A 56,073-nucleotide genomic window follows, 5' to 3' on the forward strand; every position below is an offset into this window, starting at 1 on the left:
GCGGGTCGCCCCGTATAATGCCGCCATCGCCATGTAAGGATTAACGGATTGCATATGACTGAACAGCGCCCTATTGCGGTCCTGGGAGGCGGAAGTTTTGGTACCGCCGTGGCTAACCTGCTGGCTGAGAACGGCCACGCGGTGCGCCAGTGGATGCGTGATCCCGAGCAGGCCGAGGCCATCCGCGTGCATCGGGAAAACCCCCGTTACCTTAAAGGCATCAAGATTCATCCGGCGGTGGAGCCGGTCACCGACCTGTTGGCCACGCTGACCGACTGTGACCTGTGCTTTGTCGCGCTGCCTTCGAGCGCCTTGCGCTCGGTGTTGGCGCCCCACGCTAAACGCCTGGCCGGCAAGCTGCTGGTCAGCCTGACCAAAGGCATTGAGGCGCAGACCTTCAAGCTGATGAGCGAAATCCTCGCCGAGATCGCCCCGCAGGCGCGCATCGGCGTGCTGTCCGGGCCGAACCTGGCACGGGAAGTCGCCGAGCACGCGCTGACCGCCACGGTGGTGGCCAGTGAAGACGAAGCACTGTGCGAACGTGTGCAGGCCGTGCTGCATGGCCGTACCTTCCGCGTCTACGCCAGTGGCGACCGCTTTGGCGTCGAGCTGGGCGGGGCGCTGAAAAACGTCTACGCGATCATCGCCGGCATGGCCGTGGCGCTGGGCATGGGCGAGAACACCAAAAGCATGCTGATCACCCGCGCGCTGGCGGAGATGACCCGCTTTGCCGTGAACCAGGGCGCCAACCCGATGACCTTCCTCGGGCTGGCAGGCGTAGGTGACTTGATCGTCACCTGCTCGTCGCCCAAAAGCCGCAACTATCAAGTCGGCTTCGCCCTCGGCCAGGGCCTGAGCCTGGAAGACGCGGTCACGCGCCTGGGCGAAGTCGCCGAAGGCGTCAACACCCTCAAGGTGTTGAAGGCCAAGGCCCAGGAAGTCGGTGTGTACATGCCGCTGGTCGCCGGCCTGCATGCGATCCTGTTTGAAGGGCGCACCTTGGACCAGGTGATCGAGGTGCTGATGCGCGCCGAGCCCAAGACCGACGTCGACTTCATTTCCACCAGCGGTTTCAACTGAGGAACGCGCACATGAACGATCCTAAAGACACCCCAAAATACGAGTCCATCCTGCTGCGCGTCCTGTGGATGCTGGTGTTTGCCCTGGTGTGGCAAGTGGCGCAGTTCCTGCTCGGTGCGCTGGTGGTGGTGCAGCTGATTTATCGCCTGATCTACGGCGCGCCGAATCTGGGCCTGATGAATTTTGGCGACAGCCTCAGCCAGTTCCTGGCGCAGATCGGCCGTTTCGGCAGCTTTCACACCGAGCAGAAACCCTGGCCGTTCGCCGATTGGCCAACCCCACGTGCACCTGAAGGCGAAGCCGCCCACAGCGTGCCGCCAGCGCCGCACCCGGTGCGTGATGAGGAGCCAAAGCTGTGAAGCTATGGATTTTGCGCCATGGTGAAGCCGAAGGGCATGCGCGCACCGACGCCGAGCGCAACCTCACCGAGCATGGCCGTGGTGAAGTGTTGCGCAGTGCTGCGCATCTGATTGGTCAGCCCATCAGTGCAATTATCGCCAGCCCTTATGTGCGGGCGCAGCAGACGGCGCAGTTGGTGCGTGGTGCACTGGGGTTCGAGCCGCAGGTGCGCACGGTGCCGTGGTTGACGCCTGAGGGCAACCCGCTGCAAGTGCTGGAAAAGCTCGACACCGATGACAACGTGCTGTTGGTCAGCCATCAACCCTTGGTGGGCAGCCTGATCAGCTTTTTGCAGCATGGTCACCAGCGCCAGCCAGAGCCGATGCACACCGCGAGCCTGGCGGAGCTGGAAGGCGATTTTCCGCTGGCAGGGCTGATGAGCCTGGTCAGTGTGAAGCATCCGTAGGAAAAGCAATCGCGACTTTGTGTGCTATATAGTCAACCAAGCAAGTGCTTGGTTGGCTATCATCGGATCACATAGGAGCGCGTCCCATGCCTGTCGCTTTTCGTTTGCCGTTGCAGGTCTTCTTCGAACGTGAAGCGCGACATCCGCGCAAACCCTTTCTGGTGCAACCCATCGGCGGCGGCGAGGTGCAGACGCTCACCTGGGGCGATGTCGGCCATCAGGCCCGTTGCGCCGCGCATTGGTTGCGCGCCCGGGAATTGCCCCAAGGCTCGCACATTGCCCTGATCTCGAAAAACTGTGCGCACTGGATCATTGCCGACCTGGCGATCTGGATGGCCGGGCATGTTTCGGTGCCGTTGTACCCCAACCTCACGGCCGAGTCCGTCAACCATGTGCTCACGCATTCCGAGGCGGCGCTGGTGCTGATCGGCAAGCTGGATGACTGGCCTGCGATGGCGCCCGGCATCCCGGCCGGGTTGCCGACCATCAGCTTGCCGTTGTGCCCGGCCGGCGACTTTGATTTCAGCTGGGCAGACCTGCAAGCCAATGCGCCGATCCAGGACAACCCCGCGCCGGATGCCGCAAGCCTGGCAACCATCGTCTACACCTCCGGCACGACCGGCCTGCCCAAAGGCGTGATGCAAACCTTTGGCGCCCTTGGATTTGCGGCCACGCGCGGCACAGAGATATTTGGCTTGGGCGAGGGCGACCGGCTGCTGTCGTACTTGCCGCTGTGCCATGTGGCGGAGCGCATGTTTGTCGAGCTGGCCTCGATCTATACCGGGCAAACTGTGTTTTTCGCCGAAAACCTCGAGACTTTTCTGACCGACCTGCGCCGGGCGCGGCCCACAGCCTTGTTCGGCGTGCCGCGTATCTGGACCAAGTTCCAGATGGGCGTTTACGCCAAAATGCCGGAAAAACGCCTCGATACCCTGTTGCGTCTGCCTTTTATCGGCAAGCGCGTCGGCCACAAAGTGCTGGCCGGGCTGGGCCTGGATGCACTGCGCATCGCGCTGTCCGGCGCAGCCCCGGTGCCCGAGGCCCTGCTGCGCTGGTATCAACGCCTGGGCCTGGATGTGCTGGAGGTGTATGGCATGACCGAAAGCTGCGGCTATTCCCATGTATGCCGCCCTGGCCAACAAACGCTGGGTTGGATCGGCCTGCCGTGCCCTGGCGTCGAAGTGCGCATCGACTTGACGGGTGAAGTGCAGGTGCGCAGTGGTGCGACCATGCTCGGCTACTTCAAGGACCCGCAGAAAACCGCCGAAACCCTCACTGACGATGGCTTCCTGCGCACGGGCGACAAGGGGGAGCAGGACGCCGATGGCCGCCTGCGCCTGACCGGGCGGCTCAAGGAGATCTTCAAGACCAGCAAGGGCAAATACGTGGCCCCGGCGCCGATCGAAAACCGCCTGGCTGAACACGCACGCATCGAACAGGTGTGCGTAGTCGGCGATGGCTTGCTGGCGCCGATGGGCCTATGCGTGTTGTCGGCTGGCAGCCAGGACCGGCAGGCACTGCGCAGCAGCCTGGAACGCTGGCTGGAACAGGTCAACGGCGCACTGGACAAGCATGAACGCTTGCGCCAACTGGTGGTGGTCAAAGACAACTGGGCGGTGGAAAACGGCTTTTTGACGCCGACCTTAAAGATAAAACGCAACGTGATCGAGTCGACTTACGGTGCACAATTTTCGGCCTGGAGCGAACGCAGCGAGCCGATTGTGTGGCAGGATTAGGACCGTAATAAAACCAATAAGGACGACTTCATGAGCTTGTGGCGCACCCAACCGAATATCGAGCAACTCAACGCCATCCAGAAAAACACCATCGGTGAACTGCTGGATATCCGTTTCGAAAGCTTCGACGACGAGTCGCTGACCGCGAGCATGGTGGTCGACCATCGCACCCACCAGCCGTACGGCCTGCTGCACGGTGGCGCGTCGGTGGTGCTGGCCGAAAGCGTCGGCTCCATGGCGGCTTACCTGTGCATTGATGCCAGCAAGTTCTATTGCGTGGGCCTTGAAGTCAACGCCAACCACTTGCGTGGTGTGCGCAGCGGGCGGGTGAGGGCGGTAGCACGGGCGATTCATATCGGCCGTACCACTCAGGTGTGGGACATTCGCTTGACCAGCGACGATGGCAAAGCCAGCTGTGTGTCGCGCCTGACCATGGCCGTGGTGCCGTTGGGCGAGAACCCGCCGGCACGATAGGCGTGGCGTGAGTGTCATCATTCCTGGCGGTTACAGTCATTGCTGTACGGCTTAAGGCTGGTGACAATTCACTTCTGTTCCCGTAGATGGATCCTGTATGTCGCAGCACGTGTTTTTTGCCCATGCCAATGGCTTTCCTTCGGCCACTTACGGCAAGTTGTTTGCCGCCCTGGCCCCGGAGTACGCGGTGGCGCATTTGCCGCAGCACGGTCACGACCCCAGGTTTCCGGTGGATGACAACTGGCAGAACCTGGTGGATGAGCTGATCCATCACCTGGAACAGCAACCGGAACCGGTGTGGGGCGTGGGCCATTCCTTGGGCGGCGTGCTGCATTTGCACGCGGCCATGCGCCGCCCGCAGCTGTACCGGGGTGTGGTGATGCTTGATTCACCGGTATTGACCCGCGCTGACCGCTGGGTAATTCGCGCTGCCAAACGTTTTGGCTTTATAGACCGCCTGACCCCGGCGGGGCGCACCTTGGGCCGGCGTGAAGAATTCAGCGACCTGGCCGCCGCACGCAGCTACTTCGCCGGCAAAACGCTGTTTCGCGGCTTCGACCCGGAATGCTTTGACGCGTACCTGCAACACGGCCTGCAACAGGTGGGCGATCGCCTGCGCTTGCGCTTTGACCCGGCCACCGAAATCAGTATCTACCGAGGCGTGCCCCATACCAGCCCAGGCCAGGTTCGCCAGCTGAAGGTGCCGCTGGCGGTGGTGCGCGGGCGTCAGAGCCGGGTGGTGATGCGTCACCATGCCAGTGGTGTCGATCGTCTGCCCATGGGTGAAATGCTCACCATGCCCGGCGGCCATATGTTCCCTCTCGAACGCCCTCAGGACACCGCGACGTTGATCAAGAACCTGTTTTCCCGCTGGGAAGCCCGTGAGCGCAGCTGCGCATGAGCAACCCCGTCGAAGAAGTGCGCCTGAGCCTGCCGCATATCGAATTGGCCGCGCATCTGTTCGGGCCTGAAGACGGCCTGCCGGTGATCGCCCTGCATGGTTGGCTGGACAACGCCAACAGCTTTGCGCGGCTGGCGCCCAAGCTTGCGGGTTTGCGCATCGTTGCGCTGGACATGGCCGGGCATGGGCACTCGGCGCATCGGCCTGCCGGGGCCGGCTACGCCTTGTGGGATTACGTGTTTGATGTGCTGCAAGTGGCTGAACAACTCGGCTGGAAACGTTTTGCATTACTTGGCCATTCCCTTGGCGCCATCGTTTCCCTGGTGTTGGCCGGAGCGCTGCCGGAACGCGTCACACACCTGGGGTTGATCGACGGCGTGATCCCGCCGACCGCCGCTGGCGAGAACGCCGCCGAGCGCCTAGGCATGGCGTTGCAGGCGCAATTGAGCCTGCAAGACAAGCGCAAACCGGTCTACAGCACCTTGGATCGAGCCGTCGAAGCGCGCATGAAAGGTGTAGTGGCGGTCAGCCGTGAAGCCGCTGAACTGCTGGCCCAGCGCGGTTTGATGCCCGTGCCGGGCGGCTATACCTGGCGCACCGATGCACGCTTGACCCTGGCGTCGCCGATGCGCCTGACCGATGAACAGGCGATGGCTTTCGTGCGACGTGTGGGTTGCCCTACACAATTGGTCGTCGCGGCTGACGGCATGCTGGCGAAACATTCCGAATTGCTTTCTCAGCTACCTTTTACGGTGAACACGCTGCCGGGCGGCCATCATTTACACCTTAATGATGAGCCCGGCGCGATCCTTGTTGCAGACTGTTTCAATCGGTTTTTCTCCATGCCTTGACTTGGCGGGGTCAACTGCCGAGGCTGGGCGGATTGAAAGGGAGTCAACCATGTACGAACTCAACACCGCTGCGCACTTCGATGGCCAGGGCTCAATCATCCGATGAGCCTGCGTAAAGAATGTCTCCGTGTCCTCGGGCTGTGCTGTTTCAGCCCCTTGGTGTTCGCCGCCGATGTGCCAGGCAGCCAGGATCTGCCGACCGTGGCCCGTCAGGTCGACGCGCAAATCGTCGATTATCGCCCCGCCGAAGAAAAAGAACGCATCTACCCCATGGGCGCGATCCGCAAGATCAGCGGCCAGTTGCGCTACGAAGGCCAGGCTACGGCGCGCGGCCAAACCACTGCAATCACCTATGAGCTGCCTGCCGAGCACACCTCCAGCGCCGCATTTACCGCGACGCGCGAAGCGCTGCAGGCCAAGGGCGCGCAGCTGTTGTTCTGGTGCCAGGCGCGTGATTGCGGCGAAAGCAGCCTGTGGGCCAATGAAGTGTTCGGCAATGCCAAGCTGGTCGGCGCCGACGGCCAGCAGGAATACCTGCTGCTGCGCCTGGCCGCCCCGCAAGACAACTCGTTGGTGGCGCTGTATGGCATAACGCGCGGCAACCGCCGGGCTTATCTGCATGTAGAACAACTGGACGCCGGAGCGCCGTTGGGCGACTTGCTGCCCACCTCGGCAACCTTGCTGCGCGAGCTGAAAAGCACCGGCGAGCTGGACTTTCCGGCACTCGGCAGCGCGCCTGACGCCACTTGGCTGACCTTGATTTCCCGTGGCTTGAACCTCGACGCCACCTTGCGCGTGAGCCTCACCGGGCCGACCGCCGAAGCCTGGCGCCAGGGCCTGATCGACAGCGGTGTGCGGGCTGCCCGCCTGGAAACCGGCAGCGGTGACGCTAAGGGTTTGCACCTGCATCTGATACGCTGACCGTTATCAAGGCGAACGGACCCGTGCCGTTCGCCTAAGCTCTCTTCCTACAGCCTTATTCTCGAGATACCCGATGCTCAATAACGATCGCCTACTGGTGCAAATCCTGCTGCTGGTGTTGTTTGGTGCCAGCTTCTGGGTGATGGCGCCGTTCTGGTCGGCGCTGTTCTGGGGCGCGGTGCTGGCGTTTGCCAGCTGGCCGCTGATGCGTTTGCTCACGCGCTGGCTGGGTGGCCGCGAATCCCTCGCGGCGGGCATCCTGACCCTGGGCTGGATGTTGCTGGTGGCGGTGCCGCTGGTGTGGCTGGGGTTCAACCTGGCCGACCATGTGCGCGATGCGGTCGGCCTGATCAAGGATATCCAGGTTGACGGCTTGCCCGCCGCACCTGCCTGGCTGAACTCGATCCCCTTTATTGGCGAGCGGCTGGTGGCGACCTGGGACAGCATCGACCAACAGGGCGCGGCGCTGATGGTCAGCATCAAGCCGTACCTGGGGCAGGTGGGTAACTGGCTGCTGGCGCGCAGTGCGCAAATTGGCGGCGGTATCCTCGAGCTGACCCTGAGCCTGGTGTTCGTGTTCTTCTTTTACCGTGATGGGCCACGGCTGGCGATGTTTGCCCATCGGTTGCTGGAGCGCCTGATCGGCGAGCGCGCCGGTTACTACATCGAGTTGGTGGCCGGCACTGTGCAGCGCGTGGTCAACGGCGTGATTGGTACGGCGGCGGCCCAGGCCCTGCTGGCGCTGATCGGCTTCCTGATTGCGGGGGTGCCGGGCGCGCTGGTGCTGGGCATCGTCACCTTCCTGCTCAGCCTGATCCCTATGGGGCCGCCGCTGGTGTGGATCCCGGCCACGGCCTGGCTGGCATGGAAGGGCGACTACACCTATGCGGTGTTCCTCGGTGTATGGGGCACGTTCATCATCAGTGGCGTGGACAACGTGCTCAAGCCGTACCTGATCAGCCGAGGCGGCAACCTGCCGCTGGTGATCGTGCTGTTAGGCGTGTTTGGCGGCTTGATTGCCTTTGGCTTCATCGGCCTGTTTATCGGCCCGACCTTGTTGGCGGTGGCCTACAGCCTGCTGACGGATTGGAGCGCGACCCAGTCCCAGGAACGTCGCGAAGATAAAGCACTTTAGGCCCTCGGTAACCACATCACGGCCGTGAGGCCACCGCCTGGGGTTTCCTCCAGGCTGAGGTGGCCGCCGAGGCGCTCTACGGCTTCCTTGGAGATCGTCATGCCCAGGCCAACGCCGCCGGAGTTGCGGTTGCGTGAGCCTTCGAGGCGAAAAAACGGTTCGAACACCGCCTCGCGTTTATCCGCCGCAATCCCCGGCCCGTGGTCGATCACGCGGATCACCAGGGCGCCACGGCTGTCCGCCAACTCAATACGCGCCGTGCCGGCATACCGCAGGGCGTTGTCGATCAGGTTGTTGAGGCACGAACGCAGTGCCATCGGTTGCACCTGCAACGGTACGCACGTGCCGGAGAACTGCACGTCCGAGCCTTGGTCCTGGGCGTTTTCGCTGAGGGACTCGACCAGCGCCTGCACATCGAGCCAGTGCCGGGTCTCGCTGGTGCGTTGTTCGTGCAGGTAGCTCAAGGTGGCGTCGAGCATACCGATCATGTCGTCCAGGTCCTGGCGCATCTGGCCTTGCAGCTTGGTGTCTTCGATCTGCTCCAGACGCAGCTTGAGGCGTGACAGCGGCGTGCGCAGGTCATGGGAGACGGCGCCGAGCATGCGCGCGCGCTGGCTGACTTGTTCGCGGATGCGTTTTTGCATCAGGTTGAAGGTCGATGCAGCCTGGCGTGCTTCCCGTGGCCCGGATTCGTCGAGTGGCGGGCTATCGAGGTCAAGGCTCAAGCGTTCGGCCGCTGCGCTCAGGCGCTGGATCGGCCGGCTCAGCAGTTTGGCGCCGTACCAGGCGGCGATGATCAGCGAGATAAACTGGAAGGTCAGCGGTACCACGGGGCCGCCGTACCATGGGCGGTGATGGCGGGCCAATGGCTTCATCGTGCCGTCTGGTTGCTCGACAAAGGTTTCCTGGGGCCGTGGTGGTGGCGGGCCGTAATGACGGAACCAGAAGATCGCCAGCACATGAGCGAGCACAATAGCCACCAGCAATACGCCGAACAGCCTGCCAAACAGCGTATTGAAGGTGGCGCGCATCAACCGATATCCCGGGCGTCGAACAGGTAGCCTTCGCCACGCACGGTTTTGATCAGTTGCGGTGCTTTCGGGTCATCCCCAAGCTTCTGGCGCAGGCGCGATACGAGCAGATCGATGCTGCGGTCAAAGGCTTCGATGGAGCGGCCACGGGCAGCATCGAGCAATTGTTCGCGGCTCAACACACGGCGCGGGCGCTCGATAAACACCCACAGCAAGCGAAATTCCGCGTTGGACAGCGGCACCACCAGGCCATCATCGGCCACCAGTTGGCGCAATACGCTGTTGAGCCGCCAGTTGTCGAAACGGATGTTGGCGCGCTGCTCGGTGCGGTCATCGCGCACCCGACGCAGGATGGTCTGGATACGTGCCACCAGCTCGCGCGGTTCGAACGGCTTGGACATATAGTCATCGGCGCCCAGTTCCAGGCCGATGATGCGGTCGGTGGGTTCGCAGCGTGCGGTGAGCATCAAAATCGGGATGTCCGATTCAGTGCGCAGCCAACGGCACAGCGACAGGCCGTCTTCGCCCGGCAGCATCAGGTCGAGCACCACCACATCAAAGGTTTCGGCTTGCATGGCGGTGCGCATGGCCGTGCCGTCGGTGACGCCGGAGGCAAGAATATTGAAGCGGGCCAGGTAGTCGATCAGCAGTTCGCGGATCGGCAGGTCGTCATCGACGATCAGCGCGCGGGTGTTCCACCGTTTGTCTTCGGCGATCACCGCGCTTTTTTGCTCTTCGTTTACAGAGACGGTAGGGGTATGCATAGTGCGATCATCTGCCTGGGTTGTTGCATTGAGCATAGGCGCCCGGCTCCATGGCTGGAAGTGCCGGGCGAGCGGTCATGTGCGCGAGGCTAGTCGCGGGGCGTGTTGAGGGCATGTCGGGAATGTATCAGTCTTGACACATCTTCTTAAAACACTGGGTTATGCGCGCTTGATCAGCATTTTACCGATCATCGGATCCCGCAACGGCGCCGCTTGCGCTACAATCCGCGCCGATTTCGACTTGCCTGAGAGCCCATTCCAATGTCCGTCTGCCAGACTCCTATCATCGTCGCCCTGGATTACCCCACTCGTGACGCCGCACTGAAGCTGGCTGACCAGTTGGACCCCGCGCTTTGCCGGGTCAAGGTCGGCAAGGAACTGTTCACCAGCTGCGCCGCCGAAATCGTCGGCACCCTGCGTGACAAAGGCTTCGAAGTATTCCTCGACCTGAAATTCCATGACATCCCCAATACCACGGCCATGGCGGTTAAAGCCGCCGCCGAAATGGGCGTGTGGATGGTCAATGTGCACTGCTCCGGCGGCCTGCGCATGATGAACGCCTGCCGTGAAGTGCTCGAGCAGCGCAGCGGCCCGAAACCCTTGCTGATCGGTGTGACCGTGCTCACCAGCATGGAGCGCGAAGACCTGGCCGGCATCGGCCTGGACATCGAGCCGCAGGAGCAGGTACTGCGCCTCGCAGCCTTGGCGCAGAAGGCTGGCCTGGATGGCCTGGTGTGTTCGGCCCTGGAAGCCCAGGCGCTGAAGACCGCGCACCCGTCGCTGCAACTGGTAACCCCGGGGATTCGTCCCGCGGGCAGCGCCCAGGATGACCAGCGTCGTATCCTGACGCCGCGTCAGGCGCTGGATGCCGGCTCGGACTACCTGGTGATCGGTCGCCCGATCAGCCAGGCGGCGGACCCGGCCAAGGCACTGGCCGCAGTCGTCGCCGAAATCGCCTGATGATCGTTCCCACGCTCTGCGTGGGAACGCCTCTTGTGACGCTCTGCGTCACGCTTTGGGACGCAGAGCGTCCCGGGCTGCATTCCCACGCAGAGCGTGGGAACGATCGGGTCAGCTGACTTTAAGCACCAATTTCCCAAAGTTCTCGCCGTTGAACAGCTTCATCAACGTCTCCGGGAACGTCTCCAGCCCCTCGACAATATCTTCCTTGCTCTTGAGCTTGCCCTGGGCCATCCAGCCGGCCATTTCCATGCCGGCGGCGGCAAAGTTCGCCGCATGGTCCATTACCACAAACCCTTCCATGCGCGCACGATTGACCAGCAACGACAAATAGTTGGCCGGGCCTTTCACTGCTTCTTTATTGTTGTACTGGCTGATTGCGCCGCAGATCACCACCCGTGCCTTCAAGGCAAGGCGGCTGAGCACGGCGTCGAGAATGTCGCCGCCGACGTTATCAAAATACACATCCACGCCTTTAGGGCATTCGCGCTTGAGGGCGGCGGGCACGTCTTCGCTTTTGTAGTCGATGGCCGCGTCAAAGCCCAGTTCATCAATGAGGAACTTGCACTTGTCGGTGCCCCCGGCGATGCCCACCACGCGGCAACCCTTGAGCTTGGCAATCTGCCCGGCAATGCTGCCCACTGCGCCAGCGGCGCCGGAGATCACCACCGTATCGCCAGCCTTGGGCGCGCCGGTGTCGAGCAGGGCGAAGTAGGCGGTCATGCCGGTCATGCCCAGCGCTGACAGGTAGCGCGGCAGCGGGGCCAGTTTGGGGTCGACCTTATAAAAGCCGCGCGGCTCGCCCAGGAAATAATCCTGCACACCCAGCGCGCCGTTCACATAATCACCCACGGCAAATTTCGGGTTGTTCGAGGCAATCACCTTGCCCACGCCCAGCGCCCGCATCACTTCACCGATGCCGACCGGTGGAATGTAGGATTTACCCTCGTTCATCCAGCCACGCATGGCCGGGTCCAGGGACAAGTATTCATTGCGCACCAGCACTTGCCCATCACCTGGCGTGCCCACCGGCACTTCCTGGTAGGTAAAGGTCTCCCGCGTGGCGGCGCCGACCGGGCGTTTGGCGAGCAGGAATTGGCGGTTGGTCTGGGCAGTCATGGCAGGGACTCTGTTAGAAGTGAACCCTGAGTGATAGACCTTCAGCGGCCTGGGGGCAAGGTTAAGGGGGGCTGCGAATGCCCGCCGATAGGTTGGACTGATAGTTGGCCTGGGCGTCTTATCACTGCGATTCATGCAACCCCAACCGGCCATATGATAGTGCTGACGCGCCCGCCGTCGGCTTGGCTAGACTCGGCCCACGGCTATTTCTTGCATAGGACATCCCCCATGAGCATGACGTTTTCCGGCCAGGTTGCCCTGGTGACCGGCGCCGCCGCCGGTATTGGCCGCGCCACCGCGCTGGCATTTGCCGCAGAAGGCTTGAGAGTAGTGGTAGCCGACCTGGATGTGGCGGGCGGCGAGGGTACGGTTGCGTTGATTCAACAAGCAGGCGGCGAAGCGCTGTTCGTGCGTTGCAATGTCACGCTGGACGCCGATGTGCAGCAATTGATGGCACAGACCATCGCCGCCTATGGGCGCCTGGACTATGCCTTCAACAACGCCGGCATCGAGATTGAGAAGGGTAAGCTGGCCGACGGCAGCCTGGATGAGTTCGATGCAATCATGGGCGTCAACGTCAAGGGCGTGTGGTTGTGCATGAAGTATCAACTGCCGCTGTTACTGGCCCAGGGCGGCGGTGCGATCGTCAACACCGCCTCGGTAGCCGGGCTGGGCGCTGCGCCGAAGATGAGCATCTATGCGGCGTCCAAGCATGCTGTGATCGGCCTGACCAAATCGGCCGCAATTGAATATGCAAAGAAGAAAATCCGCGTGAATGCGGTGTGCCCTGCGGTGATCGACACCGACATGTTCCGCCGTGCCTATGAAGCAGACCCGCGCAAAGCCGAGTTCGCCGCCGCCATGCACCCGGTTGGGCGCATCGGCAAGGTCGAGGAAATCGCCAGTGCCGTGCTGTACCTGTGCAGTGATGGGGCGGCGTTTACCACCGGGCAAGCCTTGGCGGTGGATGGTGGCGCAACGGCTATCTAGGACTCCATGCCATGCACTCTTAGAAAAGGATGGGGCTGCTGTGGGGCGTTTCCATGGCTGGCACAAGGCCTCGTCAGAATGTGTATCAGCAGGTAAATAAGTCAATAAAATCAATACTTTAATAATTTTTTGCGGCCGGCTTGAGCGAGCTTCTGTGCTTAACTGTTTGGGGTTGAATAACAGACAGTTCAAGTGAGTGGCTCATGGATTTAGGGATCGATCGACAAGCCCTTGTACCGGTGGTGCAGCAAATCGTCAGCGCGGTGGCGCAATGGATACGCAAGAGCGGCGCGAGCCCCGGCACGCGCTTGCCGTCCATCCGGCAACTGGCCCTCGACAACCTGCTCAGCCAGTCCAGCGTGATCGAGGCTTTCGAGCGAATGGTGGCCCAGGGGTTGTTGGCGTCCAGGCAAGGCTCGGGATTTGTGGTCGCCCAGCCGCCTGTTTGCCTTGAAGGCCACTGGTATGAGGGTGCAGAGCTGGGCTGGGGCGCCTATGTCGATGGCCCGTTGGGCGAGTTGAAGCTGGGTTGCGGCTGGCTGCCGGACACATGGCGTGAAAGTGATGACCTGTGCTACGCGATACGGGAAATCAGCCGCACCGACACGGCCGGTCTCTTCAACTACAGCACGCCATTGGGCCTGCCAGCATTGCGCGAGCAACTGCTCAAGCGGCTGACCCAGATAAAGGTGGGCACCTGCCTGGATCGCATCCTGACCACCCATGGTGCCGGCCATGCACAGGACCTGTTGATCCGCTCACTGCTCAAGGCTGGCGATACGGTGGTGGTCGAGACGCCGGGCTACGCCAATCTCTATCGACAATTGGAGCGCCATGGCGTCACGTTGCTGGAAGTTCCGCGCACCGTGGGCGGCCCGGACATGCCAGTGCTTGAGCAACTGCTGCTACGGCATCGCCCCAAGTGCCTGTTCATCAACTGCCTCTACCACAACCCAACCGGCACCAGCCTGTGCCGCGCCGTGGCTGAACGGTTGCTGGAGCTTTCGCGACGCGATGGCTTCCTGATCATTGAAGAAGACGTCTATGGCGACCTGCAGCACGCCAGTTGCACGCGGCTGTCGGCGTTGCCCCATGATGACCGGGTGATCTACGTATCAAGCTTTTCCAAAACCCTGAGCAGTGCCTTGCGCGTGGGCTACGTCAGTGCCGGCACAGACATCGTTGCGAAAATGGCCAGCCTCAAGACCCTGACCGGTATCGGCACTTCACGGTTTGCCGAAGCAGTGGTCGCCACATTGCTGGCCAATGGCACCTACCGCAAGTGGGTGCAACGCCTGCGCAAGCGTTTGAATGCGCAAATGGCAGCCACCCTGCAGGTGCTGGAGGATGAGGAATGGCAGGTGTTTGCCGTGCCTGCTGGCGGTATGTTTGTGTGGGCGCGGCCGGGCCTGGGCGATCATTCACGGTTGCAGGCGTGCGCGCGCAGGCTTGGTGTCCTGCTGTCTTGCGGGGCGCTGTTCACTCCCCGCGGTGAGCACAGTGACTGGCTGCGCATAAATGTGGCCTATGCTGCTGATCAGCGGGCTTTGGAGTTGTTCCGTGCCATGGGGCCTGCCAGATCGACCTCAACCATTCTGAAAACGACGAGCATGTAGCTTTTTGCCATTATTGTGACGCCAACGTCTTGTGCCAATGGCGTCTCGTTGCGAATCTCGCTGCATGGCAACCAGGCTTGCTGGCATCTGCCCGTGCAAGAGGATTCAAGTGCAATGATTTCGGCCGTGCAACGACGTTTCGCCAACCTCGGTATGGCAAAAAAGCTGGGCTTGGGCTTCTTCCTGGTGCTGCTGCTGACGGCGCTGGTGGCGGCCATTGGCGTGTGGTCGCTGCAAACCATTGGCCAGCGTTTCGAAGGCCTCAATGCCATGTCCTCGCTCAACAGCGGCTTGCTCAAGGTGCGCTTGATCGAGCAAGACTACGCGTTGCACGCCGACCCCAAAGCCGTTGATGCCTTGCATGAGAGCGTCGATGCACTGGCCGCCCTGGCGGCCACGCTCAAGGCCCAGTCCGCCGCCAATGTGCCGGTGATGGGCGACGTTGAACAGGCGTTGGCCGCGTATCGCAAGGCGTTCGATGAATTTGTCGAGTTGACCCAGACCAAGGACCTGGCTTTGGAAATGGCCAGTTGGTCCGTTTCCAGCGTGGCCAATAACCTCGATGTGCTGCAAGCCGGCCTGGCCGACGATGGCGCCTATGGCCTCAAGGAAAGCCAGGGCAAGGAGGGCGCCGAGTTTATCGAACAGGCCGGGCAGGTCAGCCAGGTGTCTCGCTTGATGCTGCAAGCCATGAACGAGGCGCGGGTACGCCTGGACCAGAGCCGCAAGGCCGATGCCGACAACGCCGAACAGGGCAAGATCGAACAGGCCGACCAGGCCCTTGCGCAGGTTGAGCAGTTGAAAACCTCGGTCAAGGACGCGGGTTACCAGACCGTGCTCAATGAGGTGTCCGGGCATATTGCGGCCTTCAGCGAAAAGCTCGGTGAGTACACCGGTTTGCTGGCTCAGGAAAAAATCGTCTACAAGCAATTGCATGACCGCGCCGACCAGGTGGTCAGCCGGGTCAACCAGGCGTATGCCGCCGAAGACCAGTCGATGCAGGCGCAATTGAAGAAAAGCACGCTGCTGATCATCGGTTCCTCGGCACTGGCGTTACTGGTGGGGCTGGTTGCAGCCTGGCTGATTACCCGCCTGATCGTGGCGCCGCTGCGCAGTGTAATCGCAGTGGCCCAGCGGATCGCCGCCGGTGACCTGAGCGGGCGGATGGAGGTCAGTCGCCGCGATGAAATTGGCCAGCTGATGCAAGCGATGCAACAGATGGGCAATGGCTTGAGCCAGATGGTCAGCGGCTTGCAGGCCGGCATAGAGCAATTGGCCAGCTCTGCGCAATCCCTCTCCAGCGTCACCGAACAAACCAATCTAGAGGTCAGCAGCCAGAAGGAGGAGACCGAGCAGGTCGCCACGGCGATGAACCAGATGACCGCCACCGTGCATGACGTGGCGCGTAACGCCGAAGAAGCCGCGCAAGCGGCGCAGACCGCCGATGCCAAGGTCGACAGCGGCCAGCAGGTGGTGCGTCAGAGCCTGCAACGCATTGAGTTGCTGGCGTCCTCCAGCACCAGTGCCAGCGCCAGCATCGACAGCCTCAGTGCCGAAATCCAGCACATCGGCACGGTATTGGGGGTAATTAAAAGTGTCGCCGAACAGACCAATCTGTTGGCCCTTAACGCAGCCATTGAAGCCGCCCGCGCCGGCGAGCAAGGCCGGGGGTTTGCGGTGGTGGCCGATGAGGTGAGGGCACTGGCCAAGCGTACTCAGCAATCGACCGAGGAGATCGAGCGGTTGGTGAGTACTTTGCGCAGTGCGGCGCAGTCATCGGTGCAGCAGATTCAGCAAAGCGGCGAGCTGGTGAAACTGGCCGTCAGCGATGCGCTGGAAACCGAGAGCGCGTTGGGCAGCATCGCCGCTGCCGTGTCCCTGATCCAGCAGATGAATCAGCAGATTGCCGCCGCCGCCGAGGAGCAAAGTTCGGTGGCCGAAGAGATCAATCGCAGTGTCACCAGTATCCGCGCGAGTGCCGACCAATCGGCGCTGAGCATGCAAGGCAACGCCGCCTCGAGCATTCAGCTGGCGCAGCTGGGGGCCGAACTCAAGGGCATGGTGGGGCACTTCCGCCTTTGATCAGTGAGCAAAGGCGGAGCCGTACGATCAGGCGTTGTTGGCGAGGAAGGTCAGCAGGGCTTCATTGACGAAGTCCGGGTTTTCGCGGCTGGAGATGTGCCCGGCGTCTGGAATCAGGGTCAGGCTGCAACCGATCAACTCAGCCATTTCCCTGGATTCGGCGGGTGGGCGTGGCTTGTCCTGCTCACCGCACATGATCAGGGTGGTGTCGGTGTCCAGGCGGTGCAGTTGGTCGAGGATATCGGCGCGGCTGAAGATCTGGCGGCCCAATGGCACGATGCTGTCCAGCAAACGCTCCTTGGAGAAGGCTTGCAGCGACTGGCGGAAATCCTGGTACAGCGCCGACTCGCGGTCGATACCTGGCCGGAAGAAGATCGGTGCGATCACATCCAGCAACGGCTCAGGGATGGCACCGGCGTCTTCGATCATCTTGAACAGCGAGAAATAATACTGACGCGTGGCCTCGGGCTCGGCGCCCAGGTAGGTGTCCATCAGCACCAGGCTGTTGATGCGCTCTGGGGCCAGTAATGCCAGGCGTGCGCCCCACATGCCGCCGACCGACAAGCCCACCAGATTGATTTGTGGGATGTCCAACTGATCCAGCAGGGCCAGGGTCTGGCGCGCCAGGTCGTCCAGGGACTGGGTTTGGGCCGGTAGCGCGCCGGATTCACCATGGCCCCAGAGTTCGGGGACGATCACGCGGTACTGTTGCGACAGCGCTTCGATTTGCGGCGCCCACATGTGGCGGTCCCACAGGTAGCTTGAGCCCAGCAGAACGACCGGGCCGGTGCCCTGGTCGACGTAGTGCAGCGGTTGTCCATCAATGACGGCGACAGGCATAGCAGGCCTCTGACTTCATGGAGTTAGGGGCACTTTTTTACGCTAGTCGGGGGCGGGGGGATAGGTGCAAAGTGATGGCACTTTGTTGTGGCGTGTTGCGTTGGGGGGCATATCCGTTATTTAGGTAACGGCGGCTTAGGAGTCCGCCCTGACGGCGGGGCACTTTTGGAAAGACCGGAATGGCGGCCCAGACAAAAGCAACCAAAAAGTCTTCGCCCCAACACTCGGCAACAGCGACAGCAACAGCAAAGCCAAACTCGGTCAACTGTGGGAGCTGGCTTGCCTGCGATGGCATCAACTCTGTGTACCTGATACACCAAGGTGTCTGCATCGCAGGCAAGCCAGCTCCCACAGAAAAGCAGATCTTCAGTGTATGCAAATCCGCTTTTGCTTTTGAACTAACCACTCAGGTCGGCTACTAGGCCGCCGTGCTCTGCTTTTGATCTTGCTTTTGATCTGAGGCGGCCCACGGATTCAAGCCTTCGTTCTGGCACACCGAGCCTAAGCGAGGTGCCGAGTGGTGGGGCGAAGACTTTTTGGTTGCTTTTGGCTGGGCCGGCATTCCGGTCTTTCCAAAAGTGAGCCGCCGTCAGGGCGGAACCCTAAGTAGCCGTTACCGCGGCAACGGATATGTACCCAACCCATCCATCCACCGCGCGCGCCAAACGATCAATCGTAAATAGCCTTCTTTTTCCACTCCGCATCCGCATCCACAACTTTAAGCCCTTCAGTCAACTCATTGACCTCATCTTCAGCCGGCTTGCTGTTAGTCAGTACCGTCGAATTAGCACGGGCCAATTGATTCTCAAGCAATTGCAACTGCGCGCTATAGAGCACCGGCTCTGGCTGTTTACGCAGGTACTGCACACCGCGCTCGAATGCCAGGCGTGCCTGGCCGGGTTGGTTCTGTTGCAGGGCGTGCTGGCCGAGGTTGTTGAAGAACTCGATGTGCAGCAGCACCAGGATATGACGAATTTCCTTGATCCAGTGCTTGGCCTCGTTGGTCGGCAGAAAACCATCCTGGGCCGCGCGGGTCACTTGGCCATGCAGGGCTTCAAGGAGGAAACGCACATCCTTGGCCTTGGCTTCGGTCTGGATCGGCGCCGGCGGGTTGGTCACCGGAATCGATTCGCCCTGGGCGATCAGCGCATTCAACTCAGTGATACGCGCCTTGAGTGCTGCACTGGACTTGTTGAGGTGCAACAGACGCTGGTTGACGTTCAGCTCAAGGCGGGTGAGCAGCAGCTTGAGCGCCGGGGTCATCAATTGGCCAGGAAAGGTCTCGGTGATTTCACCGCACCGACGCAGCCGATCATTGAGCTCGATCTCGGTACGTTTCTTTTCCAGCTTGTTGTTTTCCACCACGTGGTTCATGTAGCCAATGGCGATCAGTATTACGATCCCGGCTATTACCAGCAGGGTGATCATGAGTGGTGTCACCGGTGTGACCTCTTTTATAGGGTTTGCTGTGGAGTGTAGTGACTGGACCATCCGGCGGATAGGACTGTTCGACCAGTTGCCCAGGTAGTTTCTTCTATATAGGTAAGCGTTGCCGGGCGGGCTCTCTGCATAGATGCACATTGCCATCATTTGCTTGGGCGAACTATAGCGCCTTGTCGGGCGCCAGAATATAGGCGTCAAAGCCCGGACGGGCAGAGTGCCCGCCAAGGCCCGGAAAGCAGGGCGAAGTCATTGATTTAAATAAATTTATCCTTGGGGGTTGACGACCTTTCAATCCATCCATAGAATGCGCGCCACTTACAGCGTAAAGCACACAGCGAAACGCGGTAGGGAGTGAATGTTGTACGTGTGTCCCCTTCGTCTAGTGGCCTAGGACACCGCCCTTTCACGGCGGTAACAGGGGTTCGAGTCCCCTAGGGGACGCCATATGCGGGAATAGCTCAGTTGGTAGAGCACGACCTTGCCAAGGTCGGGGTCGCGAGTTCGAGTCTCGTTTCCCGCTCCAATTTACAAGCAATGTGGCCCTCGGGCGGCATTGAGTGAAACCAGGGCATAATCTTCGGATTTAACCTCTGGGCACTGAAACACACACCATGTGTTTCAGTTGTGTGTCCCCTTCGTCTAGTGGCCTAGGACACCGCCCTTTCACGGCGGTAACAGGGGTTCGAGTCCCCTAGGGGACGCCATTTTGCGGGAATAGCTCAGTTGGTAGAGCACGACCTTGCCAAGGTCGGGGTCGCGAGTTCGAGTCTCGTTTCCCGCTCCATATTTAACGAAAACGCCGATCAGCAATGATCGGCGTTTTTGTTTGTGCTGATTTTAATCAGCCGGGTCAGGAATCTGCGCCAGGGCATAGGCGAGAAGGAACAGGCTTATCAGGCCGCCTGCCTCGGCGTTGCTCATGTCGAATTCTTTGCGAATAAATGGCATCGCCACACCGAGGTTGGCGCGGTCGGCCGCCGCAATGGCGTAGATGACGAAAATCCAACCGGCGACCACCCAGCGATAGCGGCTGCACGCGACATGTGTAGGCCTTGTTGTGAAGTGCGTGGGAATAGTCTGTAGTTAATAGCGGGTGGGTGTGTACTGGTTCTGCTGTCTCTACTCTGGCCAGACCCGTGTGCCTGTTCACTTCAGAGAACTGCCCAGATGTTCCAACTCGATTTTTACTCAACCCTGGTCGCCGCCTCTCTGGTGCTGCTGTTGGGGCGTTGGCTGGTCGCCCGTATCGGCTTTTTACGCGCCTACAGTATTCCGGAGCCGGTGGTCGGCGGCTTATTGGTGGCTGCACTGCTGCTGTTGCTGCGCGCATTAACGGATATCGAGGTTCGATTCGACGCCTCATTGCAGGCCCCCTTGATGCTGGCGTTCTTTGCCACCATCGGCCTGAATGCGGACTTTGCCAGCCTGAAGAAAGGCGGGCGCATCCTCGGCATCTTCCTGCTGGTCGTGACGGCCCTGCTGGTGGTGCAAAATGCCATGGGCATTGCACTGGCCAAGGCGCTGGGGCTCGACCCGTTGATGGGGCTGTTGGCAGGCTCCGTCACCTTGTCCGGCGGGCACGGCACCGGTGCGGCCTGGGGCGCGGTGTTCAGCGAAAAATATGGCGTGGCTTCTGCGTCCGAACTGGCGATTGCCTCGGCGACGTTTGGCTTGGTATTGGGTGGGCTGATAGGTGGCCCCGTTGCCCGCTTGCTGATCAAACGTGTGCAGGTGCCCGGCGTTGAGCTGGCGCAACCGCCCCAGCCCAAAGGCTTTGAGCAGCCCAACCAGGAACGCATGATCACCTCGTTTTCATTTATCGAGACCCTGGCGTTATTGGCGATCAGCTTGCAGGTCGGCACCTTCTTGTATGGCTTTATTAAAGGTACGGCTTTCGAATTGCCGACGTTTGTATGCGTGCTGTTTGTGGGCGTGGTGTTGCGCAACGGCTTGTCGGCGCTTGGCTGGCATCAGGTGTTTGAGCGTGAAGTGTCGCTGCTGGGTAATGTCAGCTTGTCGTTGTTCCTGGCGATTGCGCTGATGTCGCTCAAGCTCTGGGATCTGGCGGCGTTGGCCTTGCCGATAGTGATTCTGTTGGCGGCCCAGGCGTTGCTGATGGCCCTGTTTGCGATCTTCGTGACGTTCCGGGTTATGGGCCGCAACTACGATGCGGCCGTGCTGGCGGCGGGGCATTGTGGTTTTGGCTTGGGGGCCACGCCGACCGCCATTGCCAATATGCAGGCGGTCACGCAGCGCTTCGGGCCATCGCCGATTGCGTTTCTGGTGGTGCCGATGGTGGGGGCGTTTTTTATCGACATTACCAATGCGGTGGTGATCAAACTGTACCTGGCGTTGCCGTTTCTGGGGGCGGCGGGTTGAGGGTACCTGCGAATGGTCGCCAAGCGGCGCCGTCCTGACGGATCAGTACGGCGTCGTGGCTCATGTACAGGTCGATGACTTGCTCTATTTGCACGTGGCGAAGCTTGAAGTCATGCGTGGGGGTGATTATCGCGCCATGTTTGTACAGCGTGTAAAAATGCACCTCACCCGAGAGTTGCAAGCCGGCCTCTTGCTGCGCAACTTCGAACGCTTGATCCGGTAATTGCACCTGAAAAAACGCCAGCAGAGGCCAGCGTTTTTGTTGTTCTTTGTCTGATCCGGCGCCTACTGCCTCATAAGCACGACGCATCCCCAGTACCCTCTGGTGGTACTGCGCGGTGCTGGTCTGCCCGGTGATGGCCAGCGACAGTTGGCCCTCCAATGCGGCTTGTGTGTAGTCGCTGTATTCATAAGCACGGTACTGCACCACTGTGCGCCCCTGGGATTCAATCAAGGTGGGGCCGGCGCGACCATCCCAGGCCGGGCTGTCGCCCAGGCCGATTTCGCTGTCTGTCAGCGGAATGACCGTGGCCGAAACATTCCGCGGTTCAAAGCTGCGGGTGGAGTCAGGCGCCACCCCCGGCCAGTACGAGCCGAGTGCCGCACAGATGCGTGCATCCTCGGTAAACGGGCTGGCTAGCTGATAACCGCACAGCATGTTCGTAAACGGAGCGTCGACCAGGCCCCGGCCCACTTCCCAGCCCGGCCCAAAGACCCCGCTGGCGAAATCCGGCAGCCAGGATTGCCGTTGTGTGCGTTGCACAGGTAGCGTCGGGCCTGGTGTTGTAGAGGACTGTGGGTGGGAGACGATGGCGGTGACGCCACGGTCTTCAGGGGCGAAGTAACCACCGGCAAGGGCTTGATTGATGAAAAAGCGCACGTCAGACAGTGGGTTGACCCGTGTATGCCAAACCTCTGGGCAGGGCGGCGCAGGGCAAGGGAAAACCGCCGGGTCGCTGGACCATTGCTTGAGCTCTCGTTGCCCACATAACGGAAAAAAATCCGGCGCACCGATGATGGAGTAGGCGGCGATGCTCGCCAGTTCCAGCGCAGGGCAGTGGGCCCGTACCCAGCCGTCGGCCATGGCATCCTGATAATGCAGGGCTCGGTAGCCGCCCGCCTTGACGATGGCGTCGACATCCTCACGCTGGTTGAGGTCTTCGATCGAACCGTCGTCGCGCAAATGATGGCGCCCATGCACCAACCCACCGGTATTGGGAGGCATCATGAACGACAGCGGACGGTCTTGGTAATAGGCCAGTTCCACCAGCGCTTCTTTGGCGTCGGGCATCAACAGCCCCGGCGCGAACTCATCGGTATTCGCCCAATGGCACAAGCCCTCGGTAATGACGAAAGGCGCGTTGAGAATGTCAGGCTCTTGCCAGCCGGTATCGCGAAATCGCCTATGGATCTGTCCGATTTTTTCATTGATCTGGTGGTTTTCCAACTGCACAGTCAGGTCCATTCCGGCCAGGCACTCGTTGCCATCGAACACTTTGTGCAGGGGCACCCAGAACTCCAGATCCTCATCGATAGGTTGAGCATCCATTGGGCCAAACCGCGCCGGTTGGCCGGTGTGCCGGGCAGCGATGAACGCGCCGTAGCGCGCCGGTATCACCCGCATCTGGTTTGGCTGGCCCTCGACAAAGGGCAAAAAACCTCTTTGCTGCGGGTTATACAGCGCGTCCGCCGTGCCGACCCGGGCCACCCCGGTACGCGAGAAACACAGGTCCGCCTGGCGCCTGTGCACAGTTTCGGCGTAGGGCCGGTATTCATACGCGAACACTGCAATCGCCAGTTGCGCCTCACCGGCCAGTTGCTGCAAAGCCTCCAGGGTCGGGGGAGCGGCGCCGTAGACATAATTGAGGACGTGCTCGATTTCAGCGGCTGTGGGGAAGGCCGTGAGCGTTTTACCCTGGACCGCGGTGACCACATTGGGCGAGGCGAAGGCATGAAACAGCAGGCTGTCGGCCGGGTGCCCAGGCTCTATACCGCGTGTGGCATCAGCGGAAAAATCCTCAAAGCCTGGCTGGGTGCGATCAATCTGCACAGGCCTGGCGAGTTCCTCACGCAGGCTTGTCGAGGTGATGTCCAGGCCGTGGTGCAGCAACAGGTCATGCCATCCTGCTGAGGCCAGGCGTGTGCAAGCGCGTTCTACATCGCTGATCAAGGACATCACGCCCCCTCCGATAGAAACCAGGGGAAAGGGTAAGCAAAGGGGGCATGCGCGGTAACTGACCGAACGGCTAGGTTACCGCCCGGGGGCTTCTTGAGGATGGCGAGTGATCGCGCGCCTAATTCAGCGTGTAAACGTCCTGTTTAGGCATGAAAAAACGCGAAAAGAGTTCGGACTGCGATTTGATGTTGAGCTTGGTGTAGATATTGCGCCGGTGCACCTTGATGGTTTCTGTCGACAGCGCCAGTTTGCCGGCGATTTCTTTATTGGAAAAACCACTGAGCAGCAACTTGAGCACGTCCTTCTGGCGCGTGGTGATCTGCGTGCCCAACTGCACAATGGCTTCGGACCAGGGCGGCGGCTCACTGAGGTTTTTTTCTTCATCGACTTCAAAACACATGCGTTGATGCATCAAGGCCATGACCCACGGCTTGATGATATCCAGTGTGGTGATCTGTTCCGGGGTGTAGCGCGTGTTACTGCCAAATGAAATACACAGGGTTCGATCCGCGTCGAGCTGGACGTTGTACTGCACCTCATCGACGGACACGTACCGGGCGAAATACTGATGGTAGTACTCGGTGGTCAGGAAGTGCTCGGGGGCAATGTCTGACAGATGGAAAAAACCGCTCTGCGGGTTTTCACGGTTGGCAATGTAAAACGGGTCCAGCAGGTAAAGGCCTTTTACATACAGTTGCGTCAGGGCGTCGACTTCGTCGGCATCCGCAACCTCGGTCACGCTGACGACGTTGACTTGCTGGTTGCTGAACACCAGGACCACCCAATTGTCGATCTGCACATACTCATTCAACACGCGAACCAGTGAGCTCCAGAAGGCTGGGCGGTTCAGCTCCATGATGAGTTTGCCGGCTGACCGGTGCCAGGCGAGGTTGTGAAGGTCGAGTGACATGGACTACCCCTTTTGGGTTAGGGATTCATGGGGCTGAGCTAAGTATTTGTAGGTATTTACTATTCGACGACGCCGGGTATATTCACCCACCAGCGTTGATGGCCATGAAGGCCTGTCGTTTTTGACAAGGATAGTTATATGAATAAATCACATTTGCGAGCCATTTTTTTAGCCTCGCTTGTCTTTGTCGGGGCCAGCACGCCCGCAGCGGCGGCAGAACCCCGGGTTAACCTGTACAACTGGTTCGGGTTGATCGCTCCCGAGACACCGAAGGAATACGAGCAGAAAACCGGCACCAAGATGCACATCGATACCTTCGACAGTGCCGAGGTCATGCAAAGCAAGGCCATGGCCGGGCGCACCGGGTATGACGTCGTCGTCGCCACCTCCAACGTATTGCCAAGCCTGATCCAGGCGGGCGTGCTGGCCCCGCTGGACCGCAGCCAACTGAGCAACTATGCGCATATCGACCCGGAAATGCTGGCCTTGCTCGCCACTAACGATCCGGGCAACCAATACGCGATTCCGTACCTGTGGGGCACCACCGGCATTGGTTATGACGTGGATAAGGTCAAGGCGGCACTGGGTGATAACGCCCCGGTGGACAGCTGGGACTTGATCTTCAAAGAAGAAAACATCAGCAAGCTCAAGTCCTGCGGCGTGGCGATGCTCGACTCGCCGAGTGAAATCATCTCCATCGCCTTGCATTACCTCGGCCTGCCGAGCAACAGCCAAAACCCCGAGGATTACCAGAAGGCCCAGGCGCTGCTGCTGAAAATCCGCCCTTATGTCCTCTACTTCGACTCCTCCAGAACCGACGCCGACTTTGCCGATGGCAATATCTGCGTGGTCGTGGGTTGGGCGAGCGGGGCGCTGACGGCCCAGGCCATCAATGAGAAAAACCATACTGGCCGCAAGATTGCCTACAGCTTGCCGCGCGAGGGTGGGCTGGTCTGGTCGGAAAACTTTGTGTTGCTCAAGGATGCGCCCAACGCCAAGGCCGGCTTGGCGTTTATCAATTACATGCTTGAGCCCGAGGTGATTGCCAAGAGCTCCAATCACACGCTGTACCCGAATGCCAACAAGGACGCCACCGCGCTGGTTGAGCAGAAGTTGCGCGATAACCCGTGGATTTATCCGTCCAAAGCCACCATCGCCACGCTGGTGCCGCTTGAGCCGTTGCCCTTGAAGCTGGAGCGTATCCGTACACGTGTGTGGACCAAGGTGAAGAGCGGTACGTGACTGGCTGAGTGAGGCCCGAGTGCTTTCGCATAGATCCCAGAGAGGGAGATAAATCATGGCCCGACGTGATGACCCGTGCGATGTGAAATCGGACGATTATCAGGCGTACAAGGAGATTGAGGAGCAGATCGGTCACTGTACGCCGGAGCAGGCCTGGGCCATGTATTACGTCTCGACCGGGATGGTGCGTGAACACGTTACGCGGGCGGTCATGGAGCATATCGGCAGGGGTAATCGGGCGCTGCTGCTGGAGTTTCCTGAGTTGGCGCGGGTGCAAGAGCGGTCTCGTTTGATGCTTCCTCTTTGAGGGTGGTGCTTTTTCAGGTCTTTTGAGGCGGTCTTAGGGGCGGTGGTTTTGAGTGTATATCCGTTGCTGCGGTAACGGCTTCTATTGGTTCCGCTCTTACAGCGGGTCACTTTTGGCAAACGCCCCAAAAGTAACCAAAAGGTCTTCGCCCCACCACTCGGTGCCTCGCCTAGGCTCGGCATGCCCTCACTCCGGCTTGAATCCGTGGGCCGCCGCGATGGGCCATCCTTGGCCCAGCGCGGCTAACCCGGCGTCCTGCCGGGTTACCCACGGATTCAAGCCTGCGTTCGGCCATCGTGGTTAACGGGGCGCCTCAGATCAAAAGCAAGATCAAAAGCAGAGCACGGCGGCCTGAAAGCCGACCTGAGTGGTTGAATCAAAAGCGAAAAGCGAAAAGCGGATTTGCATACACCTGGGATCTGCTTTTCTGTGGGAGCTGGCTTGCCTGCGATGCAGGCACCTCGGTGTGTCAGGCACACTGAGTTGATGCCATCGCAGGCAAGCCAGCTCCCACATTAGACCGAGTATGGCTCTGCTGTTGCTGTTGCTCTGGTCCTTACATCCTTTTCGATGACGAAGTCAGCGGTCTTTTGATCTGCGCTTTTGATCTTGATCTGAAATCGCCCCCCAAATCACTGGCGGATTGCGGGCATGCCGAGCCATAGCGAGGCACCGAGTGTTGGGGCGAGGACCTTTTGGTTACTTTTGACTGGGCCGGCATTCCGGTCCTTGCAAAAGTGACCCGCTGTAAGAGCGGAACCCTACTCAGCCATCACCCAAATAACGGATATGTACTCAACAACCCATCCCCCCACACAGAGCGTTCGGCCTGTGTTCAACACATCTTCATGGCCCGCGCCAAGCGCAACGTACCCTGGCGGATCTCATCCCGATTGAGCGAAGCAAAGCCCAGGCGCAACGCGTTCTCCGCCAAGCCCTCAGGCGAAAACTGACGCGCACTGCGCACCACAACTCCCTGGCCCAGGGCATCCTCCACTAACCGGTCAACATTCGTCTCATCCTGGAAACGCACCCACAGCGCCAGCCCGCCCTCGGGCGTACGCACCTGCATACGCTCGCCGAACGCCTCGTGCAGACAGCTCTGCAACACTTCCCGCCGCGCGGCGTATTCTTTCGAAACACGGCGCAAGTGCTTCTTCAATTCACCCTCATTGATCAGGTCCGCCAACATTTTCTGCGCGACGGCATCGGTGTCGCCCACCACCAGTGCGGCGCTTTTTTGCAGCACCTCAATCACATGGGCAGGCGCCACCACATAGCTGCAACGGAACGTGGACCCCAATGCCTTTGAAAGCGAGCCGATGTAGATCACATGGCGTTGCGAGCTGTCACTGGCCAGCGGCAAATAGGGCCGCCCGTTAAAGTGATACTCGTGGTCGTAGTCTTCTTCGATCACGCAAAAATCATGCAGCGCCGCCAAGGCCAGCAGCTGTTGCCGACGTGCCGCATGCAGGCTTACGGTGGTGGGGAATTGATGGTGCGGGGTGAGATAGATCATGCGCACTTTATGCGTTTGGCAGAGCTGCTCGATATGGTCGGTGCGGCAGCCCTCATCGTCCATGTCGACCGTGATCAAACGCGCACCGAGTTTGCGGAAAATCTCCCACGCCGGCGGGTAACTCAGGCGCTCCACCAACACCACGTCACCGGGCTGGATCAGCAGGCTGGCCGTGAGGTACAGCGACACCTGGGTGCCTGGCGTCAGGCAGATATTCTCGGCGCTGATCATCAGCCCGCGATTGTTGCGCAGCATGTCGGCCAGCGCGCAGCGCAGGTAATAGCCGGTGCCTTCGCTGCCGTAGCGCACTGTGTTGGTGGTAAAGCTGCTGCGCAAGGCGTTGCGGTAGTAACGATGCAGCACGGCTTGCGGCAGCAAGCGGTGATCGCACGCGCCGTTATCGAAAAACAACGCGTCATGCCGGTGCTCCAGGGCAATCACCTGGGCGTTCTGGGCGAAGTAGGGCACGACCGCCTGTGGCACCAGCGCTGGGGCGAAAGACGGTTGCGAGCGACTGGGCACGGGCTTGGGCGCCAGTTGCGCATTGACGAAGGTGCCACGGCGCGGCTCGCTGATCAGCCAGCCTTTGGTCATGGCCTCTTCGTAGGCCAGGATCACGGTCTTGCGGTTGACGTCGAGCAGGTGCGCCATCTCCCGAGTGCCCGGCAGCAGCGTGCCGGGCGGCAGCCGCCCTTCGAGGATGGCCGCGACGAGGCCTTCGGCAATCTTGCGATAGGAGGCTTGGCTTGAACCATCATCAAGTTTGAGCAAGGGGCGCCACTTACGCATCTGGACCATCTGAAGTATCCAAAACTGGAGGTTTTAATGGGCCTAGTCTAGCGCAACAATCAGGCCTCACTTACTCCGAGGTCTTTATGAACACACGCCATGTAATCGAACTCTCTCCCTCGGGTAAAACCTTTGAAGCCGGTGACGAGCTGTTGCTGGACGCGATGCTCGCCAGCGGTTTGTCAGTGCCGTTCTCGTGCCGACGCGGTGCCTGTGGGTCGTGCAAGGTGGTGGTCACCCAAGGTGAATACCGCGCCAAGCAACTGGCCCCCGGCGCACCCGCGCCGAGCTACCCGCTGGCGGCCAATGAAATGCTGCTGTGCCAAAGCCATGCCTGCGCCGACATGCGCCTGGAAATTCCCGGCTGGTCGCTGGACACGCCCGCGCTGGTCGTCGAGTCGACAGTGCTGAGCAAGCGCGCACTGAGCCCCGACATCATCGAGTTGGTGGTGATGCCGGATATGCCATTGGCCGTGCGGGCAGGCCAGTACCTCAAGGTCCGCCTGGTCGATGGCGATTCGCGGTGCTTCTCGATCGCCAACTTGCCGGCCGACGGCGATGGGCGGCTGGTGTTTCAGATTCGCCAGGTGAGCGGCGGGTTGTTTTCCGAGACCCTGCTGGGCAGCCTTGAGGCCGGCGACCTGTTGCCGCTGGAAGGGCCTTTTGGTGCCTGCACCTGGCAGGACGATGACGCTGCGCCGGTCGTCCTGTTTGCCACCGGCACCGGCTATGCGGGTATCAAGCCGATCTTGCTGACCGCCTTGAAGCGTGATGTGGAGGTGACGTTTTACTGGGGCGGCGCGCAAGCAGCAGATTTTTACGACCGCGCATTCCTGGACCAGGCGGTCATCGACCACCCGCGTTTCCACTGGCACCCAGTATTGGCCTCGCAGGGCAAGGTGCAGGAAGTCGCGCTAGGCCACGGGCACCGTTGGGAAGCCGCTCAGGTGTATGCCTGCGGTAATGGCGGCATGATCAGCCAGACGCGTGCCGAGTGCCTGGAAGCAGGTTTACCGAGCCATCGGTTTATCGCCGAAGCCTTTGTGCCCAGCGGCCAGTCGAGCGCCGACGCGCTGCTCAAGACCCTGGATGACACCTGGGAAAAGGTCGGCCCGAGGTATTCGCTGGACGGCATGCTCGCCGCTCGTGAAAAAACCATCCGCGCCCTGGCAGCGATTGCCAGCCAGCTCAAGGTCGGCATGACCACCGGGGAAGCCCTCGACATGGCCGCCGAGCAGTTGCAGGCCATGGGCGCCTCCCACACCTGGCACCCGACGTACATCCGTTTTGGCGACGACACGGTTCGCCCATCGAGAGAAGGCATTGACCCACTGCGCCCGCTGCGTGCCAGCGATATCGTGGTGGTCGACCTCGGCCCGGTGTGGGACGGCTACGAGGGCGACTATGGTGACACCTTCGTCTTCGGCGAGTCAGCGCTGCATCGCGATTGTTTCAAGGCCGTGCATGAAGTGTTCGATGAAACCCGCGAGGCCTGGAAGCGTGGCATGACCGGCTGTGAACTCTATGACTTTGCCGAAGAACGGGCCGTTTCCAAGGGCTGGCGGCTGTCGCGCAACCTGGCCGGCCACCGTATTGCGGATTTCCCCCACGCATTGTTCGGCACCACGGAATTGGCCGAGCTTGAGATCACACCGAGTGAAATGGTGTGGGTGCTGGAGATCCAGCTCTGCCACCCCACCGAGCCGGTTGGCGGGTTCTTTGAAGATATCCTGATGCTTGAAGCTTGAAGGGCTGAGGCACTCTAGGTGTTAGGTAGGAGGTTTCCCGAGTTTCCCTGAACTATATGGGCGCAGTCGGCTCATACAGACATTGCCAATCACGGCAATTATTTCTGTGCGATAGGGATATCACCTGTGAAATATGCAATCTGCGCCACCTTGCTGCTGTCACTGAGCGGCTGCCTGACCATGTCGGGTGAATACACCGTGACGGCTCAGGACGCCTCCGGCGCCCCGTTAACCAGGCTCGGCACCTTCACCGCCGAGGGCCATAACATTTACCCCATACGCAATGCGTTCTGCCTCAATGCGCCGGGGGCGACGGTCATCATTCGCGATGCCCGGACCGGCGAGGAACTGCGCAGCGAAAGCCCTTATCACTGCCGTTAAGCCTCAAAAAAAGGATTTCCATGAGAGCGTTTCTGATAGCAGGCCTGGCCGTGGCCGTGAGTGGCTGCGGCAATATTTCCAATATCCGTGCTTACAACACGGCCTATGTTGAACCCACATCCGGGGATACCGCACGTTTGCGTGTAATCACCAATGGCATGGCGCGCGGCGTGCCGGGCCGTGATTGCATCGACTGGCGTGTGCCTGGCGCCGGGGTGATGGCCGTGTCCGAATCAGGCTTTGCGGGTCAGAATAATGGCCGCAGCCTGGGCATGCCCGAGAGCAACCGCCGGGTGGAGGCGCAAGGCTCGGCGCGTAGCGAACTGAAGGTGCCGGCGAACAAGCCTTTTGCCATGAACTTCCAGAGTGAGGGCTATGTTTCTGGCGGCAATTCCTACAGCTGCAGGCAGAGCTTTCACTTCACCCCCAAGGCCGGGCAAGATTACGAACTGATCCTGCTGGACGGTGGCCAGTGCCTGATTGCATTGCAGCGCCTGAACCCGACGGGGAAACCGCAGAACGTGCCGGTAGAGAAGGCCAAGCTGTGCAATGCGATGGATATGTTTTAGGCCGCAAGCCAGACCTGTTTAACCACAACGCCGATCAATGTTGATCGGCGTTGTGGTTTTTACCTGCGCTTATCAGAGCTTCGGCAGTTGCCCCACACGGCCGATCATTTCCGTGACGATCTGCAGGTCCAACAGGAACTGCTCGACGGTCTTGAACTCACCGTCGGTGTGCCCGGTGTACTTCACGTCCGGCTTTGCCAGGCCGAATTGCACGCCATTGGGCAGCTCATGCACGGAGGTCGCGCCGGCTGAGGTGCCGAACTTGTGCTCCATGCCGAGGTTTTCGCTGGCCACGGCCAACAGCGCTTTGACCCACTCACCTTCAGGGTTGCGATACATCGGTTCTGCCACCGAGTAAGTGACGTCCATGGCCACTTTGGTGTGTTTGTCCCAGGCGCTGATTTTCTCTTCGATCTCGGCCTTGAGTTTTTCCGGCGACTTGCCCTTGGGAATGCGCAAGTTCACCGCCAGTTTGAAGGCTTTGGCGTCTTGGCCAACAAAGGTCAGCGAAGTGGTCAGCGGCCCCATGAATGCATCGGAGAAGCCCACGCCCAACTTGCCGCCCAGGTAATCCAGGCCCCAGTTGTCGGCGGCATATTTTGCGGCGTCGGTGATGTGGTTGTGCTTAAGGGCGATCTTGCCGTCGACGCTGTGGATCAGCTCCAGCATGCGTGCGACCGGGTTCACGCCGGTTTCCGGCTCGGACGAGTGCGCGGACACACCAGTGACCGTCAGCTTGACCTCTTTGCCCACCACCTTGGCCGCCACGGTGAAGTCAGCGCCGTTATTTTTGGCGTATTCGTCGCCGGCTTTTTGCAGGTTGGTCGCCAGCTCCGCAGGCTTGTCGCTGAGCAGAGTGGCCACCGACACCGAAGGAATCTGATTGGTGGCCGCGCCGCCGGTCATGGCGATGATTTCTGCGCCTTTGCCGTCACCTTTGCGCACCGGGAAGCTTGCCATGACGGTGCCGTAGCCTTTTTCGGCAATCACCACCGGGTAGCCGCCATCCAGCGCCAGGTTGTATTGCGGCGTCGGGTTATGCTCGAAGTAGTAAGGAATGGCGTCTCCGGACGTTTCCTCGGTGGTGTCCACCAGCAGCTTGAAGTTGCGCGCCAGTGGCAGCTTTTCTTCCTTGATGACCTTCATCGCATACATCGTCACCACGATGCCGTTCTTGTCATCCTCGGTGCCACGGCCGTACATGCGGTCGCCGATCAGGGTGACTTTGAACGGGTCAAGCCTGGTGCCGTCCTTGAGCACCCAGTTTTCCGGGGTCACTGGCACCACGTCGGCGTGGGCGTGAATGCCGACCACTTCATCGCCGCTGCCTTCCAGGGAGATTTCATAGACGCGGTTATCGACGTTACGGAAGTTCAGGTTGAAGGCTTTGGCCAGGCCCTGGATCTTGTCGGCGATCTTGAGGAATTCCGGGTTCTTGTACTGCGGCAGGCCGTCGATGTTGAAGGTTGGGATCTCGACCAGCTCGCGCAGGGTTTCCAGCGCGGCCTTGCCGTACTTCACGCGGGTATAAATCCCCAGCAGGCGATTGATTTCGTTCTGCTGGTCGGCGCTCAGGGGGGTGTTGGCGAGGAAGGCTTCGATGGCCGGGCCGACGTCGTCGGTTTTTGCCAGGTCGCCCTTGGCCAGGGTGGCGAGGAAACCACGGAAATCGGTGGTTGGGGTTTCACCAAAGTGCTTGATGATGGCTGTGCTTTGTTCGACGCTGATATTGGCGGACGCAGGCGTGGCGACGGCCGCAAAGCTGGCGGCGAACAGGGTGGCAGCCACCAGTTTCTTGAGTGGAAAGTGCATGGTTAGAGGCATTCCTTTGCAGGCGGTGAGTAAGAGGTTTCTGATCGATCTGTCAGAAACATTTCCACACACTACCATCACCAAGGCCGGGATAGGGAGCCTCGATATGGGAAATGTCCTACTCAAATATCAGGGTTGCCCAGTAACCAAATGTGGGAGCTGGCTTGCCTGCGATAGCGGTGGATCAGCAATGAAGTTGTCGACTGACAGTCCGCCATCGCAGGCAAGCCAGCTCCCACAGGGGGTTACAGTGAAGTTTGAAATGGGTGCTCAAGGCTTACCCGGATGCGGCTCCGGATACGGTGCAATCACGTCCAACGCCTTGGCATACGGCCCCTCCCACAACTGCTCGTGCAACTGCCCGATGCGCTTGGCCATCGCCGCGTCGTGCATCACCACTTCCAGGTTGCGCGAGTTATCCAGATACCCGCCCAACCAGTTGCTGGTGCCAACCCAGGCCACTTGCCCGTCGATCTCCATGGTCTTGCTGTGGATCACCCGCGCATACGGAATAAACCCTTGTTTGGCTTCGGGCAGGGTGACGATCTTGACCTCGACGTTGGGCAGCACGGCCAGGCTTTTGAGGTAGGGCAGTTCCAGCTTGTCGGTGTTCCAGTTGGACACCATCAGCTTGACCGACACCCCACGCGCAGCGGCGGCGCGCACGGCGTTGTCGATCACTGCGTAGTAGGGGCGGGTTTTATCCGGCCCGTAGGACAGCGGTGCATAGTCGAGCAATTGCACGCGCACTTCTTTCTTGGCTTCGCTTAGCAGGCGCGGCAGTTCCAGTTGTGAGTCGCCCACGCCGGGCGGGTTGTAGCGTTGCGGGCTGGCCACCAGGTAGTTGCCGGTGCGCGCAGGCTCCTGGGCCGCAGCGGGCAGTGGCACCGGTTGCTTATCCGCCAAGGCGGCCTGGGCTTGCCAGTCCTGGTTGAAGATCGCCTGCACCTGGCTGACCACGCTGGCATCGCTGATGCGCAAGCCGGTTTCATGGATATGCTCCAGCGAGCGCCAATCGAAATTCTGGCTGCCGACAAACGCCTGCTTGCCGTCCACCACCATGTACTTGGCGTGGATGATCCCACCGCTCAACTGCCCATAGGCCAACACGCGAAAGCTCAGGTTAGGAATTGCGCGCAGGCGTTCCAGCGTAGACGCCTCCGACAGCCGAATACCTTTTTCCTCCAGCAGAAAGCGAATCTTCACACCCCGTTTGCCGGCAGCTTCCAGATGCTCGATCACCTTGTCCATCACCGAACCGGGATGGTCGGCCGCGTAGAACTGGCCGATATCAATGCTGCTTTTTGCGCCGTCAAACAGCTCGATCCACACCGGCCCCGGCTGGCGCAAGTCGGCAGTCCCCAGCGCAGTGTCCACCGGCACGGTGTGTACCAGTTCAAACCCTGGAATTGAAAAGTCCGCCTGGGCAAGCGGACTCAACAGAAGGCCGGTCAGGCCTGCGATACGCAACTTTATCGAGAGGGACATAGGCGTCTCATCGGGGCAAAAAGAAAGGCGGGCGCATCATGCGCCCGCCCTGAAGGTCATGCAGTGCGGGTGTGCAACGGCGTTGGCACCAGATGCGGTACTTCACCCTGTACACGGGCGCCGGTGGCCGCGCGGATCAGCAGGATTTTCAGCTGGTCGTTGATGCGCTCCAGGCTGTCCTGGAAGAAGTTGTGGAACACCACGCAGAACAGCGCGATGGCGATACCCAGGCCGGTGGCGAACAAGGCCGTGCCGATGCCACCGGAGATCTGGCCCGGGTCGGACACGCCGGCGCTGGCCAGCGCCTTGAAGGTGTCGATGATGCCGAGGATGGTGCCCAGCAGGCCCAGCAATGGCGCGGCGGTGGTGATGGTCTCGATGATCCACAGGCTGCGCGACAGCGGCGCACGGGTCTTGAGGTACTGGGTTTCGATTTCGTCGTCCAGGTCCTTGCGCGAGCCGTTGGAGGCCTTCTGCGCGAGGATCGGCAGCACCATGTTCAGCGGCAGGCTGTCGCGGCGGGTGAGGCTTTCTGGCAAGTCACGCTCGCTGTGCACGTTGGCGCCCAGCACGTCGGTCAGGGCGCGGGCCTGGCGGCGCACGTAAGCGAAGTAGATGCCCCGTTCGATGGTGATGAAGATCGCAATCGCCATCGCGGCGTACATCACATAGAAGGTGATTTGGTGCAGCAGGTCCATGTCCATGAGTGTGTTCCTCTCAGGTGATTAATCAGAAATTCGCTTCCAGGGAAACCGTGACGGTACGGTCCAGGCCGACGATGTAAGCCGGGTCGCCATCGCGGAAACCGCTGTAGCTCGCCGCGTTGGTCTTGGTGGTGTACACGCCGTCCAGGTACTTCTTGTCAAACAGGTTGTCGACGTTCAGGCGCAGGGTGGCGTCCTTGACTACCTTCTTATCGACCGGCAGATAGATACCGGCGCCGAGATTGAAAATGGTGCGCGCCGAGATGGCTTCGTCGTTGGTCAGGTCACCGTAGAGCTTGCTGGTGAACTTGCCGCCGAAGGTGCCGTAGAAGCGCCCGTCGTCGTAGCCGATGTTGGCCGCCAGCATGTTGGTCGGCACGTTGGCGAACTGCTTGCCGCTGGTGGGCAATACGATCGGTTTGCCGGCGCTGAAGACGGTCAGGTCATCCTGCTGCTTGGAGCTGGTATAGGTGTAGGAGGTGTAGTAGTTGAAGTTGTGCGGCAGCTTGCCGCTCCACTCCAGTTCCAGGCCTTTGTTGATCACGGTACCGGCGTTGATGTCGGCCGAATCGCCGTTGCTGTCCAGGGACGTGAGTTGGCGGTTCTTGAACTGCATGTAGAACAGGGTGGCGGCGAGGGTCATGTCTTCGCCGGTGTAGCGCCAGCCCAGTTCCTGGTTCCAGCTCAGTTCCGGCTTGGAGTCCAGGGAACCCACGCCTTTGTCGTACAGCACGTAGTTCTGCGGGATACGCATGTTGCGCGAGAGGCTGTAGAACAACTGGTCACGCTCGTCGAGCTGGTATTTCAGACCTGCGTTGGGCAGCAGCTTGTTGTAGGTCTGGTTGGCCTTGCCCGGTTGTTCGGTGAGGCTGCCGTGGTTGGTGCCCTCACGCTCGACATTCATGTAGGCAAGGCCCGCGATCAGGGTCCAGTCCGAGTTGATGTACCAGGTGTCCTGAGCCCAGACTTTTTGCGCTGGCGTCACGGTGTAGCGGTCGCGGCCTTGTACGGTGTTGCCATTGGCGTCGACCACGGAGCTGGCGTCCGGCCAAGTGTCGCTGGGCTTGCCGCTGTTCTTGAGGGCAATGAACGGTTGGGTCTGGCTTTGGCGGGCGCGTTCGTACCAGTAGCCGAATTGCAGGCTGTGGTCGCCTAGGTCCCAGTTCAGCTTGGTGGTGATGCCCGGGCGCCAGGTCTGGGTGCGCGAAGGGCGGTAGTAGACGCCCGTCGTCGCGGAGCCGTCGGCGTTGTATTGGGCCTGCGTCGGCAGGTTGCCGAGGTCGAATACGCCGCCTTTGTTGGAGCCGCTGTTGAGCGCATAGGCGGAGGAGCCCACGCCGCTGCCGTTGCCGTAGTAGTAATACGGGATCACCGAGAGCGACAGGTTGTCGCTCAGCTTGTACTGGGTGTTGAGCACGGCGGTGAAGGTCTGGAACGGGTTCTGTGCCAGGTCGTAATAGCTGCTGATCTTGCCGTTGGAACCCAGCGCCGGCTTGGCCGGGTACGGGTCATACTTGCGGCCGAACTGCTGGAACTGCGCCTTGGTCAATTGGCTGTAACTGTTGTTGTCCTGCTCGTGGTACTTGAGGATCAGGTTGGCGGTGTTGCCGTTGCCGGCGTCGAAAAAGCTGTTCCACTCCACCTTGTCCGCACGCACCGCGCCCGAGCCGCGCCACATCTGGCCTTCGGTGTGGGACGCCGACAGCCAGTTGGAGAGGCCGTTGACTTCGCCGGTGTTGAGGCGCGCAAAGGTCTTGCGGGTGGCGTTGCTGCCCACCACTTGTTTAACGAACGCACCGGTTTCCTTGGTCGGGCGAATCGTCACGATGCCGATGTTGCCGCCACTGGAGCCGATGTGCGGGCCGTCGGCTTCCGACGAGCCCTGGGTGACGAAGATCTGGTCGATGTTTTCCGGATCGCCTAGCAGGTTGGAGTACAGCGCGTAGTTGCCGGAGTCGTTGATCGGCATGCCATCCACCGACATACCGACCTGGTCGGAGTTCATGCCGCGCATGGTGAAGCGAAAGCCCGACAGACCGGTGTTGTCCTCACTGGAGATGTTCAGGCCCGGCGTGTACTTGAGCTTGTCGATGGCGTTGCCGGTGGCGGTTTGTTTGTCCAACGCTTCCTTGGTGATGGTCGAGCGGCCCTTGGCGCTCTCTTCCTGGACCATGTAACCGCCCCCCGCGGTCGCCTTGCCTCCCTGAACTCCGATCGTGCCGACGTCACTGTCGCTGGTAGCTGCCATGACCACTGCGTGGGTCATGCTCGTCGCGGCAACAAGTGCCAGATGAATACGTGTGAACCTCATCACTGTCGTCCTGGTGTCGGTGCTTATTGCACGCTGTAGTTGAAGGTGGCGGTGAAGCGTTGCTCGTTACGTCCACCGAAGGCTTGTTCGGGGAACGGCTTGACCTGCTTGATGCGGCGCAGGCTATTGGTAGCGGCCCGATTGAGCAGCATGCTCGGCGCCGGGGTCTGGATCCCGGCATCAAGGACGCGGCCTTGTCGATCCACCATCAACCACACCACCACCTCGCCGCTGGGGCGCTCGAGGGACGCCTGGCGCCCGGTGGGGTATTGCTTGTAAGTGTCCAGCTCGTTGCGCAGCCCTTTGAGGTAACCGCCTTCCAGTGCCTGGCCATCCACTTTGGGCGGTGCCGGTGGCGCGGGCGGCGCAGGTGTCGGCGCGACGGCGGCCTGTACCGGCTTGGCCGCCACTGGTGCGACTGGCGCTGGCGTGGGAGTCGGTTTGGCGGCCACCACGGGCTTGGGTTTGGGCACCGGCTTGGGCTTGGGTTCAGGTTTTGGCAAGGGTTTGGGCGGTGGTGGCGGCGGGGCCGGTTCGGCTTCTTCGTCCTCGATCACCGGCGGTGGCGGCTCTTGCTCGACCACAGGCTCAGGAACCACTTCGGGCTCGGGTTCGACCAGGGCCAGCTCGACCGCCGACTCGTCGTACTGCGGCTGGATTTTCAACGGTTGGGACTGGATACCCAGTGCAATCAGCACCAGGGCGATCAGGGCCGGGACACTGCCCAGCAGCTGACGCGCACGAAACAATACATACATGATCAAGACTTACGCGTGGCAATGGACACGGAGGTAAAGCCACCCAGGCGCAGGGTGTCCATGACTTCCACCAGGCGCGAAACCTCTACGCCTTTGTCGCTGTTGACGATGATGGTCGACTTGGTATCAGGCTTTTCTGCAGCCTTCAGTGCCGGCACCAACGCATCGACCGTGAGGTCCTTGCCGTCGAGTTGCAATTGGCCTTCCAGGCCCAGGGTCAGGATGAATTTATTCTGCGGCTTGAGTTGCTGCGAGCTGCTGGCGCTGGGCAGTTGGGTCTTCATGCCGAGTGCGGGGATCACGTTCAAACTCACCAGTACGAAAAACACCAGGAGGAACATCATCACGTCGATCATGGGGATCAACTCGATATGTGCCTTGCGTTTCTTGGGTTCATCCCAGGTTCTCATTCTGTTACCCCGTCGTTGAATTAGGGGCGACACGCTAACAACCAAAAATGACCGAATGGTTAACTTTAATTGACGTTTTAAAGGCTCTAGGACGCGTCTTTCAGAGATTTTACCTTGCGGTTTCATGACGTAATGCAATTGACACGAAGGCAGTACATTCTGGGGGAATTTACTTGAAGAGCTGCCGCGTATGCCCACTGCACTGCCTCAATTGTCGACCCCGCGACTACTATTGCGGGCGCTGGAAATGGACCAGGCCGAGGTGCTCTTCATGCTCGCCAACGGGCCGAAAATCGCTGACAACACGGCCAACATTCCGTCGCCCTATACCTTGGAAACTGCACAGAGTTTTATTGCCGGGGCCGCAGACAAATATCGGGCGGGCGAGTTGTTGAACCTGGGCATGCATGTGCGTGAAACCGGTGAGTTGGTTGGCATGGTCAGCCTGCGCCTTAACGCTCGTCATCACGCAGGGCATTTGGGCGGCTGGGTCGCGGCGCATGCGCGTAACCTGGGGTATGCCGCTGAGGCGGCGAGCGCGATGATGAGTTTTGGCTTCACCGAGCTTGGGCTGCAGCGTGTCGGCAGCCAATGCTTTGGCCGCAACAAGGAATCGGCGCGAGTGATGCAGAAAATCGGCCTGCGCTACGAGGGTTGCCTGCGTCAGGCGTTTCTCAAAAATGGCGTGTACGAAGACCTGCTGGGCTTTGCCACCGTGCGTGAGGACTGGGAGCGCGCGTTGTGAATGACGCAGTGGACCACGGCAGGCGGCGAGTCCTTACCGGGCTGGCGGTCGCTACCGCGTTTTCAATCCTCAGCCCGTTTGCGCGCAGTGCCGGGGTGGATTACCCGTTCACCCTTGGCGTGGCTTCGGGCGACCCGCTGCCGGATGGTTTCGTGATATGGACGCGCCTGGCGCCGTTGTTCAACGCAGCGGATGGGCAGGGCGGCTTGAGCCGCGCGGTGCCAGTGCGATGGTGGGTGGCCAGTGATGCGGCGATGACGCGTATCGTGAAGCAGGGTGAGGTCTTGGCGACTGAGCGGTTCGCCCATTCGGTGCATGTTGAAGTGGCCGGGCTTGCGGCGGGCCGGCCGTATTGGTACCAGTTCGAAGGCCTCGGCGCGCAGAGCCCGGTGGGCCAGGCACGTACCACGCCACCTTTGCAGGCGATGGCCTCGGCTCGGCTGGGGTTTGTTTCCTGCTCGCATTGGGAGCGCGGTTACTTCAGCGCCTATCGCCATTTAGCCGCAGAGCAACCTGACCTGGTGTTTTTTCTCGGGGACTACATTTACGACAGCTCTTACGCCGTCGACTCGGGGAAAGTCTTTCGGGCCCACGGCAGCGGCAACGCGGTGAGCTTGAGCGACTACCGCAACCGCTACGCGCTGTACAAAACCGATCCGGACCTGCAAGCCCTGCACGCGGCTGCCCCCAGCGTGGCAACCTGGGATGACCATGAAGTGCAGAATGACTACGCCAACCGCTGGTCCCAGGACCCGAAGATTCCCGTGGCGCAATTTCTCCAGCAGCGGGCGGCGGCGTACCAGGCGTTTTACGAGCACATGCCGCTGCGCGCCAGCAGTGTGCCGAAGGGGCCGGACATGCGCATTTACCGGCGCCTGGATTACGGTCGGCTGGCGCGCTTCCATGTGTTGGATGGGCGCCAGTATCGCTCCGAGCAACCCTGCATCCAGGCCAACGGCAGCCATCAGGGGCATATCGCCGCCAACACTTGCAGCGACCTGCGTGATCTCGGCCGCACCATGCTGGGTTGGCAACAGGAAGCCTGGCTGGACCAGGGCTTTGCCCAGTCGCAGGCACAGTGGAATGTGATCGCCCAGGACTTGCTGGTGGCGCCCTTGCTCCAGCGCGACCTGAGCAACCACAAGGTGGGCCATTGGACCGATGGTTGGGACGGCTACGTGGCCAATCGTTCGCGCATGCTGGCGTCCATCGGGCGTCACAAGGTCAGCAACCCGGTGTTCTGGGGCGGTGATATCCATTCGTTCTGGACCACTGACCTGCACGCCGACGCCAACAACCCGGACTCGCCAGTGATCGCCACTGAGTTTGTCGGCAGCTCGGTGACCTCCGATGGCCCGCCCTTTGAAGCGTTCAGCAAGATCCTGCCGCTTAATCCGCATGTGAAGTTTTTCGACAGCCGCCAGCGAGGGTATGTGTCGGTAGAGCTTACGGCTCAGAAGATGCTGACGAACTTTCGGGTGATAACTGACCCGCGCGATCCCAACGCCACGGTGTCGACCCTCAAGTCGTTTGTGGTGGAGCCGGGGCGGGCGGGGGCGATTGCGGTTTAGCGCACTTGTAGGGTGTAAATACTCAACGTGGCGAGCGCGGGGGGATTTGTGGCGAGCAGGCTGTTGTGGCGAGCGGGCTTGCCCCGCGTTGGGCTGCGAAGCGGCCCCAAAACCAGGCGCTTATGTTTGCCTGAAAAAACGCGGTGACTGTATTAGGGCCGCTTCGCGCCCCAACGCGGGGCAAGCCCGCTCGCCACAACAGCCTGCTCATCACAACAGCCCGGTGACCACAAAAGCCGCGTGGTCTGTCAGTTGATTTCGTAACGCACCGACAGCGCGCCTTTTTTCTCCGACAAGGCCAGGATGGTCACTTGGCCGAGCTCGTTCAGGGCTTGCACATGGGTGCCGCCGCAGGCGTAGGCGGGCAGTTCGCCGAAACCCACTTCGCGGGCGCCGTCTTCCAGGGTCATATGGCGCGGGTAGTCGGCGGCGATCCATTGGTTGACCTGTTGCTGGATCGCCTCGGCGTCGATGGCCTGGGCCATTTCGCCACGGATAAAGGTGATTTTGCACTCGCCCGGCCAATGGTGGGCTTTGATCGGCATCCAACCGAAGCTTTCTCCCGCATTGCCGATCAGGTGCCCGGCCGAATGCAGGCGCGTGTACAGGGCACGGCGTTGTGCGTCGACCCGTGCGCTGATCGGGCCGGGCTGCACAGGCTGGTCCACGTAATGCACCACACGGTCAGCCTCCTGAGTCACGCGCAGCACCTGGCTGTCGCCCAGCCAACCGGTATCAAAGGGTTGCCCGCCGCCTTGGGGATGAAAAATCGTCGACTGCAGGGTGACCGCGAACAGGCCTTCGTGGGGTGTGCAGCTCAGCACTTCAAGCTCGGCGGTCAGGTGGTCGTGGGTGAAAAACAGGCGCTCGGTCATCATTTACATCCGCATCAGGGTTCTACGGGCAGTATAAATAGTGCGTGGATGGGTGATAATCCGTTCAATTATCAATGGACCTGTGCGTCATGAGCATCAATCTTCCTTTGCCACTGCTGGGTGAAATGGCGATTTTCGTCAAAGTCGTGGAGACCGGCAGTTTCTCCGAAGCGGCGCGACAACTGAGCGTTTCGCCCTCGGCCGTGAGCCGCAGTATCTCGCGTCTCGAACAGGCGCTGGCGACACGCTTGCTGCGACGCACCACGCGTAAATTGCGCTTGAGCGAAGGCGGCGAAGAGGTGTTCAAGCGTTGCCAGGAGATGGTCAACGCGGCGCGCTCGGTGATGGAGATCAGTGGCCAGTTCACCCATGAAGCCGAAGGCCTGGTGCGGGTCAGCGTGCCCAAGGCGGTGGGCCGGTTTGTGGTGCACCCGCATATGTCGGAGTTCTTGCGGCGCTATCCCAAGGTGGATGTGCAATTGATCCTGGAAGACCGGCATGTGGACCTGATCGACGACAATGTGGACCTCAGCATCCGCATCACCGACAGCCCGCCGCCGGGCTTGGTCGGCCGCCAACTGTTACCCATCGAGCACTTGCTGTGTGCCACGCCGCAGTACCTGGCCGCGCAGGGTACGCCTGAACATCCCCATGATTTGCTGGAACACAGCTGCATCTACCTGGGCGAAACGCCGGGGGATTCACGCTGGAAGTTTCGTCAGGGTGCCAAGGCGGTGACCGTGGGCGTGCGCGGGCGCTACGCCGCGAACCACACCGGCGTGCGCCTGGATGCGGTGTTGCAGCATGTGGGGATTGGTAGCTTGCCGTACTTCACGGCGCGCCACGCCTTGGCGGCGGGGAGCCTGGTGCAGGTATTGCCCGAGTGGGATTTTATTGCGTCCTACCATGGTGAGGCGTGGTTGCTGCATTCGCCCACGCGGTATCTGCCACCGAAGTTGCGGGTGTTTATTGATTATCTGGTGGAGTGCATGGCGAAGGAGCCGACACTGCGCCGCCGCTGATTGTGGGCGCTGGCGTGTGTGAGAGCTGGCTTATGTGGGAGCTGGCTTGCCTGCGATTGTATCACCTCGGTTTAACTGACAAACCGAGTCGCCTGCATCGCAGGCAAGCCAGCTCCCACAGAAAAGCAATTTACTGCATACGGTCTTAGCTGGACTCAGTGCTTGCTCTGATCCTGCGGCATGGCCAGCAGCTGTTTTTCCTGGTTCCAGTCGAACGGTTCATCGTTCTGTTCGGCTTCAAAGCGACGTTCTTCCAGGGCCTGGTACAGGTCCAGTTCTTCATCGGGCATGAAGTGCAGGCAATCACCGCCGAAGAACCACAGCAGATCGCGAGGCACCAGGTGGGCGATTTGCGGGTAGCGCAGAATGACCTGGCTCATCAGGTCCTGGCCCAGGTACTGGCTCTCGATCGGGTCGATCGGCAGCAGGGCGCGCAATTCGTCGAAGCGCTCCAGGAACAGGGTGTGGCTTTCCTCGGGCACCTGTTCGGCTTCGCCGACGGCAACCAGGATGCTGCGCAAGTGGTCGAGCAAGACGAGATGATCGGCAACGACGTTGGACACGAGATAAGTCCTCTAAAGCAAAAACGGGCGCGAGAGTATATGCCTCTCGCGCCCGTATTTATATGACCTTAGCTTTATAGGGTGTGAGCGGTCAGCGCACTTTACCCTCAGCCTGGGTCAGCTCTTCCTTGCTGAAATCATCCACATCGATCACCTTGCGGCGCGCGGCTTCGGCGTCGCGCAGGGTTTGCGCTTCGGCCGGTTGCAATACGCCCACGTGCAGCGCCGCGTCGATGGCATGCTCGCCGGCGGCCGGTTTGACCTGGCCGCTTTTGAGCGCGGTGTGGAGTTTTTTCTGCAAGGGGTGGCTGGCACCCAGCAGGTCGTAGGCATGTTGCAGGGCACCCACCGGGTCTTCTGCCGATTGCGGGCGATAGCAACCCGCCAGCAACTCTTCCAGGGTCGGGTCGCCTTTGGCACGGCCAATCACCGCAGCCACTTCGGCGTCCAAAGCATCGGACGGCCCGGTGTGACGACGGCCGAACGGGAACACGATCACCCGCAGCAGGCAACCGAGGACCTTGTTCGGGAAGTTGCTCAGCAGCTCATCCAGGGCACGCTCCGACTCACCGAGGCTTTCTTCCATGGCCCAGGCAAACAGCGGCTCCAGGTGATCCGGCGAATCCAGGTCGTGATATCGCTTGAGCGCGGCCGAGGCCAGGTACATATGGCTCAGCACATCACCCAGGCGTGCCGACAGGCGTTCGCGGCGTTTCAGCTCGCCGCCGAGCAACATCATGCTCAAGTCGGCGAGCAGGGCGAATGCTGCGGCCTGACGGTTCAATGCACGGAAATAACCCTGGCTCAAACGGTTGCCCGGGGCTTTTTCAAAGTGCCCGATGCCGAGGTTCAGCACCAACGTGCTGGCGGCGTTACTCACGGCAAATCCGATATGTTGCATCAGCAGGCCGTCAAATTCCTTGAGCGCCTGGTCATGGTCTTCACGACCGGCCAGGGCCATTTCCTTAAGCACGAACGGGTGGCAGCGGATCGCGCCCTGGCCAAAGATCATCAGGTTGCGCGAGAGGATGTTCGCGCCTTCCACTGTGATGAAGATCGGCGCGCCTTGCCAGTTGCGGCCCAGGTAGTTGTTAGGCCCCATGATGATGCCCTTGCCGCCGTGCACATCCATGGCGTGGCTGATGCACTCGCGACCGCGCTCGGTGAGGTGGTACTTGAGAATCGCCGACAACACCGAAGGCTTTTCGCCCAGGTCGACCGCGTTGGCGGTGAGCATGCGCGCGCTGTCCATCAGCCAGGCGTTGCCGCCAATGCGCGCCAGGGCTTCCTGGATACCTTCAAAGGCCGACAGCGGCACGTTGAATTGCTCGCGCACTTGAGCGTATTGGCCGGTCACCAAACTGGTGAACTTGGCCGCGCCGGTACCGACCGCAGGCAGGGAGATCGAACGGCCGACCGACAGGCAGTTCATCAGCATCATCCAGCCCTTGCCGAGCATTTCCTGGCCACCGATAAGGAATTCCAGGGGGATGAACACGTCCTTGCCGGAGTTGGGGCCGTTCATAAAGGCGGCGCCCAACGGCAGGTGGCGACGGCCGATTTCCACGCCGGGCGTGTCGGTGGGGATCAGCGCCAGGCTGATGCCCAGGTCTTCTTCCTCACCCAACAAGTGGTCCGGGTCATGGGCCTTGAAGGCCAGGCCGAGGAGGGTCGCGACCGGGCCGAGGGTGATATAGCGTTTTTCCCAGTTCAGGCGCAGGCCGAGGGTTTCCTTGCCTTCCCATTCACCTTTGCAGATCACGCCGGTGTCGGGCATGGCGCCGGCGTCGGAGCCGGCCAGTGGGCCGGTGAGGGCGAAGCAGGGGATATCGTCGCCACGGGCCAGGCGTGGCAGGTAGTGGTTGCGTTGTTCGTCGGTGCCGTAATGCAGCAGCAGCTCGGCCGGGCCGAGGGAGTTAGGCACCATCACGGTGGAGGCGAGGTCGCCGCTGCGGGTGGCGAGTTTCATCGCGACCTGGGAGTGGGCATAGGCGGAGAAACCCTTGCCGCCATATTCCTTGGGAATGATCAGGGCGAAGAAACCGTGGGTCTTGATGTGCTCCCAGGCAGCGGGCGGCAGGTCCATGGCCTGGCCGATTTCCCAGTCGCTGACCATCGCGCAGAGTTCTTCGGTAGGGCCGTCGATAAACGCTTGTTCTTCTTCAGTCAGTTGCGCCTTGGGGTAGGCCAGCAATTTATCCCAATCGGGGCGACCGCTGAACAGTTCGCCGTCCCACCACACGGTGCCGGCGTCGATGGCGTCGCGCTCGGTCTCGGACATCGGCGGCAGGACTTTCTGGAACCAGCTGAACAGCGGCTTGGTGAAGTATTGGCGGCGCAGGTCGGGCAGCAACAGGGGCACGGCCACGGCGGCGATCAGCACCCAGAGGATGACCAGCAGCCAACCCGGTGCATGGCTCCAGGCGCCCATCGCCAGCAGGTAGACGGCAACCACGCCCAGCGCGGGCAGGGGCGCGGTGCGGCGGTGTGCCAGGTAGGCAATGCCGACCACCAGAACCAGTATCCACAACAACAGCATATTCAATCCTCCGTGAAACCAAGGGCGAAACCACCATGGAGCTTAGTCGGCATCCGAAAAAGCGCGGTGGCGAGGGTGTAACGAGTTGTGCTGGCGCACGCCGACATTTGGCCGAATCGTCGTTATCTCCACGGCAGGCCTGTCGTTAGACTCAAGGCTTCCCTTGGAGATAAAGCTCATGGATACGTACTTGAATCCCAGCCGCTTCATCGATAGTGACCACCCTGCGGTGGTGGAGTTCGCCGAAAAACATCGCGGAACCCGCCCGGATTTAAGTGACCAGGCGGTCAGTCTCTACTACGCCGTGCGTGAGGCGATTCGCTACAACCCGTACACCTTCAGCCGTGATCCAAATACCCTCAGTGCCAGCTTTGCCCTGGCCACCGGCGAGAGCTACTGTGTACCCAAGGCCACCTTATTGGCCGCCTGTGCCCGTCATTGCGGGATCCCGGCGCGCATTGGCCTGGCGGACGTGCGCAATCATTTATCGACACCGCGCCTGCTCGCGCTGCTCAAAAGTGATGTGTTCGCCATGCACGGCTATACCGAGTTGTACCTGCACGGCCGTTGGGTCAAGGCCACGCCGGCGTTCAACAGTCAACTGTGCGAGTTGTTCGACGTGCCACCGCTGGCGTTCGATGGGGTCAACGACAGCGTGTTCCACGCCTTCAACCGCCAGGGCCGGCGCTCGATGGAATATGTGCTGGACCACGGCCAGTTCAGCGACGTGCCCGAAGCGTTTTTTTTCGCGCATATTCAGCAGTGTTACCCGCACCTGTTTGCCGACGACACGCCGATCTCGCTGAAGGACATGCACAGCGATATGCACAGCGATTTAAGCCGCAGGTGAACCGGCGTATGCTGCTGCGTTCATCAAGCCATGTTCATCAACGATAAGGCGCGGTCATGCTGAAAATCTGGGGTCGTAAAAATTCATCAAACGTCAGGAAGGCACTGTGGTGCGCCGAGGAACTCGGCCTGGACTATGAGGCAATTGATGCGGGCGGGGCTTTTGGTGTGGTCGACACGCCGCAATACCGGGCCTTGAACCCCAATGGCCGGGTGCCGATGATCGAAGACGGCGACTTTGTGTTGTGGGAATCCAACACCATCGTGCGTTATCTGTGCGCCAAGAGCGCGTCGGATTTTTACCCGAACGACCTGCAAGCCCGGGCCAGCGCCGAGAAGTGGATGGACTGGACCACGTCGACGCTCGCCGATCCGTTCAAGGCGGTGTTCTGGGGCATCCTGCGTACCCCGGCGGAAAAACAGAACTGGGACAGCATCAATGCCGGGCGCCAAGCCTGTATCGATGCGCTTAACACCGTTGACCAGGCCCTCGCCGAGCAACCCTACCTCAGCGGCGAGCATTTCGGCATGGGCGATATCCCCTTGGGCTGCTTTGCCTACGCCTGGTTCGAGATGCCCATCGAGCGCCCGGCAATGCCCCATCTAGAGGCCTGGTACCAGCGCCTCAAAGATCGCCCGGCCTACCGCAAGGCCGTGATGACCGCGTTGACTTAATACTGACTATTAATACAGGTGACTGTACTTGTGCGGCGCGGGCAAGCACCATGCTTGTCATGCGCCGCCGTTGAACTACATGCGCTGCGCGCTCATCTACTCTTTCTATTCCCTTCTCTGGTGCGTAATCCGATATGAGTTCCGCTCTGTCCATCCGGCAGCTAACCAAAACCTACGGCAACGGTTTCCAGGCCCTGAGTGGTATCGATCTGGACGTTGCCGAAGGTGACTTCTTCGCCTTGCTCGGCCCCAACGGTGCCGGCAAATCCACCACCATCGGCATCCTCTCGACCCTGGTCAACAAAACCAGTGGCTCGGTGAATATCTTTGGCCATGACCTGGACAAATCCCCGGCGGCGCTCAAGCGCTCCATCGGCGTAGTGCCCCAGGAATTCAACTTCAACCAGTTTGAAAAGACCTTCGACATCGTCGTGACCCAGGCCGGCTATTACGGCATCCCGGCGAAAATCGCCAAGGAACGCGCCGAGCAGTACCTGACTCAGTTGGGCCTGTGGGACAAGCGCGACGTGCCTTCGCGTTCGCTGTCCGGCGGTATGAAGCGCCGCCTGATGATCGCTCGCGCGCTGGTGCATGAACCGCGCCTGTTGATCCTCGATGAGCCGACCGCCGGTGTGGATATCGAGCTGCGCCGTTCGATGTGGACCTTCCTCACCGAGCTGAACGAGAAGGGCATCACCATCATCCTCACCACCCATTACCTGGAAGAGGCTGAGCAGCTGTGCCGCAACATCGGCATCATCGACCACGGCACCATTGTCGAGAACACCAGCATGCGCAACCTGCTGGGCCAGTTGCATGTGGAAACCTTCCTGCTGGACCTGAAAAACAACCTGTCGGTGGCGCCGCAACTGCTCGGCTACCCAAGCCGCCTGGTCGATGACCACACCCTGGAAGTGCAGGTGGACAAAGCCATGGGCATCACCGCGTTGTTCACCCAGTTGGCGGCCCAGAGCATCGAAGTGCTGAGCCTGCGTAACAAAACCAATCGCCTTGAGGAGTTGTTCGTGTCCCTGGTGGAGAAAAATCTGGCGAAGGTGGCGGTATGAGTTCCGAACTGCAACCCAACCTCGTCGCACTGCAGACCATCGTTTACCGCGAAGTGAAGCGCTTTACCCGGATCTGGCCGCAGACCCTGCTGCCGCCGGCGATCACCATGGTCTTGTACTTCGTGATCTTCGGTAACCTCATCGGCCGCCAGATCGGCGACATGGGTGGCTTCACCTACATGGAGTACATCGTGCCGGGCCTGATCATGATGTCGGTGATCACCAACTCCTACGGCAACGTGGTCTCGAGCTTTTTCGGCAGCAAGTTCCAGCGCTCCATCGAAGAACTGATGGTCTCGCCGGTGTCGCCGCACACCATCCTGATCGGCTACACCCTGGGTGGCGTGCTGCGCGGCTTGATGGTCGGGGTGATCGTGACCTTGCTGTCGCTGTTCTTCACCCATCTGCAAGTGCATCACCTTGGGGTCACCCTGCTGGTGGTGGTACTGACGGCGACGATCTTCTCGCTGCTGGGGTTCATCAACGCCGTGTTTGCCCGCAACTTCGATGATATTTCGATCATCCCGACGTTCGTGCTGACGCCGCTGACCTACCTGGGCGGGGTGTTCTACTCCATTACCTTGCTGCCGCCGTTCTGGCAGACCGTGTCGCTGGCCAACCCGGTGTTGCATATGGTCAACGCCTTCCGCTACGGCATCCTGGGCGTGTCGGATATCAAGATCAGCGTGGCGATCACCTTTATGCTGGTGGCGACCGTGGTGCTGTATGTCGGCTGTGCGCGGTTGCTGGTGAGTGGGCGCGGGATGCGTACCTAAGCCGTTAGCTGCAATAAAAAACGGCCTCCAAGTGAGGCCGTTTTTTATTGACTGCAGGCAGGGTCAATGTGGGAGCTGGCTTGCCTGCGATAGCGATGGGTCAGGCAGCCATTGTTTAACTGACAGACCGCCATCGCAGGCAAGCCAGCTCCCACCTTTGGTTTTGTGCAGAGGTTTAACCTTTAAGTGCCAGCTCGATCAGTCCGTGCAGCTCTTGCACCGTCAGTGGTTCGGTCGAGAACAAAATGCGAAACACCGTCGGCGCCGCCAGCAGGTTGATTAAATGGTCCACGCTCGGCGGCGTACTCTGTGGGTAGCGATCGATAATCGTCTGAAGCTGCCCACTCAGAATGCTCACGCAATAACCCGGTGTGATCATGCTCTGCAGGTCACGCATCATGTTGCGCCCTGGCTCGGAGCTCATTTCATCCAGGTATTGCTCGGCCCAGGCCCGCAGATCACCGCGCAGGCTGCCGGTATTCGCCGGCTCACAGTCGGGGCGCATGCGGGCCAGGGCCACATCAGCCAACAGCACGGATAAGTCGCCCCAGCGCCGGTAAATGGTCGAGGGCGTGACGCCTGCGCGCGTCGCAATCATCGGTACGGTAACGCTGGAGCGCTCATGGGCTTCCAACAGCTCACGCACTGCCGAATGCACCGATTCTTGGACCCGGGCACTGCGGCCTCCCGGGCGAAGGCCTTCTTTTATCGCCATGCGTAAAACCTTAACACAAAGAATTTGCTTTAAGCGCGCGCCGGTAGCACACTGCGCAAAAGCAAAGTATTAGCTTTAGTGGAGTGTGCCCATGTCTCGCGTTATTTCGCAACGGTCCAGCCTGGCGTTCCTGGTCATCACGGTGTTGACCTTCCTCGCCGCGTCCAGCGCGCCGACGCCGCTGTATCAGGTGTATCAGGAAAACCTGCATTTCTCCGCGACAATGCTCACGGTGATTTTCGGCGTATACGCCGTCAGCCTGTTGGCAGCGTTGCTGACCGTGGGTTCACTGTCGGATCACCTGGGGCGCAAGCCGGTGATTTTTGTCGCATTGCTGCTCAATATTGCGGCGATGCTGCTGTTTATCAACGCCGACAGCACCGCGCATCTGATTGCCGCCCGCGCGCTGCAAGGTTTCGCCACCGGCATGGCCACGGCGGTGCTGAGTGCGACCTTGCTCGACACCGACCGCCAGCGCGGCCCGATGCTCAATAGCCTGGCGCCGCTGTTGGGCATGGCCAGTGGCGGGCTGGGCAGTGGCCTACTGGTGGAGTTCGCGCCGCGTCCTACCCAATTGATTTACTTCACGCTGTTGGGGTTGATGGTGTTGCAGGCTGTGTATGTGTGGCGCCTGGCGGAAACCGTCAGTCGTATTCCGGGGGCCCTGAAGTCGCTGGCGCCGACCCTGCATGTGCCGCAGCAAGCGCGCCGGGCTTTATGGTTGGTGATGCCGCTGAATGTGGCGGTGTGGGCGCTGGGCGGGTTCTTCTCATCCCTGGCGCCGTCGCTGATCAAGGCTGCCACCGGTTCCACTTCGCACCTGATCGGTGGCGGCCTGGTGGCGGTCGTGACCTTGAGTGGCGCGGTGATGATCTACAGCGTGCGCGAGCGCCCGGCCGATAAAATCATGCGGCTGTCGGCGGGGCTGTTGGCCGTGGGCGTCGCGTTGCTGCTGGTGGCCGTCCACATGGGTATTTTGTGGCTGTTCTTTGTCGCCAGTGTGATTGCAGGTTTTGGTTTTGGCGGCGGCTTCATGGGCAGTGTGCGCAGCATTGTCGGACTGGCGTTGCCCCATGAGCGGGCCGGTTTGATGTCGGCGTTCTATGTCTTGAGCTACTTGGCGTTTTGCCTGCCAGCGCTGTTGGCGGGTTACTTGTGCCAGGTTTACGGCCTTATCGTCACGACTGAAGGTTATGGTGCGGCGCTGATACTGCTGGCCCTGAGTGCCTTGGTCGGTTTAATGCTGCAGAACTCGGTGCGGGCCAAGGCGGCAGTAGAGTGATGCTGTATATTGGTAAAGTAGATAACTTATAGAGATATTACCCGTTATATAGATATTCGTTCAGGTTCTATGATGGCTTCAACCTCATACGAGGAAGAGGATTGCCATCATGACCTGCACGACGACTCCCAGTTGCACGCCCTCAGGCTGCAAAACCCCAAGCTATAAGCCCTTGAGCCACCTGACCCGCCCACGGGAAGTGATTCGCCAGTTCACCCCCAACTGGTTCGCCGCGACCATGGGTACCGGCGTGCTGGCCCTGGCCTTGGCTCAACTGCCGTTCAACCTGCCAGGTTTGCACGCCATTGCCGAAGGGCTGTGGCTGTTCACCATTGGCCTGTTTGTGCTGTTCAGCCTGTTGTACGCGGCGCGTTGGGTGATGTTCTTCCACGAAGCGCGACGCATCTTCGGGCACTCCACGGTGTCGATGTTCTTCGGCACCATTCCCATGGGCCTGGCCACCATTCTCAATGGCCTGCTGCTGTTCGGCCTGCCGCGCTGGGGCAGTGAGGTGATCCCGCTGGCTGAAGCCTTATGGTGGCTGGACGTGGCGATGGCCCTGGCCTGTGGTGTGTTGATCCCGTTCATGATGTTCACCCGCCAGGAACACAGCATCGACCAGATGACCGCCGTCTGGCTGTTGCCGGTGGTTGCCGCCGAAGTCGCTGCCGCCAGCGGTGGCTTGCTGGCGCCGCACTTGGCCGACGCCCATGCGCAACTGGTGATGCTGGTGACCAGCTACGTGCTGTGGGCGTTTTCCCTGCCGGTGGCGTTCAGCATCCTGACCATCCTGATGTTGCGCATGGCCCTGCATAAACTGCCGCCTGCCAATATGGCCGCATCGAGCTGGCTGGCCCTTGGCCCCATCGGCACTGGTGCGCTGGGCATGTTGCTGTTGGGCGGTGACGCACCGGCGATTTTCGCCGCCAATGGGTTGCCGGGTGTGGGTGAAATGGCCAATGGCCTGGGCGTGGTGGCCGGCATCACCTTGTGGGGCTTCGGTTTGTGGTGGATGTTGATCGCGGTGCTGATCACCCTGCGTTACCTGCGCGCCGGCATTCCGTTCAACCTCGGCTGGTGGGGGTTTACCTTCCCGCTGGGGGTTTACGCGTTAGCCACGCTGAAGCTGGCGAGTCTGCTGCACCTGAGCTTTTTCAGCATCTTTGGCAGCGTGCTGGTGCTGGCATTGGCGCTGATGTGGCTGATCGTGGCCAAGCGCACCGTGCAGGGCGCCTATAAAGGTGAGCTTTTTGTTTCGCCATGCATTGCAGGACTAGCGAATAAGTAAGCGCGATTAGGTAAAGTCGTGGCCTGAGAAACTACACGCCTTCAGGCCACGCAGGAACACGGACGATGAGCCACCCCTCACAATTCACCTTGCTGCGCACACGGCGCTTTCTGCCGTTTTTCATCACCCAGTTACTGGGCGCATTCAACGACAACATCTTCAAGCAATCGCTGATCCTGGCGATTCTCTACAAGCTCACCATCGAGGGCGACCGCTCCATCTGGGTCAACCTGTGCGCCTTGTTGTTTATCCTGCCGTTCTTCCTGTTCTCGGCGCTGGCCGGGCAGTTTGGCGAGAAATTCAACAAGGACGCGCTGATCCGCGCGATCAAGATCGGCGAGATTGTGATCATGGCCGTGGGCGCCACGGGCTTTCTGTTCAACCACCTGGAACTGATGCTGCTGGCGCTGTTTGCCATGGGTACGCATTCGGCGTTGTTCGGCCCGGTGAAGTACTCGATCATGCCCCAGGCGTTGCACGACGATGAGCTGGTGGGCGGCAACGGACTGGTGGAAATGGGCACGTTTCTGGCCATTCTGGCCGGCACCATTGGCGCCGGGATCATCATGTCTTCAACCCATTACGCGCCACTGGTGGCGGTGACGATTGTCGGCGTGGCAGTGCTCGGCTACCTGGCCAGCCGCAGCATTCCGCGGGCGGCGGCGTCCACGCCCGAGCTGCGCCTGAACTGGAATATCTTCAGCGAATCCTGGGCCACCTTGCGCCTGGGCCTGGGGCAGACGCCGGCAGTGTCGCGCTCGATTGTCGGCAACTCGTGGTTCTGGTTTGTCGGTGCGATCTACCTGACGCAAATCCCGGCCTACGCCAAGGAATGGTTGTACGGCGACGAAACTGTGGTGACGCTGATCCTTACGGTGTTTTCGGTGGGCATCGCCGTTGGCTCGATGCTCTGCGAAAAGCTCTCGGGCCGTAAGGTCGAGATCGGCCTGGTGCCGTTTGGCTCGTTTGGCCTGACGGTCTTCGGCCTGCTGCTGTGGTGGCACTCGGGCGGCTTTCCGCAATCGGCCCAGGAACATAGCTGGCTGGCGGTACTCAGCTACGGTCAGGCGTGGTGGGTGTTGTTCGATATCCTTGGCCTGGGTGTGTTCGGTGGCTTCTATATCGTGCCGCTCTACGCGCTGATCCAGTCGCGCACGGCCGAGAACGAGCGCGCGCGGGTCATTGCGGCCAACAATATTCTCAATGCGTTGTTCATGGTGGTTTCGGCCATCGTTTCGATCCTGCTGCTGAGCGTGGCCAAGCTGTCGATCCCCGAGTTGTTCCTGGTGGTGTCGCTGCTCAACATTGCGGTCAACACTTACATCTTCAAAATCGTCCCCGAGTTCACCATGCGCTTCATGATCTGGCTGCTCAGCCATTCCATGTACCGCGTGGAGCATCGCAACCTTGAGCTGATTCCGGATGAAGGCGCGGCGCTGCTGGTGTGCAACCACGTGTCGTTTGTCGATGCACTGTTGATTGGCGGCGCGGTACGTCGGCCGATTCGCTTTGTGATGTACTACAAGATCTACCGTTTGCCGGTGCTGAATTTTATCTTCCGCACGGCCGGGGCGATTCCGATTGCCGGGCGCCATGAGGATATCCAGATCTACGAAAAGGCCTTCATGCGAATTGCCCAGTACCTGAAGGAAGGGGAGTTGGTGTGCATCTTCCCGGAAGGCAAGCTGACCGCCGATGGCGAGATCAATGAGTTCCGTAGCGGGTTGACGCGGATTCTGGAGCAGACCCCGGTGCCGGTGATTCCGATGGCGTTGCAGGGGTTGTGGGGGAGCTTTTTCAGTCGCGATCCGAACAAGGGCATCTTTCATCGGATCTGGTCGCGGGTGGTGTTGGTGGCGGGTGAGCCGGTTGCGGTGGAGGCCGCGACGCCTGAGCAGTTGCAGGCGCGGGTAAGGGTGTTGCGCGGGAGTGTCAGGTAGTTATTTGCTGGCTGTAAGGGCCTCATCGCAGGCAAGCCAGCTCCCACATTTGAACGCTGAACACCGTCCAATGTGGGAGCTGGCTTGCCTGCGATAGCGGTAGTGGCTCAGGCGCTGATCTTGAGCCCAACCAGCCCGCAAATGATCAACGCCACACTCGCCAACCTGAACATCGCCATGGACTCCCCAAACAGGATAATCCCGGCGATCACCGTGCCTACCGCACCCACACCGGTCCAGATGGCATAGGCGGTGCCCAGCGGCAGCTCCTTCATGGCCAGGCCCAGCAGGCCGAGGCTGATGGCCATGGCGGCGATCGTCAGTGCTGTCGGCAGCGGCTTGCTGAAACCGTCGGTGTACTTCAGGCCGACCGCCCAGCCGACCTCAAACAGCCCGGCAAAAAACAGAATGATCCAGGACATGTTGATCTCCCCTCTATAGCTGGGGTCGTCCCCGGATTAAGCGCTTGAGAGCGTCGCGAGGTCGTCCCCGCGAAGCCCGGTAGCTTGCCGAAAATTGATCAGGTGATCAAGTTTACGGCGCGCTCTCCAGGGCGCGGCGGTCCTCTTTTTCGCTCATTCTGCGAAAGTAAGTCGACAGCAATGCCCCGGAAATATTGTGCCACACGCTGAACAGCGCGCTCGGCACCGCCGCCAAGGGCGAAAAGTGCGCACTGGCCAGCGCGGCGCCCAGCCCGGAGTTCTGCATGCCCACTTCCAGCGCCAGGGATTTACGCTGCGCCAACGGCAGTTTGAACAGGCGGCCGGTGAAGTAACCGAGCAGATAACCGAAGCTGTTGTGCAGCATCACCACGGCCATGATCAACAGGCCGGACTCGGCGATCTTCGCCTGGCTCGCTGCAACGACTGCAGCGACGATGATTACGATGCTTACCACTGAGACCAGCGGCAATACCTCCACGGCATGGCGCACCCGGTCGCCCAGCACGCGTTGCGCCACCACGCCCAGCACGATCGGCAGCAATACCACTTGCAGGATCGACCAGAACAGCTCCATGAATGACACCGGCAGCCAGGCCGAGGCCAGCAGCCAGATCAATGCGGGCGTCAGCAGCGGGGCGAGGAGGGTGGTGACGGCGGCGATGGCTACCGACAGCGCGAGGTCGCCCCGGGCCAGCCAGGTCATGACGTTGGACGACGTGCCGCTTGGGCAGCACCCGACCAGGATCACGCCGACGGCGATTTCCGGCGGCAGGTGGAACGCCTGGCACAGCAGCCAGGCCACGCCCGGCATGATCACAAAATGCGCAACCACGCCGAGGGCCACGCGCCAGGGATGGCGGGCGACTTCGGCGAAGTCTTCCAGTTTCAAGGTCAGCCCCATGCCGAACATCACCAGGCCCAGCAGCGGCACGATGGCGCCTTTGAGGCCAATGAACCAGCCGGGCTCAAGGAAGGCGAGCACCGCGAAAATCAACACCCAGTAGGCGAAGGTATTGCCAACGAAGCGGCTCAAGGCGGCGAGTGCGCGCATGGGGAAGTCCTTGTTATTAGAGTTCGAGGATGTAACTGCAATCAATGTGGGGCTTGTGTGGGAGATGTTTGTGTGAGGACTGGCTTGTGTGGGAGCCGGGCTTGCCCGCGATGCAGGCACCTCGGTCTTCAGCTGGATCGAGTTGATGCTATCGCAGGCAAGCCAGCTCCCACACAAGCCAGCTCCCACATTTTGATCTTCACATGGCTTAGATGCCCTGCGGGGTTTCTTCGCCGCCCAGTGCCTCAACCAACGCCGGCAGGAACTCACCAAACGTCAGCATCATCAGGGTAAAGCTGGCATCCAGCTGGCCCAATGCCTCGTCGCCGCCGTCCTGTTCAGCCTGGTCTTGCAGCAGGTCTTCGAACTTCAGGCGCTTGACGGTCATTTTGTCGTCGAGCATGAAGGACAACTTGTCCTG

Annotated in this window: 50 protein-coding genes, 4 tRNA genes and 1 pseudogene (1 of these 55 cut by a window edge); 33 read left to right on the forward strand and 22 right to left on the reverse strand. The window is 60.6% G+C overall.

The window, feature by feature from the left end:
- Window positions 1-54 precede the first annotated feature (54 nt).
- From HBO23_RS23920 to HBO23_RS23960, 9 genes are all read left to right on the forward strand, one after another.
- Window positions 55-1,080: an NAD(P)H-dependent glycerol-3-phosphate dehydrogenase gene (locus HBO23_RS23920; RefSeq protein ID WP_017134466.1), complete on the forward strand. Its 1,026-nt coding sequence runs from the start codon at window positions 55-57 to the stop codon at window positions 1,078-1,080.
- Between the two features lie 11 nt (window positions 1,081-1,091).
- Window positions 1,092-1,439 carry a DUF4389 domain-containing protein gene (locus HBO23_RS23925; RefSeq protein ID WP_017134465.1) on the forward strand — a complete coding sequence of 116 codons (348 nt, stop codon included), beginning with the start codon at window positions 1,092-1,094 and terminating at the stop codon, window positions 1,437-1,439.
- Window positions 1,436-1,885, forward strand: coding sequence for a phosphohistidine phosphatase SixA (sixA, locus tag HBO23_RS23930; protein WP_017134464.1), 450 nt, complete (start codon window positions 1,436-1,438; stop codon window positions 1,883-1,885). The genes HBO23_RS23925 and sixA overlap by 4 nt, the downstream gene beginning before the upstream one ends.
- An 86-nt stretch (window positions 1,886-1,971) precedes the next feature.
- Window positions 1,972-3,621 (forward strand): AMP-binding protein, encoded by a 1,650-nt coding sequence (locus tag HBO23_RS23935; protein WP_169985753.1) that lies wholly within the window; start codon window positions 1,972-1,974, stop codon window positions 3,619-3,621.
- A 30-nt stretch (window positions 3,622-3,651) separates the two neighbouring features.
- Window positions 3,652-4,095: a hotdog fold thioesterase gene (locus tag HBO23_RS23940; protein ID WP_138449178.1), complete on the forward strand. Its 444-nt coding sequence runs from the start codon at window positions 3,652-3,654 to the stop codon at window positions 4,093-4,095.
- Between the two features lie 97 nt (window positions 4,096-4,192).
- Window positions 4,193-4,996: an alpha/beta hydrolase gene (locus HBO23_RS23945; protein WP_099549015.1), complete on the forward strand. Its 804-nt coding sequence runs from the start codon at window positions 4,193-4,195 to the stop codon at window positions 4,994-4,996.
- On the forward strand, window positions 4,993-5,847 hold the full coding sequence (locus HBO23_RS23950; protein ID WP_099549014.1) for an alpha/beta fold hydrolase: 855 nt from the start codon (window positions 4,993-4,995) through the stop codon (window positions 5,845-5,847). The genes HBO23_RS23945 and HBO23_RS23950 overlap by 4 nt, the downstream gene beginning before the upstream one ends.
- A gap of 102 nt (window positions 5,848-5,949) precedes the next feature.
- The gene (locus HBO23_RS23955) at window positions 5,950-6,768 is read left to right on the forward strand and encodes a DUF4892 domain-containing protein (RefSeq protein WP_017134459.1); all 819 of its coding nucleotides are present in this window, start codon (window positions 5,950-5,952) and stop codon (window positions 6,766-6,768) included.
- Window positions 6,769-6,841: 73 nt separating this feature from the next.
- The gene (locus tag HBO23_RS23960) at window positions 6,842-7,903 is read left to right on the forward strand and encodes an AI-2E family transporter (protein ID WP_170039979.1); all 1,062 of its coding nucleotides are present in this window, start codon (window positions 6,842-6,844) and stop codon (window positions 7,901-7,903) included.
- On the opposite strand, the gene HBO23_RS23965 is transcribed toward HBO23_RS23960, so the two are convergent.
- Window positions 7,900-8,934 carry an ATP-binding protein gene (locus tag HBO23_RS23965; protein ID WP_017134457.1) on the reverse strand — a complete coding sequence of 345 codons (1,035 nt, stop codon included), beginning with the start codon at window positions 8,932-8,934 and terminating at the stop codon, window positions 7,900-7,902. The two genes, HBO23_RS23960 and HBO23_RS23965, sit on opposite strands and share 4 nt — an antisense overlap.
- Window positions 8,934-9,698, reverse strand: a complete 765-nt coding sequence (locus HBO23_RS23970; RefSeq protein WP_138449184.1) for a response regulator — start codon at window positions 9,696-9,698, stop codon at window positions 8,934-8,936. Before HBO23_RS23970 ends, HBO23_RS23965 begins: the two co-directional genes overlap by 1 nt.
- 261 nt (window positions 9,699-9,959) lie before the next feature.
- Here HBO23_RS23970 and pyrF point away from each other — a divergent pair, with 261 nt between their 5' ends.
- A complete protein-coding gene (gene pyrF, locus HBO23_RS23975; RefSeq protein ID WP_017134455.1) occupies window positions 9,960-10,658 on the forward strand; it encodes an orotidine-5'-phosphate decarboxylase in 699 nt (232 codons plus the stop codon).
- 111 nt (window positions 10,659-10,769) lie between these two features.
- Here the strand turns inward: pyrF and HBO23_RS23980 are convergent, their stop codons facing one another.
- Window positions 10,770-11,777 (reverse strand): NADP-dependent oxidoreductase, encoded by a 1,008-nt coding sequence (locus tag HBO23_RS23980; protein WP_170039981.1) that lies wholly within the window; start codon window positions 11,775-11,777, stop codon window positions 10,770-10,772.
- A gap of 228 nt (window positions 11,778-12,005) precedes the next feature.
- Here HBO23_RS23980 and HBO23_RS23985 point away from each other — a divergent pair, with 228 nt between their 5' ends.
- From HBO23_RS23985 to HBO23_RS23995, 3 genes are all read left to right on the forward strand, one after another.
- Window positions 12,006-12,767, forward strand: coding sequence for an SDR family oxidoreductase (locus HBO23_RS23985; protein WP_170039983.1), 762 nt, complete (start codon window positions 12,006-12,008; stop codon window positions 12,765-12,767).
- A gap of 203 nt (window positions 12,768-12,970) precedes the next feature.
- The gene (locus tag HBO23_RS23990; protein WP_017134452.1) at window positions 12,971-14,383 is read left to right on the forward strand and encodes a PLP-dependent aminotransferase family protein; all 1,413 of its coding nucleotides are present in this window, start codon (window positions 12,971-12,973) and stop codon (window positions 14,381-14,383) included.
- 114 nt (window positions 14,384-14,497) lie between these two features.
- The gene (locus tag HBO23_RS23995) at window positions 14,498-16,465 is read left to right on the forward strand and encodes a methyl-accepting chemotaxis protein (protein ID WP_170039985.1); all 1,968 of its coding nucleotides are present in this window, start codon (window positions 14,498-14,500) and stop codon (window positions 16,463-16,465) included.
- Between the two features lie 27 nt (window positions 16,466-16,492).
- Here HBO23_RS23995 and HBO23_RS24000 read toward each other — a convergent pair whose 3' ends face one another.
- A complete protein-coding gene (locus HBO23_RS24000; RefSeq protein WP_138449188.1) occupies window positions 16,493-17,305 on the reverse strand; it encodes an alpha/beta fold hydrolase in 813 nt (270 codons plus the stop codon).
- A gap of 669 nt (window positions 17,306-17,974) precedes the next feature.
- The gene (locus HBO23_RS24005) at window positions 17,975-18,745 is read right to left on the reverse strand and encodes a hypothetical protein (protein WP_017136282.1); all 771 of its coding nucleotides are present in this window, start codon (window positions 18,743-18,745) and stop codon (window positions 17,975-17,977) included.
- A 371-nt stretch (window positions 18,746-19,116) separates the two neighbouring features.
- On the opposite strand from HBO23_RS24005, the gene HBO23_RS24010 reads away from it, so the two are divergent.
- The 4 genes from HBO23_RS24010 (at window position 19,117) to HBO23_RS24025 (ending at window position 19,532) form a co-directional block, all read left to right on the forward strand.
- A tRNA-Glu gene (locus tag HBO23_RS24010) sits at window positions 19,117-19,192 on the forward strand.
- A 3-nt stretch (window positions 19,193-19,195) separates the two neighbouring features.
- Window positions 19,196-19,271, forward strand: a tRNA-Gly gene (locus HBO23_RS24015).
- 105 nt (window positions 19,272-19,376) lie between these two features.
- Window positions 19,377-19,452 (forward strand) — tRNA-Glu (locus HBO23_RS24020).
- Between the two features lie 4 nt (window positions 19,453-19,456).
- A tRNA-Gly gene (locus HBO23_RS24025) sits at window positions 19,457-19,532 on the forward strand.
- A gap of 68 nt (window positions 19,533-19,600) precedes the next feature.
- Here HBO23_RS24025 and HBO23_RS24030 read toward each other — a convergent pair.
- Window positions 19,601-19,822 (reverse strand): annotated as a pseudogene (locus tag HBO23_RS24030) (hypothetical protein); the annotation flags it as partial.
- A 93-nt stretch (window positions 19,823-19,915) separates the two neighbouring features.
- Between HBO23_RS24030 and gltS the strand changes: the two are divergent.
- Entirely contained in the window at window positions 19,916-21,127 is a 1,212-nt protein-coding gene (gene gltS / locus HBO23_RS24035; protein ID WP_099547845.1) for a sodium/glutamate symporter, read from the forward strand.
- On the opposite strand, the gene HBO23_RS24040 is transcribed toward gltS, so the two are convergent.
- Together HBO23_RS24040 and HBO23_RS24045 are read right to left on the reverse strand one after the other, a co-directional pair.
- Window positions 21,084-23,303 carry a hypothetical protein gene (locus HBO23_RS24040; RefSeq protein ID WP_170039987.1) on the reverse strand — a complete coding sequence of 740 codons (2,220 nt, stop codon included), beginning with the start codon at window positions 23,301-23,303 and terminating at the stop codon, window positions 21,084-21,086. The genes gltS and HBO23_RS24040 overlap by 44 nt on opposite strands.
- Window positions 23,304-23,421: 118 nt before the next feature.
- A complete protein-coding gene (locus HBO23_RS24045) occupies window positions 23,422-24,213 on the reverse strand; it encodes a LuxR C-terminal-related transcriptional regulator (protein ID WP_170039989.1) in 792 nt (263 codons plus the stop codon).
- A gap of 138 nt (window positions 24,214-24,351) precedes the next feature.
- Here HBO23_RS24045 and HBO23_RS24050 point away from each other — a divergent pair, with 138 nt between their 5' ends.
- Both HBO23_RS24050 and HBO23_RS24055 read left to right on the forward strand, forming a co-directional pair.
- Complete coding sequence (locus HBO23_RS24050; RefSeq protein WP_017136287.1) at window positions 24,352-25,455, forward strand: polyamine ABC transporter substrate-binding protein; 1,104 nt, start codon at window positions 24,352-24,354, stop codon at window positions 25,453-25,455.
- A 55-nt stretch (window positions 25,456-25,510) separates the two neighbouring features.
- A complete protein-coding gene (locus HBO23_RS24055) occupies window positions 25,511-25,762 on the forward strand; it encodes a hypothetical protein (protein ID WP_017136288.1) in 252 nt (83 codons plus the stop codon).
- Between the two features lie 835 nt (window positions 25,763-26,597).
- Here the strand turns inward: HBO23_RS24055 and HBO23_RS24060 are convergent.
- A complete protein-coding gene (locus tag HBO23_RS24060; RefSeq protein ID WP_170039991.1) occupies window positions 26,598-28,079 on the reverse strand; it encodes a PLP-dependent aminotransferase family protein in 1,482 nt (493 codons plus the stop codon).
- A 77-nt stretch (window positions 28,080-28,156) separates the two neighbouring features.
- Between HBO23_RS24060 and HBO23_RS24065 the strand changes: the two genes are divergently transcribed.
- The 3 genes from HBO23_RS24065 to HBO23_RS24075 all read left to right on the forward strand — a co-directional run bounded on the left by HBO23_RS24065 (window position 28,157) and on the right by HBO23_RS24075 (window position 30,768).
- Window positions 28,157-29,818, forward strand: a complete 1,662-nt coding sequence (locus tag HBO23_RS24065; RefSeq protein ID WP_099547852.1) for an NAD(P)H dependent flavin oxidoreductase family protein — start codon at window positions 28,157-28,159, stop codon at window positions 29,816-29,818.
- A gap of 126 nt (window positions 29,819-29,944) precedes the next feature.
- A complete protein-coding gene (locus HBO23_RS24070) occupies window positions 29,945-30,199 on the forward strand; it encodes a hypothetical protein (protein WP_017136409.1) in 255 nt (84 codons plus the stop codon).
- Window positions 30,200-30,219: 20 nt separating this feature from the next.
- Window positions 30,220-30,768 carry a hypothetical protein gene (locus tag HBO23_RS24075; RefSeq protein WP_099547853.1) on the forward strand — a complete coding sequence of 183 codons (549 nt, stop codon included), beginning with the start codon at window positions 30,220-30,222 and terminating at the stop codon, window positions 30,766-30,768.
- Window positions 30,769-30,840: 72 nt separating this feature from the next.
- Here HBO23_RS24075 and HBO23_RS24080 read toward each other — a convergent pair whose 3' ends face one another.
- The 6 genes from HBO23_RS24080 to HBO23_RS24105 all read right to left on the reverse strand — a co-directional run bounded on the left by HBO23_RS24080 (window position 30,841) and on the right by HBO23_RS24105 (window position 38,251).
- Entirely contained in the window at window positions 30,841-32,580 is a 1,740-nt protein-coding gene (locus HBO23_RS24080; RefSeq protein ID WP_017136408.1) for a dipeptidase, read from the reverse strand.
- A 270-nt stretch (window positions 32,581-32,850) separates the two neighbouring features.
- Window positions 32,851-34,068: a phospholipase D-like domain-containing protein gene (locus HBO23_RS24085; RefSeq protein ID WP_017136407.1), complete on the reverse strand. Its 1,218-nt coding sequence runs from the start codon at window positions 34,066-34,068 to the stop codon at window positions 32,851-32,853.
- Between the two features lie 56 nt (window positions 34,069-34,124).
- On the reverse strand, window positions 34,125-34,772 hold the full coding sequence (locus tag HBO23_RS24090; RefSeq protein WP_017136406.1) for a MotA/TolQ/ExbB proton channel family protein: 648 nt from the start codon (window positions 34,770-34,772) through the stop codon (window positions 34,125-34,127).
- A gap of 25 nt (window positions 34,773-34,797) precedes the next feature.
- Window positions 34,798-37,083 carry a TonB-dependent receptor gene (locus tag HBO23_RS24095; RefSeq protein WP_099547856.1) on the reverse strand — a complete coding sequence of 762 codons (2,286 nt, stop codon included), beginning with the start codon at window positions 37,081-37,083 and terminating at the stop codon, window positions 34,798-34,800.
- A 23-nt stretch (window positions 37,084-37,106) separates the two neighbouring features.
- Window positions 37,107-37,841 carry an energy transducer TonB gene (locus HBO23_RS24100; protein WP_069788770.1) on the reverse strand — a complete coding sequence of 245 codons (735 nt, stop codon included), beginning with the start codon at window positions 37,839-37,841 and terminating at the stop codon, window positions 37,107-37,109.
- A gap of 2 nt (window positions 37,842-37,843) precedes the next feature.
- A complete protein-coding gene (locus HBO23_RS24105; RefSeq protein ID WP_005786670.1) occupies window positions 37,844-38,251 on the reverse strand; it encodes a biopolymer transporter ExbD in 408 nt (135 codons plus the stop codon).
- A gap of 190 nt (window positions 38,252-38,441) precedes the next feature.
- On the opposite strand from HBO23_RS24105, the gene HBO23_RS24110 reads away from it, so the two are divergent.
- Together HBO23_RS24110 and HBO23_RS24115 are read left to right on the forward strand one after the other, a co-directional pair.
- A complete protein-coding gene (locus HBO23_RS24110; RefSeq protein ID WP_170039993.1) occupies window positions 38,442-38,996 on the forward strand; it encodes a GNAT family protein in 555 nt (184 codons plus the stop codon).
- Entirely contained in the window at window positions 38,993-40,567 is a 1,575-nt protein-coding gene (locus HBO23_RS24115) for an alkaline phosphatase D family protein (RefSeq protein WP_170039995.1), read from the forward strand. Before HBO23_RS24110 ends, HBO23_RS24115 begins: the two co-directional genes overlap by 4 nt.
- Window positions 40,568-40,815: 248 nt before the next feature.
- Here HBO23_RS24115 and HBO23_RS24120 read toward each other — a convergent pair whose 3' ends face one another.
- Window positions 40,816-41,442: an alanyl-tRNA editing protein gene (locus tag HBO23_RS24120; RefSeq protein ID WP_138454177.1), complete on the reverse strand. Its 627-nt coding sequence runs from the start codon at window positions 41,440-41,442 to the stop codon at window positions 40,816-40,818.
- Between the two features lie 89 nt (window positions 41,443-41,531).
- Between HBO23_RS24120 and HBO23_RS24125 the strand changes: the two genes are divergently transcribed.
- Window positions 41,532-42,464, forward strand: a complete 933-nt coding sequence (locus HBO23_RS24125) for a LysR family transcriptional regulator (protein WP_170039997.1) — start codon at window positions 41,532-41,534, stop codon at window positions 42,462-42,464.
- A gap of 155 nt (window positions 42,465-42,619) precedes the next feature.
- Here the strand turns inward: HBO23_RS24125 and HBO23_RS24130 are convergent, their stop codons facing one another.
- Entirely contained in the window at window positions 42,620-43,027 is a 408-nt protein-coding gene (locus tag HBO23_RS24130) for a PA2817 family protein (protein ID WP_010567536.1), read from the reverse strand.
- Window positions 43,028-43,118: 91 nt separating this feature from the next.
- On the reverse strand, window positions 43,119-45,566 hold the full coding sequence (locus HBO23_RS24135) for an acyl-CoA dehydrogenase (RefSeq protein WP_170039999.1): 2,448 nt from the start codon (window positions 45,564-45,566) through the stop codon (window positions 43,119-43,121).
- Window positions 45,567-45,744: 178 nt separating this feature from the next.
- On the opposite strand from HBO23_RS24135, the gene HBO23_RS24140 reads away from it, so the two are divergent.
- The 4 genes from HBO23_RS24140 (at window position 45,745) to HBO23_RS24155 (ending at window position 48,933) form a co-directional block, all read left to right on the forward strand.
- On the forward strand, window positions 45,745-46,416 hold the full coding sequence (locus HBO23_RS24140; RefSeq protein ID WP_138453680.1) for a transglutaminase family protein: 672 nt from the start codon (window positions 45,745-45,747) through the stop codon (window positions 46,414-46,416).
- A 56-nt stretch (window positions 46,417-46,472) separates the two neighbouring features.
- Complete coding sequence (locus tag HBO23_RS24145; protein WP_170040001.1) at window positions 46,473-47,090, forward strand: glutathione S-transferase; 618 nt, start codon at window positions 46,473-46,475, stop codon at window positions 47,088-47,090.
- A 134-nt stretch (window positions 47,091-47,224) separates the two neighbouring features.
- The gene (locus HBO23_RS24150; RefSeq protein ID WP_017136395.1) at window positions 47,225-48,157 is read left to right on the forward strand and encodes an ABC transporter ATP-binding protein; all 933 of its coding nucleotides are present in this window, start codon (window positions 47,225-47,227) and stop codon (window positions 48,155-48,157) included.
- Window positions 48,154-48,933 (forward strand): ABC transporter permease, encoded by a 780-nt coding sequence (locus HBO23_RS24155; protein ID WP_017136394.1) that lies wholly within the window; start codon window positions 48,154-48,156, stop codon window positions 48,931-48,933. Before HBO23_RS24150 ends, HBO23_RS24155 begins: the two co-directional genes overlap by 4 nt.
- Before the next feature lie 175 nt (window positions 48,934-49,108).
- Here the strand turns inward: HBO23_RS24155 and HBO23_RS24160 are convergent, their stop codons facing one another.
- On the reverse strand, window positions 49,109-49,648 hold the full coding sequence (locus tag HBO23_RS24160; protein ID WP_099547863.1) for a TetR/AcrR family transcriptional regulator: 540 nt from the start codon (window positions 49,646-49,648) through the stop codon (window positions 49,109-49,111).
- 91 nt (window positions 49,649-49,739) lie between these two features.
- Between HBO23_RS24160 and HBO23_RS24165 the strand changes: the two genes are divergently transcribed.
- The 3 genes from HBO23_RS24165 to HBO23_RS24175 all read left to right on the forward strand — a co-directional run bounded on the left by HBO23_RS24165 (window position 49,740) and on the right by HBO23_RS24175 (window position 54,158).
- A complete protein-coding gene (locus HBO23_RS24165) occupies window positions 49,740-50,930 on the forward strand; it encodes an MFS transporter (protein ID WP_017136392.1) in 1,191 nt (396 codons plus the stop codon).
- Window positions 50,931-51,039: 109 nt separating this feature from the next.
- A complete protein-coding gene (locus HBO23_RS24170; RefSeq protein ID WP_170040003.1) occupies window positions 51,040-52,218 on the forward strand; it encodes a TDT family transporter in 1,179 nt (392 codons plus the stop codon).
- A gap of 65 nt (window positions 52,219-52,283) precedes the next feature.
- Window positions 52,284-54,158, forward strand: coding sequence for an MFS transporter (locus HBO23_RS24175; protein WP_170040005.1), 1,875 nt, complete (start codon window positions 52,284-52,286; stop codon window positions 54,156-54,158).
- A 107-nt stretch (window positions 54,159-54,265) separates the two neighbouring features.
- On the opposite strand, the gene sugE is transcribed toward HBO23_RS24175, so the two are convergent.
- From sugE to rdgC, 3 genes are all read right to left on the reverse strand, one after another.
- Window positions 54,266-54,580, reverse strand: coding sequence for a quaternary ammonium compound efflux SMR transporter SugE (sugE, locus tag HBO23_RS24180; RefSeq protein ID WP_099547866.1), 315 nt, complete (start codon window positions 54,578-54,580; stop codon window positions 54,266-54,268).
- Window positions 54,581-54,692: 112 nt separating this feature from the next.
- A complete protein-coding gene (locus HBO23_RS24185; RefSeq protein WP_099547867.1) occupies window positions 54,693-55,652 on the reverse strand; it encodes a bile acid:sodium symporter family protein in 960 nt (319 codons plus the stop codon).
- A 208-nt stretch (window positions 55,653-55,860) separates the two neighbouring features.
- Window positions 55,861-56,073 carry the end of a recombination-associated protein RdgC gene (rdgC, locus tag HBO23_RS24190; RefSeq protein WP_003172886.1) on the reverse strand. 708 nt of this gene lie beyond the right edge of the window, so the window shows 213 of its 921 coding nt (coding positions 709-921); its start codon lies beyond the right edge, outside the window — the gene reads right to left on this strand; it ends in the stop codon at window positions 55,861-55,863.

It is taken from the genome of Pseudomonas sp. WS 5532 (assembly GCF_012985445.1).
Taxonomy (GTDB): Bacteria; Pseudomonadota; Gammaproteobacteria; order Pseudomonadales; family Pseudomonadaceae; genus Aquipseudomonas; species Aquipseudomonas edaphica.

What these genes read in the sequence shown, in the direction of transcription:
- HBO23_RS23920 (WP_017134466.1), top strand. Translation starts at nt 55, where the DNA reads ATGACTGAACAGCGCCCTATTGCGGTCCTGGGAGGCGGAAGTTTTGGT.
- HBO23_RS23925 (WP_017134465.1), top strand. Translation starts at nt 1,092, where the DNA reads ATGAACGATCCTAAAGACACCCCAAAATACGAGTCCATCCTGCTGCGC.
- HBO23_RS23935 (WP_169985753.1), top strand. Translation starts at nt 1,972, where the DNA reads ATGCCTGTCGCTTTTCGTTTGCCGTTGCAGGTCTTCTTCGAACGTGAA.
- HBO23_RS23940 (WP_138449178.1), top strand. Translation starts at nt 3,652, where the DNA reads ATGAGCTTGTGGCGCACCCAACCGAATATCGAGCAACTCAACGCCATC.
- HBO23_RS23945 (WP_099549015.1), top strand. Translation starts at nt 4,193, where the DNA reads ATGTCGCAGCACGTGTTTTTTGCCCATGCCAATGGCTTTCCTTCGGCC.
- HBO23_RS23950 (WP_099549014.1), top strand. Translation starts at nt 4,993, where the DNA reads ATGAGCAACCCCGTCGAAGAAGTGCGCCTGAGCCTGCCGCATATCGAA.
- HBO23_RS23955 (WP_017134459.1), top strand. Translation starts at nt 5,950, where the DNA reads ATGAGCCTGCGTAAAGAATGTCTCCGTGTCCTCGGGCTGTGCTGTTTC.
- HBO23_RS23960 (WP_170039979.1), top strand. Translation starts at nt 6,842, where the DNA reads ATGCTCAATAACGATCGCCTACTGGTGCAAATCCTGCTGCTGGTGTTG.
- HBO23_RS23965 (WP_017134457.1), bottom strand. Translation starts at nt 8,934, where the DNA reads ATGCGCGCCACCTTCAATACGCTGTTTGGCAGGCTGTTCGGCGTATTG.
- HBO23_RS23970 (WP_138449184.1), bottom strand. Translation starts at nt 9,698, where the DNA reads ATGCATACCCCTACCGTCTCTGTAAACGAAGAGCAAAAAAGCGCGGTG.
- pyrF (WP_017134455.1), top strand. Translation starts at nt 9,960, where the DNA reads ATGTCCGTCTGCCAGACTCCTATCATCGTCGCCCTGGATTACCCCACT.
- HBO23_RS23980 (WP_170039981.1), bottom strand. Translation starts at nt 11,777, where the DNA reads ATGACTGCCCAGACCAACCGCCAATTCCTGCTCGCCAAACGCCCGGTC.
- HBO23_RS23985 (WP_170039983.1), top strand. Translation starts at nt 12,006, where the DNA reads ATGAGCATGACGTTTTCCGGCCAGGTTGCCCTGGTGACCGGCGCCGCC.
- HBO23_RS23990 (WP_017134452.1), top strand. Translation starts at nt 12,971, where the DNA reads ATGGATTTAGGGATCGATCGACAAGCCCTTGTACCGGTGGTGCAGCAA.
- HBO23_RS23995 (WP_170039985.1), top strand. Translation starts at nt 14,498, where the DNA reads ATGATTTCGGCCGTGCAACGACGTTTCGCCAACCTCGGTATGGCAAAA.
- HBO23_RS24000 (WP_138449188.1), bottom strand. Translation starts at nt 17,305, where the DNA reads ATGCCTGTCGCCGTCATTGATGGACAACCGCTGCACTACGTCGACCAG.
- gltS (WP_099547845.1), top strand. Translation starts at nt 19,916, where the DNA reads ATGTTCCAACTCGATTTTTACTCAACCCTGGTCGCCGCCTCTCTGGTG.
- HBO23_RS24040 (WP_170039987.1), bottom strand. Translation starts at nt 23,303, where the DNA reads ATGTCCTTGATCAGCGATGTAGAACGCGCTTGCACACGCCTGGCCTCA.
- HBO23_RS24045 (WP_170039989.1), bottom strand. Translation starts at nt 24,213, where the DNA reads ATGTCACTCGACCTTCACAACCTCGCCTGGCACCGGTCAGCCGGCAAA.
- HBO23_RS24050 (WP_017136287.1), top strand. Translation starts at nt 24,352, where the DNA reads ATGAATAAATCACATTTGCGAGCCATTTTTTTAGCCTCGCTTGTCTTT.
- HBO23_RS24055 (WP_017136288.1), top strand. Translation starts at nt 25,511, where the DNA reads ATGGCCCGACGTGATGACCCGTGCGATGTGAAATCGGACGATTATCAG.
- HBO23_RS24060 (WP_170039991.1), bottom strand. Translation starts at nt 28,079, where the DNA reads ATGGTCCAGATGCGTAAGTGGCGCCCCTTGCTCAAACTTGATGATGGT.
- HBO23_RS24065 (WP_099547852.1), top strand. Translation starts at nt 28,157, where the DNA reads ATGAACACACGCCATGTAATCGAACTCTCTCCCTCGGGTAAAACCTTT.
- HBO23_RS24075 (WP_099547853.1), top strand. Translation starts at nt 30,220, where the DNA reads ATGAGAGCGTTTCTGATAGCAGGCCTGGCCGTGGCCGTGAGTGGCTGC.
- HBO23_RS24080 (WP_017136408.1), bottom strand. Translation starts at nt 32,580, where the DNA reads ATGCACTTTCCACTCAAGAAACTGGTGGCTGCCACCCTGTTCGCCGCC.
- HBO23_RS24085 (WP_017136407.1), bottom strand. Translation starts at nt 34,068, where the DNA reads ATGTCCCTCTCGATAAAGTTGCGTATCGCAGGCCTGACCGGCCTTCTG.
- HBO23_RS24090 (WP_017136406.1), bottom strand. Translation starts at nt 34,772, where the DNA reads ATGGACATGGACCTGCTGCACCAAATCACCTTCTATGTGATGTACGCC.
- HBO23_RS24095 (WP_099547856.1), bottom strand. Translation starts at nt 37,083, where the DNA reads ATGAGGTTCACACGTATTCATCTGGCACTTGTTGCCGCGACGAGCATG.
- HBO23_RS24100 (WP_069788770.1), bottom strand. Translation starts at nt 37,841, where the DNA reads ATGTATGTATTGTTTCGTGCGCGTCAGCTGCTGGGCAGTGTCCCGGCC.
- HBO23_RS24105 (WP_005786670.1), bottom strand. Translation starts at nt 38,251, where the DNA reads ATGAGAACCTGGGATGAACCCAAGAAACGCAAGGCACATATCGAGTTG.
- HBO23_RS24110 (WP_170039993.1), top strand. Translation starts at nt 38,442, where the DNA reads ATGCCCACTGCACTGCCTCAATTGTCGACCCCGCGACTACTATTGCGG.
- HBO23_RS24120 (WP_138454177.1), bottom strand. Translation starts at nt 41,442, where the DNA reads ATGACCGAGCGCCTGTTTTTCACCCACGACCACCTGACCGCCGAGCTT.
- HBO23_RS24125 (WP_170039997.1), top strand. Translation starts at nt 41,532, where the DNA reads ATGAGCATCAATCTTCCTTTGCCACTGCTGGGTGAAATGGCGATTTTC.
- HBO23_RS24135 (WP_170039999.1), bottom strand. Translation starts at nt 45,566, where the DNA reads ATGCTGTTGTTGTGGATACTGGTTCTGGTGGTCGGCATTGCCTACCTG.
- HBO23_RS24140 (WP_138453680.1), top strand. Translation starts at nt 45,745, where the DNA reads ATGGATACGTACTTGAATCCCAGCCGCTTCATCGATAGTGACCACCCT.
- HBO23_RS24145 (WP_170040001.1), top strand. Translation starts at nt 46,473, where the DNA reads ATGCTGAAAATCTGGGGTCGTAAAAATTCATCAAACGTCAGGAAGGCA.
- HBO23_RS24150 (WP_017136395.1), top strand. Translation starts at nt 47,225, where the DNA reads ATGAGTTCCGCTCTGTCCATCCGGCAGCTAACCAAAACCTACGGCAAC.
- HBO23_RS24155 (WP_017136394.1), top strand. Translation starts at nt 48,154, where the DNA reads ATGAGTTCCGAACTGCAACCCAACCTCGTCGCACTGCAGACCATCGTT.
- HBO23_RS24160 (WP_099547863.1), bottom strand. Translation starts at nt 49,648, where the DNA reads ATGGCGATAAAAGAAGGCCTTCGCCCGGGAGGCCGCAGTGCCCGGGTC.
- HBO23_RS24165 (WP_017136392.1), top strand. Translation starts at nt 49,740, where the DNA reads ATGTCTCGCGTTATTTCGCAACGGTCCAGCCTGGCGTTCCTGGTCATC.
- HBO23_RS24170 (WP_170040003.1), top strand. Translation starts at nt 51,040, where the DNA reads ATGACCTGCACGACGACTCCCAGTTGCACGCCCTCAGGCTGCAAAACC.
- HBO23_RS24175 (WP_170040005.1), top strand. Translation starts at nt 52,284, where the DNA reads ATGAGCCACCCCTCACAATTCACCTTGCTGCGCACACGGCGCTTTCTG.
- sugE (WP_099547866.1), bottom strand. Translation starts at nt 54,580, where the DNA reads ATGTCCTGGATCATTCTGTTTTTTGCCGGGCTGTTTGAGGTCGGCTGG.
- HBO23_RS24185 (WP_099547867.1), bottom strand. Translation starts at nt 55,652, where the DNA reads ATGCGCGCACTCGCCGCCTTGAGCCGCTTCGTTGGCAATACCTTCGCC.